Source organism: Variovorax sp. FW305-3-2-15-B-LB1 (assembly GCF_058787635.1).
Genome location: NZ_JBYSZY010000052.1, coordinates 1 through 44,577, shown reverse-complemented (window position 1 = coordinate 44,577; position 44,577 = coordinate 1). Strand labels below are relative to the sequence as shown.

Below are 44,577 nucleotides of genomic sequence, written 5' to 3'. Positions count from 1 at the left end.
GGCGGTTACGCCCCGCGTGCTCCCGCAGCCGCACCGCGTGCTCCGGCACCGGCGCCGCGCCAGGCGCCGGCCAAGTCGTCGTCGGGCTTCGACGACATGGATGACGACATTCCGTTCTGAAACCGGCTCCTCGAGCTTTTCAATGAAGGCCTGCCTTTTCGAAGGCAGGCCTTTTTTTTGCACTTTTTATTTCGAATTCTCTCCATGGGCGGTCGTGCCCGGGAAAGTGCTGTTTTGCCAAGGAAGCGCAGCCTCTTTGTTCGTCTGGCCGTTGAGCGCAGGGGAAGCGTTTGACGTGAGCCCCTTTTCGACGGCAATGACTGTGTTCAGAGGGGCAATTCCCGGCGGCAATCAACCCATTGGCTCCGGCCGTTCTGCCAAATAGCGTCGTTCAGCAGCGCATCGCAGCCGGCCGGTCCGCCGCGATTGGTCCGCCCCGGCGCACGGAATTGGTCCTTGTCCCGCACCATGCGGCGTCGGAGCATGCAGGCCATAGAACACCGAGACAAGCACGACATGCAGAGCGCCGCCTCCCACTGCCCGCCATCGACCGTCGCACGCGCCGAAGTCCAGGCCCTGCGGTCCTCGAAGATCCGCGAGGTCGCCAATGCGGGCATGGACCGCAAGGACATCCTGCCTTTCTGGTTCGGCGAGCCCGACGAGGAGACGCCGGACGAGATCTGCGGCGCTGCGATCGCAGCCCTCGAGAACAGGCGCACCTTCTACGTCCAGACGCTGGGCGAGCCCGCGTTGCGCGAGGAGATCGCCCGCTACCTGTCGCGCTGGCATGGCCCGATCGGCGTCGAACGGGTGGCGGTGACGAGTTCGGGCACGCATGCGCTGATGCTGGCCCTGCAGGCGCTGCTGAACCCCGGCGACCGCGTCGTGGCCGTGACGCCGTTGTGGCCCAACCTGGTCGAGATGCCCAAGGTGCTGGGCGCGCACGTCGAGACCGTCGCGTTGCAGTTCACCGCGGCCGGTTGGGTGCTCGACGAGCAGCGCCTTCTGGAAGCGCTTCGGCCGGGCACCCGCGCGCTGCTGCTGAACGCGCCCAACAACCCGACGGGCTGGACGCTCTCGCGCGAGTCGCAGGAGACCATCCTCGCGCACTGCCGGCGCCTGGGCATCTGGATCGTCAGCGACGATGTCTACCAGCGCATCAGCTTCGATGCGCCGTGCGCGCCGTCCTTCCTGGACATCGCGACGCTCGAGGACCGGGTCATCAGCTGCAACTCCTTTTCCAAGGCCTGGCGCATGACCGGATGGCGCCTGGGCTGGATCGTCGTGCCGCCGGCGATGCTGGGCGACGTCGGCAAGCTGATCGAGTACAGCAGCACCTGCGCGCCGCCCTTCGTGCAGGCGGCGGGGGTGGTTGCCCTGTCGCGCGGGGAGGATGCCATTGCCCGCACCGTCGAGCGGTTGCGCCAGGGCCGGGACCACCTGGCGGCGCGCCTGGGGAGCGTGCCGGGCGTCGAACTCGCCGCGCCCGCGCGGGGCGCGATGTACACCTTCTTCCGTGTCGACGGCGTGACGGACAGCCTCGCGTTCTGCAAGCAGCTCGTGGCCGATGCCGGGCTGGGGCTGGCGCCCGGCGTGGCCTTCGGCCCCGAGGGCGAAGGCTACCTGCGCTGGTGCTACGCGAGCGGCACGCCGCGCCTGGACGACGGCGTTCGCCGCCTGGCCGCCTACCTGGAACACCACCCAACCACACGATGAGGATGCGATGAACACCCAAGACATTGCGGGCGCCCTTTGGCAAGCCATGGAGGACGGACGCCACATGCCGTCGGAATGGGCCGGGAAGTTCTCCCTGCAGCAGGGCTACGAAGTGCAGCTGGCCCTGTTGCACAAGCGCCTGGCCAGGGGCGAGCGGCAGACGGGCTGGAAGGTCGGCCTCACCGCCGAGGCCATGCGCGTGCAGCAGCAGGTGCACGAGCCCTGTTTCGGCTATCTGCTGGAAAGCGGCCGGCATGCGAGCGGCCAGGCCTATCGCTTTTCCGATCTGATCGCGCCCGGCTTCGAGAACGAGCTGTGCCTGACCATCGGCAAGACGCTGCGCGGACCCGGCGTGAGCCTGGAGGAGGTCGCTGCCGCCGTGACGCACGCGGCACCCGCCCTGGAGATCGTGGAGGTCCGCGGTCCGTTCGCCGGCAACCTGGCGCTGGCCATGGCGGACAACGCGCAGCAGAAGGCCTATGTGACGGGGGCGGCCGTGCCGTTGACGGCCGACAACCGCGACCTGGCCGGCGCCAACGTGACGGTGCAGGTCGATGGCGCCGTCAGCGAGACGGCCTCCGGCTCGGCGGTCATGCAGGGCGGCGGGCTGCTCTCGGTGCTGTGGCTGGCGAACAAGCTGGCCGAGTTCGGGCTGGCCCTCGAGGCGGGGATGCAGGTGATGTCCGGCTCCTTCACACGGCAGTACCGCGCGTCGCAGGGCATGCGGGTGCATTCCTCGTTCGACCGCTTCGGCACGGTCGCCGCGAACTTCATCTGAAGCAAGAGGTCTCCATGGATCTGGGAATCAAGGGCAAGACGGCGCTGGTCTGCGCCGCGAGCAAGGGGCTGGGCCGGGCGTGCGCGTTCGCGCTGGCGGAAGACGGCGCATCGCTCACCATCGTGGCGCGCGGCGCACAGGCGCTCGAGGCCACCGCCAATGAAATTCGCGAGGCCACGGGCGTGCACGTGCGCACGGTGGCCGCCGACGTCACGACGGTGCAGGGGCGGGCGCTCGTCCTCGAGGCCTGCCCCGCGCCGGACATCCTGGTGACCAATGCCGCAGGCCCCAAGCCGGGCGACTTCCGCCAATGGACGTGCGACGACTGGATGGTGGCGCTCAACGCCAACATGCTGACGCCCATCGAGCTGATCAAGGCGACGGTGGACGGCATGATGGCGCGCGGCTTCGGCCGCATCGTCAACATCACCTCGTCCTCGGTGAAGGCGCCCATCGACATCCTGGGCCTGTCCAACGGCGCGCGCAGCGGGCTCACCGGCTTCGTGGCGGGCCTGGCGCGGCGCACGGCGCATCGCAACGTCACCATCAACAACCTGCTGCCCGGCTCGTTCGCCACCGACCGCCTGCGCGCCACGGTGGAGGCTGCCGCGGCCGGGTCGGGCCGCTCGTTCGAGGCCGAGCAGACCGAATGGCAGGGCCGCAGCCCGGCCGCGCGCTTCGGCGATCCGATGGAGTTCGGCCGTGCCTGCGCCTTCCTGTGCAGTGCCCATGCCGGCTACATCAACGCACAGAATCTGCTGCTCGACGGCGGGGCCTATCCCGGGACCTTCTAGGCGAAGCGCCAGCACCGTTCAAAAGGAACTCACTTGAGCGACCCCCAACGACAACAGGGCAGGCAGATCGTGTCTGCCACCGGCATCGAGAAACGCTTCGGCGCGCTGGACGTGCTGCGCGGCATCGACCTGTGCGCCCACGAGCACGACGTGGTCACGCTGATCGGTGCCAGCGGCTCGGGCAAGAGCACCTTCCTGCGCTGCCTCAACCTGCTCGAAGTGCCCGACGCCGGCACCGTCGCCATCGATGGCGAGGAGATCCGCATGCGCCGTTCGTCGGCAGGGCACGCGAGCCCTGCCAGCAAGAGCCAGGTGAACCGCTTGCGCGCGGGCATCGGCATGGTGTTCCAGAACTTCAACCTGTGGAGCCACATGACCGTGCTGGAGAACGTGGCCATGCCGCCCATGAAGGTGCTGGGACTGTCGCGCCGCGAAGCGACGGAACGGGCCGAAGCGCTGCTGGCGAAGGTCGGGCTCGGCGACCGGCTGCGGCACTATCCGGCCCATATCTCGGGCGGCCAGCAGCAGCGCTGCGCGATCGCCCGCGCGCTGGCGATGGAGCCCAAGCTGCTGCTGTTCGACGAGCCCACGTCCGCCCTCGACCCCGAGCTCGTGGGCGAGGTGCTGAAGGTGATCCGCCTGCTGGCCGAGGAGGGGCGCACCATGGTGATGGTCACCCACGAGATGGCGTTCGCACGCGAGGTCTCGACCGAGGTCGCCTTCCTGCACAAGGGAAAGATCGAGGAACGCGGGGCGCCTGCCGACGTGTTCGGCAACCCGCGCAGCGAGCGCTGCCGCAAGTTCCTCGACAGCGTTCTGTAGCCACGACATCACGAACCAAGAACTGGAGACGAAATGAAGAAATGGTTGTTCGCAGGCCTGCTGGCCGCGTGCTCCGTCGCCGCTATGGGCCGCGAGATCAAGGCCGGGGTGCAGTGCACCTATCCGCCCTTCAACTACCGCGATGCGTCGGGCGAGTTGAAGGGTTTCGAGATCGACATCGCCCGCGAGATCGGGCGGCGGATGAACGCCAACGTGCAGTTCGTCTGCCTGGGGTTCGACGGGCTGATTCCCGCGCTGCTTTCCAGGAAGATCGACATCGTCGCCTCGAGCCTCTCGATCACCGAGACGCGCAAGAAGAGCATCGACTTCTCCGTTCCGTACCGGGCCTCCACGGCGCGCTTCGTGGGCCGCAAGAACGGGGGGCTGCTCCCGATGAAGCCCGACAACACGCCCAACGCGGGCGCGCTCAAGGGCAAGGTGGTGGGCGTGCAGAGGGCCACCACCAACGACAGCTACCTTGCGGGCGAGTTCTCCGGCGTCGAGATCACGCGCTACGACTCGGCCGAGAACATGCTGCTGGACCTCGTGGCCGGCCGCATCGACCTCATGCTCGTGAGTCCCATGAAGGTTCGCACCGACTTCCTGGAGAAGCCGGAAGGGCGCAACTACGAGTTCGTCAGCCCCGAGATCGAGGCGCCCAAGTACCTGGGCGAAGGCGTGGCCGTCGGCTTGCCCAAGGGGGCCACGGCGCTGCGCGACGAGATCAACGCGGCGCTCAAGGGCATGTTTGCCGACGGGACCTTCAAGGCGATCAACCAGAAGTACTGGAGCTTCAGTGTGCTGCCCGCGGTCTGGCACTGACGCCGTCGCTCCGCCCAATCCGCTCACTGATTGCTGACGACACCATGGACATGTTCAACGGCTGGGGGCCGACCATCGCGCAAGGTGCCTGGACCACCGTGGAGGTGGCGCTGGTGTCGTCGGTGTTCGGCATCGCGCTGGGGCTGCTGGGCGCGGCGGCCTGCCTGTCCCGCTTCAAGGCGGTGCGCTGGCTGGCCGAGGCCTACATCACGGCGATACGGGGCATCCCGCAACTGCTGCTGATCCTGATGGTGTACTTCGGCAGCACGGTGGTCTTGAGCCGGCTGCTCGCGCTGGTCAGGCCCGACGCGGGCATGGTCGAGATCCCGCCGTATCCGGCGGGTGTGTTTGCACTGGCACTGATCTTCGGCGGCTACGCCTCGGAGGTGTTCCGCGGCGCGCTCACGGCCATTCCCCGCGGGCAGGTGGAGGCCGGCATGGCCGTGGGCATGGGCACCCTGCAGATCTTCTTCGCGATCCAGTGCCCGCAGATGCTGCGGCTGGCGCTGCCGGGCCTGGGCAACATCTGGATCTCGACGCTCAAGGACACCTCGCTGATCTCCATCGTGGGGCTGAGCGAGCTGATGAAGGCCTCCGAACTGGCCACCAGCGACACGCGCCGCGCCCTGTTCTTCTACCTCAGTGCCGGCGCCATCTACCTCACGCTGACCGTGCTGAGTTCGCTCGTGCTGCATCAGCTCGAGCGCCGCGGCGCCCGTGGCGAAAGGACGGCCTGACCATGGATGTCGAACTCATTGTCGAGAGCCTTCCGGTGCTCTGGCAGGGCGCACTGCTCACGCTGGAACTCTTCGCGATCACGATGGTGCTCGCGACGCTGCTGGCGGTGCCGCTGGCCATCGTGCGCGTCCAGAAGGCCTGGTGGCTGCGCTGGCCCGTCGAGGTGTTCTCGCAGGTCTTCCGGGGAACGCCGCTGCTGGTGCAGATCTTCATCGTGTACTACGGCATTGCCCAGATCGATGCGGTGCGCGACAGCTGGGCCTGGCCCTACCTGCGCAAGCCGTACTGGTGCGCCGTCATCACCTTCGTGCTGAACACGACGGCCTACGCCGTGCACATCTTCCGCGGGGCGATCCAGGCGGTGCCGCACGGGGAGGTCGAGGCCGGCCAGGCTTTCGGGCTGTCTTTCGGCGCGCTGTACCGCCACGTCATCCTGCCGCGGGCGATGTTGCTGGCGCTGCCGGCCTATGGCAACGAGGTGATCAAGACGATCAAGCGCACGTCGCTGGCCAGCGCCATCACGCTCTCGGAACTGACGGGCGTGGCCAACACCCTGGTGGCGCGCACCTTCGCCCCCTACGAGATCTTCATTGCGGCCGGGTTGATCTACCTTGCCTTCGCGTTCGCCGCCAACCACCTGGTGCGGCGGCTGGAGCACCGCATGTCTCGCCATCTTCGCCACTTGCCGGCGCAGCACGGCACCGGGCCCATGCCCACTTGATCCAGGAGACCGCGTGTCCACTTCTTCCGTTCCAGAGTCGGCGATGGCCGAATTCCTCGCCTTCGCCCATGGGCTGGCCGACGCCAGCGGCGCCATCCTGCGCGAGAACCTGTACAGCCGCAGGGGCTTCGAGTCCAAGGAGGACGACAGCCCCGTCACCGTCGTGGACAAGCATGTCGAGCAGACGCTGCGCACGCTGATCCGCCACCGCTATCCCTCGCACGGCATCCTCGGCGAGGAGTTCGAGGGCCAGGACCTCGATGCCGAGTACGTCTGGGTGCTCGACCCGATCGACGGCACCAAGGCCTTCATCACGGGCATTCCCATCTACGGGACGCTGATTTCGCTGGCGCGCCACGGCACGCCGATCATCGGCGTGATCGACCACCCCATCACCAACGACCGATGGGCCGGGGCGCAGGGCCAGCCGTCCACCTTCAATGGCCAGCGCATCCGCAGCCGCGAATGCCCGTCGCTGGCCGACGCGCTGGTGTCGTGCAGCAACCCGGAGCCCTTCGGGCCGCGCGAGCGCGAGGCGTTCGAGACGCTGCGCAGCGCCGCCAAATGGTGCGTGTACGGATCGAGCTGCTATGCGTACGGCTGCATCGCCAACGGAACGATCGATATCGGCATCGATTGCGGCCGCCACCGCGAGGTCGACTACTGCGCGCTGGTGCCGGTGATCGAGGGCGCCGGCGGCGTCATCACCGATTGGGAGGGGCGTCCGCTCACGATCTACTCCGGCAACCGGCTGGTCGCATCGGGCAACCCCCGCCGCCACGAGGAGGTCCTGCGCATGCTTGCGGGCGCCTAGCGCGGGCGACCGGGCCGTATATTCGAAGGCCGCCGCAGCCCTGTCCGGCATGGGCGGCATGGAGATCTCGTATGCCGCGGCACTTCAACTACCCGACCTGGAGTTCGCTCTCGCTGGACCGCAGCGGCTCCGATCCGCTGCACGTGCAGGTGTTCGAGCAGATCCGCCAGGCCATCGTGCAGGGCCGGATCTCCAAGAACTCGCGGCTGCCGCCCACCCGCCAGCTGGCCGCGGAACTCGGCGTGTCGCGCAACACCGTGGTCCTGGTCTACGAACGGCTGCTGGCCGAGGGCTATGTCAGCGGCCGTGTCGGGGCAGGCACCTACATTGCCGCCGTGCTGCCCGAGGAGCGCAGCGCGCCGGCCGGGGCGCCGTCGAATGCGCCTGTCGCCGCGCCGGCGCCCCGGCACATCTCGCGGCGCGCGCAGGCGATGTCCGAACTGGCGCTGCCGCCCGAGCGCAATGCCACGTTCGACCTCAGCCCGACCGTGCCCGCGCTCGACCAGCTGCCGTTCGAGCAGTTCGCCAAGGTCTCGTCGCAGTACTGGCGCTCGGCGCCGGCTGCGGAGTTGGGCTACGGCTCGCCGATGGGGCTGCCCGAACTGCGCCAGCAGATCGCGGACTATGTGGGCGAGGCGCACGGCATTTCCTGCCTGCCGGACCAGGTGCTCGTGGTCGACGGCACGACGCAGGGCTTCGTGCTGGCAGGCCAGGTGCTGACCGACCACGGCGATCGCATCATCGTGGAAGACCCGGGCTACATCACCCGGCTTGCCGCCTTGATGGGCTTCGGCGCGGACCTGGTGCCGGTGCCCATCGACCTGCAGGGCCTGGACAGCAGCCGGTTCGACAGCCATGCGCCCGACGCGCGGCTGATCGTGGCGTCACCCACCAACCAGTTCCCCTTCGGCAGCACGATGCCGCTGGAGCGGCGCCTCTCGCTCCTGCAGTGGGCGCACGAGCGCAATGCCTGGGTGATCGAGTACGACTTCAACAACGCCTTCCATTTCCGCGGCAGGCCGCTGCCTCCGCTGGCGGCGCTGGACCACGGGGGGCGGGTCATCTACATCGGGAACTTCAACCGTTCCATCTCGCCCGCGCTCAACCTGGCCTACCTGGTGGTCCCGCCCGACCTGGCGGACGCTTTTGCCTGCGCCACGCAGATCTTCTCGTTCAAGGCCTCCATGCCGACCCAGGGCGTGGTGGCCGACTTCATGGCGAGCGGGCAGCTGGCGGCCCACATCCGGCGCATGGGCGTGCGCTATCGCGAACGCGCGCAGCTCATGGAGCACTGCTTCAGGACGCTGGTGGGGCGCGATTTCGAGCTGTCGACCACCGGCTCGGGGCTGCACCTGTCGGCCATCTCGCGCACGCCGATCGACGATGCGGCGGTCTCCCAGGCGCTGCTGGCGCACCGCATCGACGTGCCCGCGATCTCCGCCTACTGCCTGAGCGAGCAGGTCCGCACGGGCTTCGTCTTCGGCTTCGGCAACACGCCCGCCGAGCGGATCGCCCCGGCGTTGGCGCTCTTCGGCAGTGCGGTCGCGAACGCCTGAGGCGCGCCCGCTGCCCCTCAATTGTTTCGAATCCGTGAACACCGCGGTTCGTTTTGCTACGGGTTTTTACCTAGATCGAGGCGCACAATTCATCTCACGGACCAGCCCTCAAAGCTGATCTGGGTGAACAGGGCCCCGAGCGAGGTGGCCGCCCTCCGAAAAAGAACAGAGGGGCGGTGACCCACCCAAGACCGGTTCGACATCCGAAGCAAGAACTTGAACTGAATTGAAGAAGGAAGAAATCCAAATGACCGCCTCGAAGATCCTCTCCGCCGTTGCTGTTGCCCTGATGGCCGTTGCCGGCGCCGCCCATGCCGAAAGCTATGAAGGCGTGCATCAACTGACCTCGGCCGCCAGCCGCGCCGATGTCGCCGCCCAAGCCGTCGTGGCCGCGCACAGCGCTAACCCCTACGCCACCGGCGCTAACGCAGGCCCCGCGCAAGTGATCGTGTCGACCGCCAGCCGCGCCGCCGTGCGTGCCGACGCCGTCGCCGCTGCACACAGCGCCGACCCGTACGCCGAAGGCGCTTCGTCGGGCGTGGCCCCGATCGTCGCCAGCACCGTCGACCGCGCTGCGGTTCGCGCCGCAGCCCGCGCTGCCGCTCACGGCGACGCACTGCCGCTGTAAGCAACAGCCCGAATGCTTCGCCGACGGGATCGGCGAACGTTCCAGGTCTTCATGAAAGCCGGCCCTGCCAACGCAGGGTCGGCTTTTTTCATGGGCCATGACCGTGAATTCTTGGCCGAAAGTCACATTGCCTTGGCCTTGCGCATCCCTCATGATTTGGGCGCGGGAGGGATGGCCGCCAGAGCGCATGCTTTCGCATTAACGCATCGCCGTGGTGCGGACACGCGAGAATCGAGCGTCGTTCCGACCGCGAAAAAATGAAAGCACATCCGTCGCCGACCAAGCGACGACCCACTACGCATGGCCCTCACTCTCGACCCCGAAGACACGCGCGGACGCATCCACGACCTGGTGTGGAGCGGCTTCCATGCCGATGCCGACATCGGCTGGATGATCACCGACGAGTACCTCGATCCGGATGAGCTCACGCCCGAGGACCGCGCCTGGATCAAGGCCGAAACCGCGCGCGCCTGCGCCGCCAAGCGCGCCGCCGAGGCGCAGTGGCCCGCGCAGACCGAGTACGACCGGCTCGAGGCCGTGTTCGCGCAGCTGCGCAGCGAAAAGATCATCGCCCTGCACCGCGCGGGCAACACGCTGTCCGACGGGCACGACGACGTGCGCGAGCAGTGGCGTGCGGCCGGGCGGCTCGAGTCCGGCATCCGCGGCTGCTGCTTCTATCACGCACAGGACCTGGACGGCGCCGTGCGCTCCGGCCGCCTGTACCTCGCCTTCAGCGGCGGCATGATCCCCGAGATCGCGCAGCGCGAAGCCAACACCGTCGTGGTCGGCCGCCGCATCGTCGAGCTGCTGCGCGACGCCGGCTTCGGCGCGCAGTGGAGCGGCAACATCAACGAGCGCATCGAAGCCGACCTCGGCCAATGGCGCAAGCGAGGCCCCGCCGCGTGAGTGCGCAGGCCTGGCAGCCGCCGCGCCGCATCGACGCGATCGACTTCTGGCTGCGCTCGCGGCTGCTCGCCACGGCCCACGCCCTGCGCGAAACCCTGCGGCCCTCGGCCCGGCGCTGGCCCGGCGGCCAACACGCACTGGCCGATGCGCCGGTGCTCGCGCAGCACCGAACCCCCTTGTGGTCCGACGGCTGGGCCGACGAATTCCCGCTGGTCGCCGGCAAGGTGCACAACCTGCGCGTGGCGCGGCCGGCCTTCGACGCCATCGAGGTGCCGGCCGGCGAGGTGCTGAGCTTCTGGCGCCAGCTGGGGCGACCGGGCGCCGGGCGCGGCTTCGTGGTCGGGCGCGAGGTGCGCGGCGGTTGCGTGGTGCCGACGCTGGCCGGCGGGCTGTGCCAGCTGTCGAACGCCCTGGCTACCGTGGCGGTGCGCGCGGGCTTCGAGCTGGTCGAGCACCACGGCCACACGGCGCGCATCGAGCAGGCCGACACGCCGGACGGCGACGCCGTCGATGCGACGGTGTTCTGGAACTACGTCGACATCAAGCTGCGCGCCCGGCACGCCTGGCGGCTCGAAGTGGCGCTGACCGACACCGAACTCGTGGTGCGCATCCGCGCGCGCACGCCGCGGGCGGTGTCGGCCGAGCCCGTCACGCTGCGGCGCACGAACGACGACACGCCCACCGCGTTGCCGCTGGCGCGCGGCTGCCTGAGCTGCGACCAGACGGCATGCTTTCGCCACCGTCCGCCGGTCGATGTCGGCGCCGAAGGGCGCACCGCCGTGCTCGTCGATGGCTGGACGCCGGAGTTCGCACGCCACCTGCGCGAGGCGCATCCGCAGGCGCAGCGCATGCAGCCCGTGCCGCTGCGGCTCGCGTTCTGGCGCGCGCCTTCCACCGGTTGGCATCGCGAGCCTGCGACGAACGCAGCGGTGACCACCGCTTGGGCCGCGAGCCTGCGCCGCGCCGTGTGGCAGCGGCTCTGGGCGCGGCAGGCGGGCCGGCGCCAAGCCAGCCTGATCGACGGCCAGCGCTGGCTCGCGCAGGCCTTCGCCTCGCGGCTGGCGCCTGCGCATACGCACCTGGTGGTCGAGCAATCGCTGCTGCCGCACCTGCAGCGCCTCGGCGTGCTCGACGGGCGCCGCATCACCGTGCTGGCCAGCGCACTGCCGATGGCCGACATTGAAAAGAAGCTCGATGCCGCGTCGCAGCGCTGGCCCGGCGACCCCACCTTGCGCGACTTCCGCGCCGATGCATCGCTGGTGCGCGACGAAGCGCGGGCGCTCGCGCGCGCGGCGGTCGTCGTCACGCCGCATGCAGGGGTGGCACAGGCCATGGCGCAGTACGCGCCGCAGGCCACGCTGCAGCGGATCGACTGGGCGCTGCCGCAGGTGAAGGCCGCGCACAGCAAGCGCGAAGAACCGCCGTTCGTCGTGTTCGCCGCGAGCGCACTGGCGCGCAAGGGCGCGCGTGAACTTGCTGCCGCGCTGCAAGGCTGGCCGTGCCGCCTGCGCGTGCTGGGCGCGCCCTCGGACGACGCGCGGCTCTGGCAGGGCATCGAACCCATTGAACACATGAACTGGCAGGGCGACGGACTGGCCGGTGCCAGCGTCGTCGTGCTGCCCGCGCACGTCGAGCACGCGCCGCGCGCATTGCTGCGCGCCGTGGCGGCCGGCGTGCCCGTGGTGGCATCGACGGCCTGCGGCCTGGCCGGCGTGCCGGGCGTGCACGAGGTCGCACCCGGCGACATCGACGCACTGCGCACCGCATTGCAGCAGGCCGTCCGTCTGACCTGAACGGAGAACAACCCCCGTGGCATCGATCGAACAGGCCCGCGCGGCCCTGGCTTCCCATGGCGCGCTGGCGCCGCAATCCGCCGCCGAGCACTGGCATGGCGAGCTGGCCTTGCCCGCCGCCCTCGTCACCTTCTACGAGCAGGTCGGCCCGCTCGGCGAATGGGTCAACGAGCGCGTGGGTTATGCAGGCCTCACGGTGCCGACTACCGGCAACCCGTTCAGCATTCCCGCGCTCTCGCGCCTGTGGCAGCTGCAGGCGGGCTACCGCTGGCACGGCATCACCGGCGAGCGCATCGCCGACTGGCCCGACCATTGGCTGGTGGTGGCCGACCAGGGCGCCGATCCGTTCATCTTCGACCTGCGCACCGGCGCGATCCAGTTCGCGATGCACGGCACGGGCGCCTGGGAGGAAGACGAACCGCTCTTCGCCGACATCATCGAGATGGCCGCCTGCCTGGGCACCATCGGCCAAGTGTGGGACGAAGCGGGCGACGCCATCTTCACCGACGAGGACGACTGCGAGGTCGACCCGGTGCACCGCGCGCGCCTGGTCGAGCGCCTCGTGCCGCTGCTGGGCAGTGCCGCAGCAGCCGAAAACGTCGTCGACGTGTTCGGCTGGTAAGACAAAAAAGAAAACACATGAGCATCGACCTGCAGACCCTCAAATGTGGCGAGTGCGGCAGCAGCGCGCTGCGCCGCACCGGCCTGAACGAATACACCTGCGCGCACTGCGGCTCGATGTCGCTGGTGGAAGACGACGTGTCCGACCGCCTCGAGCGCGTGTTGCAGCAGGTCAAGCACCACGCCGGCCAGCAGATCGCGGCCGAACAGGCGCTGCGCCAGAAGCAGATGGTGCGCACGGTCGGCTTCGTCGTGATCGGCTTTCTCGGCGTGGCGGTGGCCGTCCAGGTCGCGATGCTGCTGTTCGGTTCGGGCCAGCGCAGCGATGCGCCTTCGGCGGCGCGCGCGATCGTCGATCGCACCATCGCGACCGACGGCCTGAAGCTCTCCGAGCCGCGCCAGGTGCTGGTCGGCGAGCGGCCGAAGCTCCTGGTGCTGGCGCGCAACGAGACCGGCCGGCCGCTCGAACGGCCCGGCCTGAAGGTGGTGTTCCACGACGGCGACACGCGGCTGAACGAGCGCAGTGAATCCCTGCCGATCGACGTGCTGATGCCCGGCGAGTCCGCGCCCGTGCTGGTCGACCTGCCCTCGGGCCAGAACGTCACGCGGCAGGACGTGACGGTCGAGAAGCTGTCCGAACCCCGCAGCGCCGCCGAGGGGCCGCGCCTGGCGTTCTCGCGCGTGCGGCTGGTGCAGCAGGGCGAGCGCGTGCGCCTGGTCGGGCGCCTCGTGCATGCGGGCGCCGTGGGTGCGCCGGCGTTCGGCAGCGTCGAGGCGCTGGTCACGCTGTACGACGACGCGGGCCAGGTGATTGGCGTCGGCCGCGGCCATGCGCCGGGGTCCGAGCTGGCGCCCGGCGCACGCACGGCGATCGATGTCGACCTCAGCCGCTTCGGCCGCGGCGCCGCCATCGCGGCGTGGGACTACCGCATCGGCTACCGCACAGTCACGCCCTCGGGCGCGCGCACGACGGTGCTGAGCGTCGACCGCGTGATCCGCACGACCGGTGCGCCGGAGGCTTTCCACCCCGACCTGCGGCTGGGCACCGAAGACCTGCTGGCCGACGACAGCGAGCGCTTCGACCCGCGGCAGCTCGAACTGCTGCCGCTGGTGGCGGGGCGCAGCACGATCCAGCGGCCGCTGTTCATGACCGAGCTGGTGAACCGCAGCACCGACGCCATCGCCATCGCGCCCGGCGCCGTGATCTCGCGCTTCGGCGGCAGCACGGCCGACGGCACCACGCGCCTCGATGCGCTGGCCTCCCTGTACCCGGGCGAGCGCTTTCCGATCCTGCTGGAGCCCAAGGCCGTGGACCGCATCACGCAGACCCGCGTCGAGTGGAAGCCGATGCGCCGCGCCGCGCTGCCCGGCCCGCGCAAGCCGCTCGAGGTGCAGGTGACGGGCACCCAGGCCGGCACCGGCAGCGTGCTGCTCAACTTCAGCCAGCGTTTCACCTACAAGAGCGTGGAGGTCACGGGCACGGTGAAGAACCCCGGCACGGCCATCGCGGCCAAGGTGCGCCTGTGGGTGAGCCTGCGCGACCGCAACGACCAGCTGACCGGCTTCAAGCTGATCGAGAACCTGCCGGCCATCGCGCCGGGCGAGAGCGTGCCCTTCCAGGTCCACGTGACGCAGCACGGGCGCGACTTCGCGAGCGTCGCGACGCTATACCAAACCGAATAGCCCCGCGCGTGACGGCATCGGGCGGTTCGCGCCATGATCGCGCCATGATTCCGCTTTCGATCCTCGACCTTTCCCCGATCACCGAAGGCAGCGATGCCGCGCAGTCGTTCCGCAACTCGCTGTCGCTGGCGCAGCACGGCGAGAAGCTGGGCTACACGCGCTACTGGCTGGCCGAGCACCACGGCATGCCGGGCATCGCGAGCGCGGCCACGGCCGTGCTGCTGTCGCACGTGGGCGCGGGCACTTCCACCATCCGCATCGGCGCCGGCGGCGTGATGCTGCCCAACCACTCGCCGCTGGTGATCGCCGAGCAGTTCGGCACGCTGGAGTCGCTGTACCCGGGGCGCGTCGACCTGGGCCTGGGCCGCGCGCCCGGCTCCGACCAGCGCACCGCGCGCGCGCTGCGGCGCAACCTGGAGTCGGACGCCGACCAGTTCCCGCAGGACGTGATGGAGCTCATGGACTTCATGTCGAAGAACCCGCAGCAGGCCGTGCGCGCCGTGCCCGGCGCGGGGCTCGAGGTGCCGGTGTGGATCCTGGGCTCGAGCACCTTCGGCGCGCAGCTGGCGGCGCACCTGGGCCTGCCGTATGCCTTTGCCTCGCACTTCGCGCCGCAGCAGATCATGCAGGCCATTCAGATCTACCGCGAGACCTTCAAGCCCTCGGCGCAGCTGCAGAAGCCGTATGTGATGCTGGGCTTCAACGTGTTCGCGGCCGACACCGACGCCGAGGCCGAGTTCCGCGCCACCTCGTGGCAGCAGGCCTTCGTGAACCTGCGCAGCGGCCGTCCGGGTCGCCTGCCGCCTCCGGTGGAGAACTACCGCCAGAAGGTCGGTCCGGCCGAGAACGCGCTGCTCGACTCGGTGCTGTCGTGCTCCGCGGTGGGTTCGGTCGAGACCGTGAAGCAGGGCGTGGAAGCGTTCGTGGCGCGCACCGGCGCCGACGAACTCATGATCACCTCGCAGGTGTTCGACCACCAAGCCCGGCTGCGCTCGTACGAGCTGCTCGCCGAAGCCTTCGGCCAGAAGAAGTCGTAAAGGTCAGGCCCGCTTGCGGGCTTCCTCGTCCACGAGGTCCTTCTTCGAGAGCTTGCCCACGGCGGTCTTGGGCAGCTCGGCGCGGATCTCGAGCGCGCCGATCATCTCGTGCTTGCCCAGGCGGTTCTTCAGGAAGGCCTTGAGCGCGTCGAGCGTGAGGTCGTTTGCGCCGTCCTTCAGTTTCACGAAGGCCTTCGGCGACTGGCCGCGGTACTCATCGGGCACGCCGATCACGCAGACCTCGGCCACCGACGGGTGTTCGTACACCGCCTCCTCGAGCACGCGCGGGTACACGTTGTAGCCGCCGCACAGCAGCATGTCCTTGGTGCGGTCGACGATGTACAGGTAGCCGTCGGCGTCCATCTTCGCGACGTCGCCGCTGCGGAAGTAGCCGTCGGCCGTCATCGACTCGGCGGTGGCCTTCGGGTTGTTCCAGTAGCCCTTCATGACGTTCGGTCCCTGCACGCACAGCTCGCCGGGCTCGCCGAACGCGGTCACGTCCTTCGTCGGGTCGTCCAGGCTCACGAGCTTGATGCGCACGCGCGGCAGCGGCATGCCGCACGAGCCCGCCTTGCGCACGCCCCGCGCGGGCGTGAAGGTGCCCACGGGCGAGGTCTCGGTCATGCCCCAGCCTTCGTTGAGGTGGCAGCCGGTGAGTTCGAAGAAGCGCTGCTCCACCTCCACCGGCAGCGGCGCGCCGCCGGAGCCGCAGAACTTCAGCGAGCGCAGGTCCATCTCTTTGGCCTTGGGGTGCGCAAGGATGGCGGTGTACATGGTCGGCACGCCGGGGAACACGCTGATCCGGCTGGCCGCGAGCTCGTTCATCACCGCGTCGACATCGAAGCGCGTGTGCAGCACCAGCGCCGCGCCCAGGCGCACGCCCAACAGCATCGCGGCGCTGAGCGCGAAGATGTGGAACAGCGGCAGCACAACCAGGAAGCGCTCCTTGCCTTCGTCGAGGATCGGCGGCTCGCCGCGCGTCGATTCGTAGTACTGCGCCGAGGCCGACGTGAGGTTGGCGTGCGTGAGCATCGCGCCCTTGGGCAGGCCGGTGGTGCCGCCGGTGTACTGCAGCACGACGATCTCTTCGGCGAGGTCGCCCAGCGGATAGGTCTGGTGCGTGCCTTCGCTCTTGAGCAGATCGGTGAAGCGCACGTGGCGGTCGTCGGTGGGCACCGGTGCGATCTGGCCGGCCCCCTGCAGCTGGGCCTGCACCTTGTCGCCCGCCGCGCCGTAGTCGCCGAGGCTGCCGACCACCAGCGTCTTCAGGCGCGAGCTGTCGAGCAGGCGCGCCATCAGCGGATAGAGGTTCACGAGGTCGAGCGTGACGAGGATGTCGGTGCGGCTGTCCTCGATCTTGTGGGCCAGCACGCGCTCGGCGTCGAGCGGCGAGTAGTTCACCACCGTGCCGCCGGCCTTGAGCACGGCGAAGAAGGCGATCGGGTAGTGCGGCGTGTTCGGCAGGTACAGGCCGACGTGCACGCCCGGCTTCACGCCCAGGTCCTGCAGGCCCTTGGCGGCGCGGTCGACCGCCGCGCCGAGCTGGGCGTAGGTGAGGACCTGGCCCATGAACTCCACGGCCGAATGGTCGGGCCAGCGCGCGACCGCTTCGTCGAGCATCTGCTGCACCGGCTTGACGGGCAGCTCGGCGTCCCAGCGCATGCCGGGCGGGTAGTTGCGCGTCCAGGGGGTGGGGTCGCCAGAGAGGGAAGGGGTCGCCATGCGTGTTGTCTCCGCTGTGTTTCGGGGCACTGTAGCGCCGGCCTTTCGCATCGTGGAGTGGCGGCTGACAAGCCGGCGACACGGGTTTTCCCGATTTCCCACACGCCGGATGCCCCTGTCGCCGGGCTGGGACAATGGCGGGCTTATGGCAAAACAACGGATCGTGGTCGGGCTGAGCGGCGGGGTGGACTCCGCGGTCACCGCGCACCTGCTCAAGCAGCAGGGGCACGAGGTGGTCGGCATCTTCATGAAGAACTGGGAAGACGACGACGACAGCGAGTACTGCTCGTCGAACATCGACTTCATCGACGCCGCCAGCGTGGCCGACGTGTTGGGCATCGAGATCGAGCACGTCAACTTCGCCGCCGACTACAAGGACCGCGTGTTCGCCGAGTTCCTGCGCGAGTACAAGGCCGGCCGCACGCCGAACCCTGACGTGCTGTGCAACGCCGAGATCAAGTTCAAGGCCTTTCTCGACCACGCCATGCGGCTGGGCGCCGAGAAGATCGCCACCGGCCACTACGCCCGCGTGCGCCTGAACGAGGCCACGGGCCGGCACGAGCTGCTCAAGGGGCTCGACAACTCGAAGGACCAGAGCTACTTCCTGCACCGCCTGAACCAGGCGCAGCTGTCCAAGACGCTGTTTCCGGTCGGCGAGCTGCACAAGACCGAGGTGCGCCGCATCGCGGAAGAAATCGGCCTGCCCAACGCGAAGAAGAAGGACTCGACCGGCATCTGCTTCATCGGCGAGCGGCCGTTCCGCGACTTCCTGAACCGCTACATCTCCAAGGAGCCGGGCCCGATCAAGGACGACCGCGGCCGCAAGCTCGGCGAGCACCAGGGCCTGAGCTTCTACACGCTGGGCCAGCGCCAGGGGCTGGGCATCGGCGGCGTGAAGGAGAAGGGTGCACAGCGCGGCGCGGGCGACCATTCGCCCTGGTTCGTCGCGCGCAAGGACGTCGAGAAGAACACGCTGTGGGTGGTGCAGGGGCACGACCATCCGTGGCTGCTGTCGTCCGAACTGAAGGCGGACGACGCGAGCTGGGTCGCCGGCGAGGCGCCCACTGCGGGCGCCTACGGTTCGAAGGCGCGCTACCGGCAGGCCGATGCGGCCTGCGAGATGGCCGAGGGCGCCAACGGCGCCTTCAGCCTGCGCTTCGGTGCGCCGCAATGGGCGGTCACGCCGGGGCAGTCGGCCGTGCTGTACGACGGCGAACGCTGCCTCGGGGGCGGCGTCATCGTCTGAACAGGCCTCAGCGGGGCTGCCGCACGCTGTCTTCGGTGTGGATCAGCGCGAGCGGATGGTGCTTGCCGGCGAGGTAGTCCTCGACGCAGCGCAGCAGCAGCGGGCTGCGATGGCGCGCGACGCTGGCGCGGATCTCGTCCACGCTCATCCACAGCGTGCGCACGATGCCTTCGTCGAGCGCACGGCCTTCCTCGCGCGCGCCCAGTTCGCCGGTGAAGGCAAAGCGCATGTAGGTCACGTCGGGCTGCTCGGCCGAGCGCGCCATGTACACGCCGAGCAGCGCGGTCGGCGTGAAGGCGTGGGCCGTTTCCTCGAGCGTCTCGCGGATGCAGCCGTCCTCGGGCGACTCGCCGGGGTCGAGGTGGCCGGCGGGGTTGTTGAGCTTCAGGCCGTCGTCGGTCTGCTCTTCGACGAGCAGGAAGCGGCCGTCTTGCTCGATCACCGCGGCCACGGTGACATTGGGTTTCCAGCGTGTGGGCATCGTGGGCGCGAGTCTATCGGCATCTCGGCTATCGCACGACATAGCCGCTGAAGCGCCAGATGCGGTCGGCGTCGAGCCGGAAGCTCACCCGTTCGCGCAGCGTGCGATCGGGGGTGTTGCCGAAGCGGGTCTCGTACTCGACGCTGACGTACTGGCCGGCCGCATCGGCGTCCGGGTCGGTCACGACCTGCCGGTGCACGGCCACCCAGGTGCGCTGCTGCGGTCCGCCGAGCGGGGCGCGGCTTTTGGCCACCTTGCTGGCGAAGTCGGTGCGGGTGATGCGCTTGCGGGTGGCGGGCGTGGCGCCGTCCCACAGCTCGCCGGCTTCGTTTCGGTCGATCATCTGGATCGCCTGCAGGCCGCCGCGCACCATGTCGCTGGCCTCGACGTCTTCAGCGAGGGCGGGGAACAGGCCGCTGCACAGCAGGAGCAGCGCGGCCAGGAGGAGCCGGGGCATGGGGAGGGGCACTTGTTCGGACGGAACAAGTTGGAGGCCGACGGGAAGGAGGGGTTCCCCGCCCGGCCTGCCGGGGCGTGCGCTCAGCGAGCGTTGGAAGCTGCAGCGGCGGGCCGTGTGTCGACCTCGATGGTTTCCAGCCGGTAGCCCAGGCCGTACACCGCCAGCAGCAGGAAGCCGTTCGACGGACGCAACTCGAGCTTGGTGCGCAGGCGCGACACGTGGGTGTCGAGCGAGCGCGACAGCGCCTCGACGCCCAGCCCCCAGACCGCCTCGTGCAGGTGCTCGCGCGAGAGCAGGCGCCCCAGGTTCTGGAACAGGAAGAGCGCGAGTTCGTATTCGCGGTTCTTCAGCTCGACCAGCTCGCCGTGGACCCGGATGGTGCGCGAGGGCGGAAAGAAGTGGTATGGGCCGAACACCATTTCGGGCTCGTTGCGCGAGGGGTAGGCGCGGCGCAGCAGCGCATTGATGCGGGCTTCGAACTCGATCGGGCGCAGCGGCTTGGCCATGAAGTCGTCGGCACCGACATTGAGGCCTTCGACCATGTCGCTGTCGTCGTGGTGCTCGGTCACGAACAGGATCGGCATGCGGCTCTTGTAGTCCTGCCGGATCGTCTTGACGACGTCCGGGCCGTTCATGTCCGGCAGGCGCCAGTCGAGGACCAGCAGGTCGAAGGTCTCGCGGCGCATGGCGTGCAGCAGCGCCTTGCCGGCGGCGTACGTGTGGCACTCGTGACCGAGGCTGGCCATGGATTGGTTGATCAACCGGAGTTGATCCGGCTCGGTGTCGAGTACTGCAATGCGCATTCCATTCCCTTGTTCCGCCCTGTGCGGACCTCTATGTGTCCGCAATATGAATCGAAGTGTATCTATCTGCGTCTGAAATCATTGCTGTGAATTGCTATTAATTCACGCAAATTGATTTTATGTATGTGGTTCAATTGCTAATTGAACCCAATTGGTGTTAGTTGATTGCAATCTAGAACCAGAGCGAGCGAAGGCGCCACAAGCGCTTCTGCGGCGGTCACCCGTGTTTCCCCCGGGGTCGGACCGGCCGCCAAATTGCTATCAATTAAGTAGCTTCATGTGCAGTGCCTGCGGGCGTTGAACGGCAAAAAGAACGCGGCATTCTGGCGACAGGTGCGCTTGTAATCTTGCTGTAAGCTCTGCCCGCAATCCGTGCTGCCCCTTCCCCCTGAGGAGAACTCTATGTTGATAGGCGTGCCTGCCGAGACAGCGGCTGGCGAAACCCGAGTGGCCGTTACACCCGAAACGGTGAAGAAACTGGTGGCCTCCGGGCACACCGTGCGTGTGCAGGCCGGTGCCGGCATTGCAGCCAGCGTCACCGACGCCGGCTACCAGGCGGCAGGCGCCGAGATCACCGATGCGGCCGGGGCGCTCTCCGCCGACATGGTGCTCAAGGTGCGCACGCCCAGCGACGCCGAAGCGGCGCAGCTGAAGGCCGGCGCGGTCGTCATCGGCATGCTCAATCCTTTCGACGCGGCCGGCCTGCAGCGTCTGGCCGCCGCGGGCGTCACGGGCTTCGCGCTCGAAGCCGCGCCGCGCACCACGCGCGCCCAGAGCATGGACGTGCTCAGTTCGCAGGCCAACATCGCCGGCTACAAGGCCGTGATGATCGCGGCCGACAAGTACCAGCGCTTCTTCCCCATGCTGATGACCGCCGCGGGCACCGTGAAGGCCGCGCGCGTCGTCATCCTGGGCGTCGGCGTGGCCGGCCTGCAGGCCATCGCCACGGCCAAGCGCCTGGGCGCCGTCATCGAGGCCTCGGACGTGCGTCCGAGCGTCAAGGAACAGATCGAGTCGCTGGGCGGCAAGTTCATCGACGTGCCCTACGAGACGCAGGAAGAGAAAGACGCGGCCGAAGGCGTCGGCGGCTACGCCCGCCCGATGCCCGCCAGCTGGCTCACGCGCCAGCAGGCCGAGGTCGCCAAGCGCGTCGCGCTGGCCGACGTGGTCATCAGCACCGCGCTCATTCCCGGCCGCGCCGCGCCCACCCTCGTCACCGAGGACATGGTCAAGTCGATGAAGCCGGGTTCGGTGATCGTCGACATCGCGGCCGGCAAGGGCGCCGACGGCATCGGCGGCAACTGCCCGCTGTCGGAGGCCGACAAGACCGTGGTCAAGCATGGCGTGACCATCGTCGGCGAAACCAACCTCGCGGCGCTGGTGGCGGCCGACGCGTCGGCGCTGTATGCGCGCAACGTGCTCGACTTCCTCAAGCTCGTCGTCACGAAGGAAGGCGCGCTCAAGATCGACCTCGAGGACGACATCGTCGCAGCCTGCCGCGTCACGCAGGACGGCCAGGTCACGCGCAAGTAAGAGCAGGCTGCCTTCCATGAACCGCACCATGCTCCGCGCGAAGCTGCATCGCGCCACCGTGACCGAAGCCGACCTGCACTACGAAGGCTCGTGCGGCATCGACGAAGACCTGCTCGACGCGGCCGACATGCGCGAGTACGAAAAGATCGAGCTGTACAACGTCAACAACGGCGAGCGCTTCTCGACCTACATCATCAAGGCGGCGCGCGGTTCGGGCGCCATCTCGCTCAACGGCGCGGCGGCGCGCAAGGCGCATGTGGGCGACCTGCTCATCATCTGCACCTACGCCCCCATGACCGAGGCCGAAGCCGCCGACTACAAGCCCAAGGTGGTGCTGCTTGGCGATGCCAACCGCATCAATGAAGTCAAGAAGCTCTGACAGAGCCCTGGACAAGAGACAGAGACCGAACGAGGAGAACACAACACCATGGAAATCGTTTCGCACACCGTCATCAACCTGACCATCTTCGTGCTGGCCATCTACGTCGGCTACCACGTGGTCTGGACCGTCACGCCCGCGCTGCACACGCCGCTCATGGCCGTGACCAATGCCATCTCGGCCATCGTGATCGTGGGCGCCATGCTGGCCGCCGCGCTCACCACCACGCCGCTGGGCAAGACCATGGGCGTGCTCGCCGTGGCGCTGGCTGCAGTGAACGTCTTCGGCGGCTTCCTGGTCACGCGCCGGATGCTCGAGATGTTCAAGAAGAAAGACAAGAAGGCCGCCCCCAAGGCCGCTGAGGGAGCCGCCAAGTGAGCATGAACCTCGTCACGCTGCTGTACCTCGTTGCCAGCGTCTGCTTCATCCAGGCCCTGAAGGGCCTCTCGCATCCCACCACCTCGATCCGCGGCAACGTCTTCGGCATGACCGGCATGGCGATCGCCGTGCTGACCACCATCGCGCTGGTTCACGCGCAGGCGCGCGCCCTCAACGTCGACTTCACCACCGGCATCGCCTGGGTGCTGGCCGCCGTCGTGGTCGGTGGCGGCCTGGGCGCCTTCATGGCCAACAAGGTCGAGATGACCAAGATGCCCGAGCTGGTCGCCTTCATGCACAGCATGATCGGCCTGGCCGCGGTGTTCATCGGCGTGGCCGCGGTGGCCGAGCCCTGGGCCTTCGGCATCACCGCTGCGCCCGTGGCGGCGGTCGTCGGTGCGCGCACGCCTGACGGTGCGGTGCTCTTCGAGGGCTTCGTGCGCCACGCCATTCCTTATGGCAACCGGCTCGAGCTGTTCCTGGGGGCGGCCATCGGCGCCATCACCTTCAGCGGCTCGGTCATCGCCTTCGGCAAGCTCTCGGGCAAGTACAAGTTCCGCCTCTTCCAGGGCGCGCCGGTGCAGTTCTCGGGCCAGCACATGCTGAACCTGGTGCTGGGCCTGGCGACCATCGGCCTGGGCCTGGTGTTCGTGGCCACCGAAAGCTGGCCGGCGTTCTTCGCGATGCTGGCGCTGGCCTTCGTGATGGGCGTGCTCATCATCATCCCGATCGGCGGCGCCGACATGCCGGTGGTGGTGTCGATGCTCAACAGCTACTCGGGCTGGGCGGCGGCCGGCATCGGCTTCAGCCTGAACAATGCGATGCTGATCGTGGCCGGTTCGCTGGTGGGCTCTTCGGGCGCGATCCTGAGCTACATCATGTGCAAGGCCATGAACCGCTCGTTCTTCAACGTGATCCTGGGCGGCTTCGGCGGTGAGGCAACCACCGCCTCCAGCGGCGACAAGGAGCAGCGCCCGGTCAAGAGCGGCAGCGCCGACGACGCGGCCTACATGCTGTCCAACGCCGAGACGGTGATCATCGTTCCGGGCTACGGCCTGGCCGTGGCGCGCGCGCAGCACGCCGTGAACGAACTGGCCGAGAAGCTCACGCACAAGGGCGTCAAGGTGAAGTACGCCATCCACCCCGTGGCCGGTCGCATGCCGGGCCACATGAACGTGCTGCTGGCCGAGGCCGAGGTGCCCTACGACCAGGTGTTCGAGATGGAAGACATCAACGGCGAGTTCGCGCAGGCCGACGTGGCGATCATCCTGGGCGCCAACGACGTGGTGAACCCGGCCGCGCTCACCAAGGGCACGCCGATCTACGGCATGCCGATCCTGGAAGCCTACAAGGCCAAGACCGTCATCGTGAACAAGCGCTCCATGGCCGCCGGCTACGCGGGCCTGGACAACGAGCTCTTCTACATGGACAAGACCATGATGGTCTTTGGCGATGCGAAAAAAGTAGTGGAAGATATGGGCAAGGCCATCGAATAGGCCGAAGGTCCGTGCCCGCGATGCGGGCCTGATCGTCGCGGCGCCTCACGTGCGCCGTTTTCGTTTTTAAAAACTCATCCGACTCCGAGGAGACACATCCATGACCGAACGCCCCTGGCTCAGCAGCTACCCGCAAGGCGTGCCCGCCGACATCGACGCGTCGCACTACCCGTCGCTGGTGGCGCTCATGGAGGAGAGCTTCACCAAGTACGCCGACCGCACGGCCTACAGCTTCATGGGCAAGGACGTGAGCTACGGCGAGACCGACAAGCTCAGCAAGGCCTTCGCGGCCTACCTGCAGGGCCTGGGCCTCGTGAAGGGCGACCGCGTCGCCGCGATGATGCCCAACTGCCCGCAGTACCCGATCGCGGTGGCGGCCATCCTGCGTGCCGGCCTGATCCTGGTGAACGTGAACCCGCTGTACACGCCGCGCGAACTCGAGCACCAGCTCAAGGACTCGGGCGCCAAGGCGATCGTCATCATGGAGAACTTCGGCACCACGCTGCAGCAGTGCATCGCGAGCACGCCGATCAAGCACATCGTGCTGGCCTCCATGGGCGACCGGCTCGGCTTCCTGAAGGGCGCGCTGGTCAACTACGTGGTGCGCAACGTCAAGAAGCTGGTGCCGCACTTCAGCCTGCCGGGTGCGGTGCGCTTCAACGACGCGCTCGACAAGGGCGCGGGCGGTTCGCTCAAGCCCGTGGCCACCGGCCCCGACGACGTGGCCGTGCTGCAGTACACCGGCGGCACCACCGGCGTGTCCAAGGGCGCGGTGCTGCTGCATCGCAACGTGATCGCCAACGTGCTGCAGTCCGAAGCCTGGAACGAGCCCGTCATGGCCAAGGTGCCGGCCAACGAGCAGCCCACCAGCGTGTGCGCGCTGCCGCTGTATCACATCTTCGCGTTCACGGTCGGCATGATGCTGAGCATGCGCACGGGCGGCAAGCTGATCCTGATCCCGAACCCGCGCGACATTCCCGGCGTGCTCAAGGAACTGTCGAAGCACACCATCCACAGCTTCCCGGCCGTCAACACGCTGTTCAACGGGCTGGCGAACCACCCCGACTTCAACACCGTCAACTGGAAGAACCTGAAGGTCTCGGTCGGCGGCGGCATGGCGGTGCAGGCCGCGGTGGCCAAGCTCTGGCTCGAGAAAACCGGCTGCCCCATCTGCGAAGGCTACGGCCTCTCGGAAACCTCGCCCTCGACCACCTGCAACCCGACCAACAGCACGGCCTACACCGGCACCATCGGCCTGCCGCTGCCGAGCACCTGGCTCAAGCTGCTCGACGACGACGGCAACGAAGTGCCCACCGGCGAGCGCGGCGAGATCGCCATCAAGGGCCCGCAGGTCATGGCCGGCTACTGGCAGCGCCCCGACGAGACCGCCAAGGTCATGACGCCCGACGGCTACTTCAAGAGCGGCGACATCGGCGTGGTCGACGAGCGAGGCTACTTCAAGGTGGTCGACCGCAAGAAGGACATGATCCTGGTGTCGGGCTTCAACGTGTACCCGAACGAGATCGAGGACGTGGTGGCGATGCTGCCCGGCGTGCTCGAATGCGCCGCGGTGGGCGTGCCCGACGACAAGACCGGCGAGGCCGTGAAGCTCGTCATCGTCAAGAAGGACGAGTCGCTCACCGAAGCGCAGGTGCGCGAGTACTGCCGCGCCAACCTCACGGGCTACAAGCAGCCGCGCGTGATCGAGTTCCGCACCGACATGCCCAAGACCCCGGTGGGCAAGATCCTGCGGCGCGAACTGCGGGATAGCAAGAAGTAGTAAGGGTTCCGCCCGGGTGGGGCCGGGGCATCGATCTTGCATATTCGCGGGTCGATGCTCAGATTCATTTCAGTCCGCCTAGGCTTGCTCGTGCCGACCTTCCTCGGCATGACGCTGCTGGCCTTCTTTCTCATCCGGCTGGTGCCGGGTGATCCCATCGAGACGATGGCCGGCGAGCGCGGGATCGACCCCGCGCGCCACGCCGAGCTGCGCACCGCCATGGGCCTGGACAAGCCCCTGCTCGTGCAATACGGCATCTACATCGGCCGCGTGCTGCACGGCGACCTGGGCAAGTCGCTCATCACGCAGGACACGGTGATGAGCGAGTTCCTCGCGCTCTTTCCGGCCACCGTCGAACTCGGCGTGTGCGCGATTCTTTTCGCGCTGCTGCTCGGGCTGCCGGCCGGCATCCTCGCGGCGGTGCGGCGCAACTCCATCTTCGACCACGGCGTGATGGCCACGTCGCTCACCGGCTACTCGATGCCGATCTTCTGGTGGGGCCTGCTGCTGATCCTGTTCTTCTCGGTGCAGCTGGGCTGGACGCCGGTGTCGGGCCGCATCTCGGTGCAGTACTTCGTCGAGCCGCAGACCGGCTTCCTGCTGATCGACGCGCTGCGCGCCGGCGAGACCGAGGCCTTCTGGTCGGCGCTGCATCACCTCATTCTTCCGGCCATCGTGCTGGGCACCGTGCCGCTGGCGGTCATTGCGCGCATGACGCGCTCGGCCATGCTCGAGGTGCTGGGCGAGGACTACATCCGCACCGCGCGCGCCAAGGGCCTGTCGCGCTTTCGCGTGGTGGGCCTGCATGCGCTGCGCAACGCGCTGATCCCGGTCGTCACGGTGATCGGCCTGCAGGTCGGCGTGCTCTTCACCGGCGCGATCCTGACCGAGACCATCTTCTCCTGGCCCGGCGTCGGCAAGTGGCTCATCGAAGCCATCGGCCGGCGCGACTACCCGGTGCTGCAGGGCGGCATGCTGCTGCTGGGCGGCATCGTGATGCTGCTCAACCTGCTGGTGGACATCGCCTACGGCGTCATCAACCCGCGGATCAGGCATTGAGTCGATGACGAGCAACACCCACGCAGCTCCCCCCGGCTCGCAGGCCTCGGCGCCTCCCGGTCCCTGGCGCGAGTTCTGGACCGCCTTCTCGGCGAACCGGGGCGCGGTCATCGGTCTCGTCACCATCGTGGTGCTGTTGCTGGTGGCGCTGTTCGCGCCGTGGATTGCACCGCACGCACCGAACGAAACCAACGCCGCCGCCTTCCTCAAGCCGCCGGCGTGGCAGGAGGGTGGTTCGTGGAGCTATCTGCTCGGCACCGACGCCATCGGGCGCGACATCCTGTCGCGGCTCATGCACGGCGCGCGGCTGTCGCTGTCGATCGGCGTCGCGGTGGTGGCGTTGTCGGTGGTGGTGGGCGTGGTGCTCGGGCTCGTCGCCGGCTTCTTTCGCGGCGCGCTGGAGATCGCGATCATGCGGATGATGGACATCATCCTCACGATGCCCAGCCTGCTGATGGCCATCGTGATCGTCGCGATCCTCGGGCCGGGGCTCGTCAACGCCATGCTCGCGGTGGCCATCGTGGTGCTGCCGCACTACGTGCGCATCACGCGCGCCACGGTCATCGCCGAGGTCTCGCGCGACTACGTGACCGCGGCGCGCGTGAGCGGCGCCAGCACGCTGCGCCTGATGTTCCGCGAGGTGCTGCCCAACTGTTCGGCGCCGCTGATCGTGCAGGCCTCGCTGGGCGTCTCGACCGCCATCCTCGATGCGGCGGCGCTCGGCTTCATCGGCCTGGGCGCGCAGCCGCCGTCGCCCGAATGGGGCACGATGCTGGCCGATGCGCGCGAGTTCGTGCTGCGCGCGTGGTGGGTCGTGACCTTCCCGGGGCTCGCCATTCTTGCGGCCGTGCTGGCCTTCAACCTGCTGGGCGACGGGCTGCGCGATGCGCTCGACCCGAAGCTCAAGCGCTGACGCAAAGGAGAGCACAGATGCCTTTGCTGGACATCAAGGACCTGCACGTCGAGTTCCCGACGCAAGGCGGCGTGCTGCACGCCGTCGACGGCGTGAGCCTCACGCTCGAAGAAGGCGAGGTGCTCGGCATCGTCGGCGAATCGGGCTCGGGCAAGAGCGTCACGATGATGGCGCTCATGGGCCTCGTCGGCTTTCCGGGCCGCGTGCGCGCCGATCACATGCGCTTCGCCGGCAAGGAGCTGCTCGGCATCTCCGACAAGGCGCGCCGCACGCTGGTCGGCAAGGAGGTCGCGATGATCTTCCAGGAGCCGACCACCAGCCTCAACCCCTGCTTCACCATCGGTTTCCAGCTGATGGAAACGCTGCGCCTGCACCTGAGGCTCGACAAGCGCGAAGCGAAGAAGCGCGCGACCGAACTGCTCGAGCAGGTGGGCATTCCCGCCGCCTCGTCGCGCCTGGGCAGCTACCCGCACCAGCTCTCGGGCGGCATGAACCAGCGCGTGATGATCGCCATGGCCATTGCCTGCAACCCGCGCCTCTTGATCGCCGACGAGCCGACCACCGCGCTCGACGTGACCATCCAGGCGCAGATCCTCGACCTGCTGCGGGACCTGCAGAAGGAGCGCGGCATGGCGCTCGTGCTCATCACGCACAACATGGGCGTGGTCAGCGAGATGGCGCAGCGCATCGCCGTGATGTACGCGGGGCAGGTGATGGAGCACCAGCGCGTCGACCGCCTCTTCGCATCGCCGCAGCATCCCTACACCGAGGCGCTGCTCGCGGCGCTGCCCGAGCGCGCCGCGCCCGAAGGCCGGCTCGCCACCATCAGCGGCGTGGTGCCCGGCGTGCACGACCGGCCCGCGGGCTGCCTGTTCGCGCCGCGCTGCGGCTACGTCACCGAGCGCGCCTGCCAGGTGCGACCGGCGCTGCGTGCGTGGCAGGGCGCCGAGGTGCGCTGCCACTTTCCGCTCGGCGAGCCGGGGCGCGCCGAAGCCATCGCGCAGGACCCGCCGCGCGCCGCCGTCGCGGAGGTGCTGCCATGAGCGACGCATCGCCCCCGGAGATCGTCGCCGAGGCGCGCAACCTGCAGCGCACCTACGCCGTGCGGCGCGGGCTGTTCCGCGCACCGGCGCAGCTGCGCGCCGTGGGCGACATCTCGTTCCGCCTCGAACGCGGGCGCACGCTCGCTGTGGTGGGCGAGTCGGGCTGCGGCAAGTCGACGCTCGCGCGCATGGTCGCGCTGATCGAGAAACCCACCGCCGGGCAGCTGACGCTGATCGGCGCCGATGCCGTGAGCCCGCCGCATGAACGCAAGCGCGAGCTGCGCCAGGCGGTGCAGCTGGTGTTCCAGAACCCGTACGGCTCGCTCAACCCGCGCAAGAAGATCTCGGCAGTGCTCGAAGACCCGCTGGCCATCAACACCACGCTGAGCAAGCCGGAGCGCGCCGAGCGCGCGCGCGAGATGCTGGTCCGCGTCGGCCTGCGCCCCGAGTACGCCAACCGCTACCCGCACATGTTCTCGGGCGGCCAGCGCCAGCGCATCGCCATCGCGCGCGCGCTCATGCTGTCGCCGCGCCTGCTGGTGGCCGACGAGCCGGTGTCGGCGCTCGACGTGTCGATCCAGGCGCAGGTGCTGAACCTGCTGGCCGACCTGCAGGCCGAGCTGGGGCTGGCCTACCTCTTCATCTCGCACGACCTGGGCGTGGTGCGCCACATCGCGCACGACGTGCTCGTGATGTACCTGGGCCACGCGGTGGAGCAGGGCCCCAAGTCGCGCATCTTCGCGCGGCCGCTGCATCCCTACACGCAGGCGCTGCTGGCCTCGACGCCGGGCCTGAGCAGCCAGCGCATCGTGCTCAAGGGCGAGCTGCCGTCGCCGCTGGACCCGCCCTCGGGCTGCGTCTTCAGCACGCGCTGCCCGCATGTGCAGCCGCGCTGCCGCGAAGAGCGTCCCGTGCTGCGCGCGCTCGACGAGCGGCTGGTGGCCTGCCACTACGCCGAGCAGTTTCTCGATGGCGCGCCTGCCGTGCGCGCCGATGGTCCCGTGCTCGCCGCGTCCTGAAGAAGAGTGGAGTGGCGATTTTTTCAACCCTGTCTCGAGGAGTCCCCATGAAGACCCAGTCCTCCGTTTCGCGCCGCTCACAAAAGCTGGCGCTCCTGGCACCGGCAGCGCTCACGGCCCTTACCCTGGCCTGCGGCGCCGTGTCAGCCAAGACGTTGGTGTACTGCTCCGAAGGAAGCCCGGAAAACTTCTATCCGGGCATGAACACCACCGGCACGTCCTTCGACGTGACCACGCAGGTCTACAACACCATCGTCGAGTTCGAGCGCGGCGGCACCAAGGTCATGCCGGGCCTGGCTGAAAAATGGGACATCTCGGCCGACGGCACCGTGTACACCTTCCACCTGCGCAAGGGCGTGAAGTGGCACACCACGAGCAAGAGCTTCAAGCCCACGCGCGACTTCAACGCCGACGACTTCATCTTCATGCTCGAGCGCCAGTGGAAGGAGAGCGACCCCTTCTTCAAGGTCACGAGCCAGAACCACTCCTACTTCAACGACATGGGCATGCCCAAGTTGCTGAAGTCGGTGGACCGCATCGACGACCACACGGTGAAGATCACGCTCAACCAGGCCGAGGCGCCGTTCCTCGCGAACCTGGCGATGCAGTACGCGGGCATCCAGTCGAAGGAATACGCCATCGCGATGCTGAAGGCCGGCACGCCCGAGAAGGTCGACCAGGACCCGGTCGGCACCGGCCCGTTCTACCTCGTGCAGTACCAGAAGGACGCGATCATCCGCTTCAAGGCCTTCCCGCAGTACTGGGGCGGCAAGGCCAAGATCGACGACCTCGTGTTCGCGATCACGCCCGATGCGTCGGTGCGCTGGGCCAAGCTGCAAAAGGGCGAGTGCCACGTCATGCCGTACCCGAATCCGGCCGACCTCGACGCGATCCGCAAGGACCCGAACGTGCAGGTGCTGGAGCAGCCGGGCCTGAACGTGGGCTACCTCTCGTACAACACGACGAAGAAGCCCTTCGACGACGTGCGCGTGCGCAAGGCCATCAACATGGCGATCAACAAGAAGGCCATCATCGACGGCGTGTACCTCACGACCGGCGTGGCGGCGAAGAACCCGATTCCGCCGACGCTGTGGTCCTACAACGATGCCGTCAAGGACGACCCGTACGACCCCGAAGCCGCCAAGAAGCTGCTGGCGCAGGCCGGCTTCCCCGACGGCTTCAGCACCGACCTGTGGGCCATGCCGGTGCAGCGCCCGTACAACCCGAACGCCAAGCGCATCGCCGAGCTGATGCAGGCCGACCTGGCCAAGATCAACGTCAAGGCCGAGATCAAGAGCTTCGAGTGGGGCGAGTACCGCAAGCGCCTGCAGGCCGGCGAGCACCAGATGGGCATGCTGGGCTGGACCGGCGACAACGGCGACCCGGACAACTTCATGTACACGCTGCTGGGCTGTGCCTCGGCCAAGTCGGCCAGCGGCAGCAACATCTCGAAGTTCTGCTATCAGCCCTACGAAGACCTCGTGGTGAAGGCCAAGAGCGCGACCAAACAGTCGGAGCGCGACGCGCTCTACAAGAAGGCGCAGGTCATCTTCAAGGAGCAGGCGCCGTGGTTCACCATCGCGCATGCGGTGCAGCTGAAGCCGGTGCGCAAGGAGGTCGTCGACTTCAAATTGAGCCCGTTCGGCCGCCACACGTTCTACGGCGTGGACATCAAGTAAGCCATGGTCGCTGCGCCCATCGCCATCGTCGCGGCCATGCACGAGGAGCTCAGTGCGCTCCTCGCGCGCATGCCCGACGAGCAGCGCGTGCGCGTGGCTGGCCGCGACTTCTGGGTCGGCCACCTGCAGGGCCAGCCCGTGGTCGCGGTGCTGTCGCGCATCGGCAAGGTCGCGGCGGCGGTCACGGCCACGGTGCTGCTCGAGCGCTTCGGCGTGCGGGCGATCGTGTTCACCGGCGTGGCGGGCGGACTGGCGCCGGGCGTGAACGTCGGTGACGTGGTCGTGGCGACCGAGCTGCTGCAGCACGACATGGACGCCTCGCCGATCTTTCCGAAGTACGAGGTGCCGCTGATGGGGCGTTCGCGCTTCGTGGCCGATGCGGCCATCGGCGATGCGCTGGCGGCGGTGGCCGAGGGCACGCTGCGCGATCCGGTGGGCCTGGTGGGGCAGAAGGCGGTCGATGAATTCCATCTGCGTGCACCGAGGGTGCATCGCGGCCTGCTGATCAGCGGCGACCGCTTCGTGTCGACCACCGCGGAGTGCGGGGCCCTGCAGCGTTCGCTGCCCGACGCACTCGCCGTCGAGATGGAAGGCGCTGCGATGGCGCAGGCTTGCCACGACTACGGCGTGCCCTTCGCGGCGCTGCGGACCATCTCGGACCGCGCCGACGATGCCGCGCACGGCGACTTCACGCGCTTCGTGGCCGAGGTGGCGAGCCGCTACAGCCTCGCGCTCGTCGACGCCTGGCTCGCCTCCCTGCCGCGCCGCGGCCTGAAGAACCCGCCTACGGCGCGAGCCGGCGCAGCTGCGGCAGGTCGCGCAGCAGCGGCGGGATCGACAGCGCCAGCAGCAGCGCGGCCAGCGGCACGACGCAGATGAAGCCCACGTGCTTGAAACCCAGCGCGCCCACGGCGCCGCCGAGCACGAACATCGCCACCAGCCCGCCGCAGCGACGCAGCCTGCTGCGGTCGTGACGCACCGGCAGCGGCGTGGACGGCGCGCGCCGGTTCCAGTAGAGCATCTTGCCCAGCTCGATCCCCACGTCGGTGATGTTGCCGGTCATGTGGGTGGTGCGCGTGCTGCCGCCCGAGGTCTTCGACGCCACGGCGTTCTGCAGGCCCATGATGAACGACAGCAGCAGCACCGTGAGCGGCACCGCGAACGGCGTGGCCCAGGTCAGCGTGATGGCGCCGGCGAGCCCGAACGGGAACATCAGCGCGGCCTCCAGCAGCAGCGGCAGCGCATACACGCCATGCAGCCGGTGCTGCCGCGCCCAGTTCACCAGCACCGCGCAGACCGCGGCGCCGCTCACGAACGCCAGGATCGCGCCCAGCGCGTTCAGCAGCAGCGTGAGGTTGCCCAGCACCATGCCGTCCGCCAGCTGCGAGGCGAAGCCGGTCATGTGCGAGGTGTACATGTGCAGCACGAGGAAGCCGCCCGCATTGATGGCGCCGGCGTTGAAGGCCAGCAGCAGTCCGAGCGCGGTGTTCGTCGACGGCGCGCGGTGGCGGTTGGTGAGGAAACGAAGTCTGCGCACGGGGCTCTCCAGGGGCAGCTGCCTGCCGACAGCCACTCTAGCACCCGATGCGCGGCGTTACTTGAGCCAGCCGCGCCGGCGGAAGTACCACATCGGCACCAGCGCGCTCGCGGCCATCAGCGCGATGGCGTAGGGGTAGCCCATGGCCCAGTCGAGCTCGGGCATGAACTTGAAGTTCATGCCGTAGATGCTCGCGATCAGCGTGGGCGGCAGCAGCGCGACGCTGGCCACCGAGAAGATCTTGATGGTCTTGTTCTGGTTGATGTTGATGAAACCGACGGTCGCATCCATCAGGAAGTTGATCTTGTCGAAGAGGAAGGCCGTGTGGTTGTCCAGCGATTCGATGTCGCGCAGGATCTGCCGCGCTTCCTCGAACTGCTCGGCGTTGAGCATCTTGCTGCGCATCATGAAGCTCACGGCGCGGCGCGTGTCCATCACGTTGCGGCGGATGCGGCCGTTCAAGTCTTCCTGCCGTGCGATGGCGCCGAGCACCTCGCCGGCCAGCTCGTCGCTGACGTTGCCCGACAGCACTTTCTTGCCCGCCACTTCGAGCTCGTCGTAGATGTTCTCCAGCGTGTCGGCCGAGTATTCGGCGTCGGCGTCGAAGAGCTTGAGCATCACTTCCTTCGCGTCTTCGATCAGTCCCGGCGCGCGGCGTGCGCGCATGCGCAGCAGGCGGAACACGGGCACGTCTTCGTCGTGGATCGAGAACAGCACGCCGCGGCTGCGCAGGTCGGTGTTGTGCTGGTTGAGGATGAAGGCGACGCGCACCGTGCGCGGGTCTTCGTCGTCGTCGATCAAAAAGTCGGAGCGGATGTGCAGCTCGCCGTTGTCTTCCTCGTAGAAGCGGGCCGATTCCTCGATGTCCTCGTCCATCGCGTCTTCGGGAATCGAGAGGCCGTAGTACTGCTTGATCCAGCGCTTTTCCTCGAGCGTGGGCGACTCGAGGTCGACCCAGATCGGCTGGAACTTGGAGAGCTCTTCGAGCGACTCGATCTCTTCCTGGACGAGGCGGCCGTTGGCGAGCGTAAAGATGTTGAGCATGGGCTCACTCCCGGGGGTGACTGAACGATGGGCGAGGGCGGGGCGCTTTCAATTCCCGCGGACCCGGCGTCAGTACATCACGCGCAGCGTCGCCAGGGAGTTGAAAGCTGCCGAGACGGGGCGGTTTCCAAGGGGAGTCTCCGGTTGCAGCGAGGCGCGATTATGTCACCGGCCACAGGGCGACAAGGCACTCGAACTGGACGGACATACAGTAAAGTCGTGCCCATGCAGACCCCTGCGTCCCCCGTTCTTTCCACCCCGCCGAAGACGCAAGCCGAGCGCCTGGCCGCGGCGCTTGCCGCGCTCAACGACGACCAGCGCGCGGCGGTCGAGCACGGCGTGGGCGCGGCGGTCGGCGCCGACCACCGGCCGCTGCTCGTGATCGCCGGTGCCGGCTCGGGCAAGACCAGCACGCTGGCGCACCGCGTGGCGCACCTGATCGCGGACGGGGTCGATCCGCAGCGCCTGCTGCTGCTCACCTTCTCGCGCCGCGCCGCGCAGGAAATGGAGCGCCGCGCAGGCCAGGTGCTGGCGCGCGTGCTGGGCCTGAAGTCGGAGCGCCCGCCGGCGCTGCCGTGGGCCGGCACCTTCCACGGCATCGGCGCGCGGCTGCTGCGCGAGTACGCCGCGCAGATCGGGTTGGACGAGAACTTCACCATCCACGACCGCGGCGACGCCGAAGACCTCATGGGGCTGGTGCGGCACGAGCTGGGCCTGTCGTCCACGGTCAACCGCTTCCCGCGCAAGGGCACCTGCCTGTCGATCTACTCGCGCTGCGTGAACACGCGCGCGCCGCTGGCCGCCGTGCTGAAGGACAGCTTTCCCTGGTGTGCCGAGTGGGAGGTTGAGCTCAAAACGCTCTTCGGCGCCTACGTCGAGGCCAAGCAGCAGCAGAACGTGCTCGACTACGACGACCTCTTGCTCTACTGGGCCGAGATGGTCGCCGAGCCCGCGCTGGCCGCGCACGTCGGCGCGCGCTTCGACCACGTGCTGGTCGACGAGTACCAGGACACCAACCTGCTGCAGGCCGAGATCCTGCGCGCGATGAAGCCCGACGGGCGTGGCGTGACGGTGGTGGGCGACGACGCGCAGTCGATCTACTCGTTCCGCGGCGCCACGGTGCGCAACATCCTCGACTTTCCCTCGCAGTTCTCGCAGGCCGCGCGCATCGTCACGCTGGAGCGCAACTACCGCTCGACGCAGCCGATCCTCGACGTGTCGAACCGCGTCATCGCGCAGGCCGCCGAGCGGCACGCCAAGACGCTGTGGACCGACAAGCCCTCGGCCGGCAAACCGGTGCTGGTGCTCGTGCCCGACGAGGCCGGGCAGGCGCGCTGGGTGGCCGACAAGATCCTGGCGCACCGCGAGGGCGGGCTGGCGCTGAAGTCGCAGGCGGTGCTGTTTCGCACTTCTTCGCACAGCGCGGCGCTCGAGCTGGAGCTGGCGCGGCGCAACATCCCGTTCGTGAAGTTCGGCGGGCTCAAGTTCCTCGAGGCCTCGCATGTGAAGGACCTGCTCGCGGTGCTGCGTTTCGCGCAGAACCCGCGCGGGCGCATGGCGGGCTTCCGGGTCACACAGCTCATTCCCGGCGTGGGCCCGGCCACCGGCACGCGCCTGCTCGACGCGATGGACCAGGCGGCCGACCCAGCCGCAGCCGTGCGCGACTTCGTGCCGCCGTCGGCCGCGCGCGAACAGTGGGCCGACTTTGCCCAGGCCTACGCCGCCTTGCGCGCGCCGTCGCTGCAGTGGCCGGCCGACGTCGAGGTGGCCATGCAGTGGTACCAGCCGCACCTGGAGCGGCTGTACGAAGACACCTCGGGCGTGCGGCGCGCCGACGTCGAGCAACTGGCGCGGCTGGCGGCCGGCTATGGCTCGCGCGAGCGCTTTCTCACCGAGCTCACGCTCGACCCGCCCGAGGCCACCAGCGACCGGCCCGGCCCGCCCTCGCTCGACGAGGACTACCTGATCCTGTCGACCATCCATTCGGCCAAGGGCCAGGAGTGGAACTCGGTGCACGTCATCAACGTGGTCGACGGCTGCATGCCGGCCGACGTGGCGCAGGGCGCGCACGAACTGGAAGAAGAGCGGCGCCTGCTCTACGTGGCGATGACGCGGGCCCGCGACCACCTGCACCTGGTGATGCCGCAGCGCTTCCACATCACGCAGCAGGCGGCGCGCGGCGACCGGCACCTGTACGCCAACCGCACCCGCTTCATCACCGAGTCCGACCTGGCGGGCTTCGAGCTGCAGACCTGGCCGCCGCCGCCGGTGCTGCCGCCCGCGGTGCCGCCGCCGGCCGCGGTGATCGACCTGCGCAACCGCATGCGCGCCGCCTGGCGCTGAACGGGCCGGCCCTTCGGGCGGGAGGGGCACTTCGCGCTGCACATGGAAACACTTGCTTCCAATGTGCCGCAAGGGCATGCCACTGCACGGGGGTAGCTATGGAATCAATAGCGGATTAGGGCATGCAATACACCGGCCCGTCACTCGGGCAAGCCCCGGTATTGCAATACCGTGACAGCTTGGGCATAGTGAATCCGACCGCCCCCTTTCTTCATCTCCCTTCCTCTTCCCCCTCTCTCCCAACCTCACCTGTTTCGCCGGCCACGCTTCATCCCGGAGCGCGGTCATTTCCCCAACCGTCAATTCTCAGGAGGTCATTCATGAATTTGACGATCAGCGGTCATCACCTCGACGTCACACCTGCCTTGCGCACCTACGTCACGAGCAAGCTGGACCGGATCACGCGACATTTCGACCAGGTGGTCGATGTCAAGGTGATCCTCACGGTGGAAAAGCAGAAGGAAAAGGAACGCCGCCAAAGGGCGGAGTGCAACATTCACGTCAAGGGCAATGACATGTTCGCGGAATCGAGCCACGCTGATCTGTACGCCGCGGTTGATGAGCTGGTCGACAAGCTCGACCGCCAGGTGGTCCGCCACAAGGATCGCCTGCAGGACCACCATCACGTGGCGCCCAAGCGCGTGATGTAAACGCCGGGCCCCGCGCCCCGCATCTCAGGCCGCCTTCGGGCGGCCTTTTGTTTGTCCGACCACATTGGTGGGGCTTTGCAAGGGCCTCCAGAGGAAGCGACGCCTCACGGCAACACATGTAGACGAAAGTAATTAGGGGGACTGGGGGTTTTTACCGAGGAGGTGCATAATCGCCCCCGCTCTGACCCCACCATGAATCGCCTCGCGTCCATCCTGCCGCCCGCTCAAGTGCTCGTGAGCGTTGACGCCACCAGCAAGAAACGTGCTTTCGAAGAAGCCGGCCTGCTGTTCGAGAGCCTTCACGGTCTGGGCCGTGCCCTCATCACCGACAGCCTGTTTGCGCGCGAGCGCCTCGGCTCCACCGGTCTGGGCCACGGAGTCGCCATTCCACATGGCCGCATCAAGGGCCTCAAGGCGCCGATGGCCGCGGTGTTCCAGCTGGCGAACCCCATCGGCTTCGACGCTCCTGACGAGCAGCCCGTGGCGCTGCTGATCTTCCTGCTGGTGCCCGAAGCGGCCACGCAGAAGCACCTCGAAATCCTGTCTGAAATTGCCGAGCTGCTGAGCGACGCCGGCCTGCGCGAGCAGATCAAGTCCAGCACCGACGCCGCCGCGCTGCACGGCCTCATTGCCGGCTGGCAGTCGACCCAGGTCGCCTGAGCGCCCGTGCCGGGCCTGCCGCTGCTGCTGATAAGCTGCGGCGACGCTTTTCTCTCTCTCCATCCTGACCAGAATGCCGGCGTCTTGCGCCGGCCGCCGCACGCATGAAGCCGACCGTCATCAGCGCCGATGCCATGTTCGAGGAGTTCCGTGGGTCGCTCCGCTGGGAATGGCTCGCGGGCCTGGGTGCCTCGGAGCGCCAGTTCGACCCCGACGTCATCAGCCGCGCGCAGTCGGCCGCCGACCTGGTCGGCTACCTGAACTACATCCACCCGTACCGCGTGCAGATCCTCGGTGCGCGCGAGGTGGCCTACCTCACGCGCGGCAGCAAGGAAGACTGCGTGCGCCGCATCGGGCGCATCGTCACGCTGGAGCCGCCGATGCTGGTGCTGGCCGACGGCCAGGCCGCGCCCGACGAGCTGCTGTCGATCTGCGAGCGCGCCCAGCTGCCGCTGTTTGCCACGCGCGAGTCGTCGGCCTTCGTGATCGACCTGCTGCGCGCCTATCTGTCCAAGCACTTTGCCGAGCGCACCTCGATGCACGGCGTGTTCATGGACATCCTGGGCATGGGCGTGATGATCACGGGCGAGTCGGGCCTCGGAAAGAGCGAGCTTGGCCTGGAGCTGATCTCGCGCGGCAACGGCCTGGTGGCCGACGACGCGGTCGACCTGTACCGCATCAACCAGAACACCATCGAGGGCCGCTGCCCCGACCTGCTGCTGAACCTGCTGGAGGTGCGCGGCATCGGCCTGCTGGACATCCGCGCGATCTTCGGCGAGACGGCGGTGCGCCGGAAGATGCGCCTGAAGCTCATCGTGCACCTCGTGCGGCGCGACAGCTTCGAGCGCGACTACGAGCGCATGCCCTCGGCGCCGCTCACGCAGGACGTGCTGGGCATCCCGGTGCGCAAGGTCATCATCCAGGTGGTGGCGGGGCGCAACATCGCCGTGCTGGTGGAGGCGGCGGTGCGCAACTCGATCCTGCAGCTGCGCGGCATCGACACCTATGCCGACTTCGTGGCCCGCCACCACAAGGCGATGGAGAGCGGGCGCGATCCGGACTGAGCAAAGAAAAAAGCCCTTCAAAGTGAAGGGCCGCTTTCTGCTTCAGCAGGTCTTCAGCGTCAGCGCTTCTTGACGCAGTCGCCGCACAGGCCGTACAGCGACATGGCGTGGTCCTGCAGGACCCAGCCCTTGTCCTTGGCGATCATCTGCTGGCGCCGCTCGATCTCGGCGTCGTAGAACTCCTCGACCTTGCCGCACGAGGTGCAGACCAGGTGGTCGTGGTGCGTGCCTTCGTTCAGTTCGTAGACCGCCTTGCCGCTTTCGAAGTGGCTGCGCTCCAGGATGCCGGCCTGCTCGAACTGCGTGAGCACGCGGTACACGGTGGCCAGGCCGATGTCGGAGTGTTCGTTGAGCAGCACGCGGAAGACGTCTTCCGCCGTCATGTGCCGCTGGCTGCCGGTCTGGAAGATCTCGAGGATCTTCAGTCGCGGCAAGGTGGCCTTGAGGCCGGTGTTCTTGAGTTCGTCGATGTTGGCCATGATGGTTCCTGCGCCCTGGGCTGAGGCCGGGCCTTCAGGCTCGGCCGCTACAATGTTCGATCATATCGCTACCCCCTCTTCTCCCATGCCTGCCATCCTCCAACGCCGGCCCTGGTTGCTGGTTGCTGCCATTGCGGCGACGCTCGCCCTCGGTGCCTGCAGCGGTTTCAGCGAACGCACGCGTGGCGCGCTGTCTGCCGTCACCCCCTACAAAGTCGAAGTGGTGCAGGGCAATTTCGTGTCGAAGGAACAGGTCGCGGCACTCAAGCCCGGCATGTCGCGCCAGCAGGTGCGCGAGATCCTCGGCACCTCGCTGCTGAACGACGTCTTCCACGCCAACCGCTGGGACTACGTCTTCACGATCCGCCGCCAGGGCGTCGATCCGCAGGAGCGCCGCCTGACCGTGTTCTTCAACGGTGAACTCATGGACCGCTTCGAGGGCGATGAAATGCCCAGCGAAGAAGAATTCGTCGCCACGCTCGACACCCGCCGCAAGAGCGGCAAGGTGCCGCAGCTCGAGGCCACCGAAGAAGAGCTCAAGAAATTCGCGCCCAAGGCCGACAAGAAAGCCGACACCACCGGCACCCCGGCAGCCCCCATGCCCGCGCTGCCGGCCGCCTACCCCCCGCTCGAAGCCGCGCGCTGAGCGTGCGCGGCACGGGCTCCGGCGGCGGCCACCCCTCCTGCGGGCGGTGCCCGCCGGACCGGTGGGGTGGCTTTCGTCGGTGTCCATGGCTCCCGTAGGGACTTTTCAACGACCGAATCCCCGTGACTGAACCGACCATCACCCCCACTTCCGATTCTTCTTCCTCCGCTCCCGCGCTGCGCCGGGTGGCGATCGCCGGCGCCTCGGGCCGCATGGGCCACATGCTCATCGAGGCCGTGCGCAACGCGCCCGACTGCCGCCTCGCTGGCGCGCTCGACATCGCCGGCAGCGCCGCCCTCGGCGCCGATGCCGCGGCCTTCCTGGGCTTCACCAGCGGCGTGCCCATCGTGGCCGACCTGCGCACCGGCCTGCAGGACGCCCAGGTGCTCATCGACTTCACCCGTCCCGAAGGCACGATGGCGCACCTGGCCGTGTGCCGCGAGTTGGGCGTGCAGGCCGTGATCGGCACCACCGGCTTCAGCGACGCGCAGAAGGCCGAGATCGCCGAGATCGCCAAAGACATCGCCATCATGATGGCGCCCAACATGAGCGTGGGCGTCAACGTCACGCTCAAGCTGCTCGACATGGCCGCCCGTGCGATGGCCACCGGCTACGACATCGAGATCGTCGAGGCCCACCACCGCTTCAAGGTCGATGCGCCCTCGGGCACCGCGCTCAAGATGGGCGAGGTGATCGCCGACGCGCTGGGCCGCGACCTCAAGGACTGCGCCGTGTACGGCCGCGAAGGCATCACGGGCGAGCGCGACCCGTCGACCATCGGCTTCGCCACCATCCGCGGCGGCGACATCGTGGGCGACCACACCGTGCTGTTCGCGGGCATCGGCGAGCGCATCGAAATCTCCCACAAGTCGTCCAGCCGCGTGACCTACGCGCAGGGCGCGCTGCGTGCGGTGCGCTTCCTGAGCGGCCAGCGCAGCGGCCTGTTCGACATGTTCGACGTACTCGGCCTGCGTTAAGCCAGGCGCACAAAACCAAGGACGCGGATGAGCGTGCTCGAACTGCTGACCCACGGTGACGGCGTCAGCCGTTCGGTGGCCGCGCTGCTGCTCGCGATGTCGATCGCCAGCTGGGTCGTGATCCTCTGGAAGGCCTGGCTGCTGCGCGGCGGCACGCGCGACGTGCTGCGCAGCATCGCCGCGTTCTGGCAGTCGGCCACCCTGGTCGAGGCCGAGCAGAAGCTGCAGGCCTTCGACCGCGCCGAACTCGTGCGCCCCGCCGTGGCCGCGCTGCGCCAGGCCGCCACCGAAGCCCCCGGCGGCACGCTGGGCGCCACGGTCGACCGCAACCAGCGCCTCACGCGCGTGCTGCGCGGTGCATTGCACGGCGCGCTGCGGCGCCTGCAGGCCGGCCAGATCCTGCTGGCCACCGTCGGCGCCACCGCGCCCTTCGTCGGCCTGCTCGGCACCGTCTGGGGCATCTATGGCGCGCTCGCGGGCATCGCGGGCCAGACCGGCGGCTTCACCATCGACAAGGTGGCCGGGCCGGTCGGCGAGGCGCTCGTCATGACGGCCTTCGGCCTTGCGGTCGCCATTCCGGCCGTGCTGGCCTACAACGTGTTCGGCCGTGTGGTGGGTCGCGTCGAGGCCGAGCTCGAAGGCTTCGCGCATGACCTGCTCGGCAGCTTCGGCGAAGCGCCGGCACCCGCCGCACCGCCGCCCGCGCGGCCGATGCCTGTTTAAGGCGCCACGCACACCATGGCCTTCGGACGCACCTCACTGGGCAGCAGCGCCGCAGGCGGCGGGCGAGCCATGGGCGCGGGTGGGCAGCGCCCGCTGTCCGACATCAACGTCACGCCGCTGGTCGACGTGATGCTGGTGCTGCTGGTGATCTTCATCATCACCGCGCCGCTGATGGCCAGCTCGATCAAGCTCGACCTGCCGCAGACCGACGCGGGCCAGCCCAACGACACGCCGAAGTTCGTGAGCCTGTCGGTCGATGCGTCGGGCAAGGTCTTCCTGAACGACAAGGCCGTGACCGATGAAGAGCTGACCGCCCAGCTCGAAAAGGCCGCCGCCGACAGCAAGGACACCGAGGTGCAATTGCGCGCCGACCAGACCGTGCCCTACGGCAAGGTGGTGGCGCTCATGGGCATTGCGAACAAGGCCGGGTTGAGCCGCATCGGCTTCGTGACCGAGGCCGAGGCGGCCCCCGCCAAAACGCGCTGATCTTGCGGGCCCGGCCCGCTCGCCTCAGCCGAGCACCACGGGCTTCGTGTGCCAGATCTCGTGGGCGTATTCGGCGATCGTCCGGTCCGACGAAAAAGCGCCCATTCCCGCCACGTTGAGGATCGCCATGCGCGTCCACGCCTCCGCATCGCGGTACAGCGCATCGACCTCGGCCTGCTTCGCGACATAGCTCGCGTAGTCGGCCAGCAGCAGGTAGTGGTCGCCCCAGTTCACGAGCGCGTCGTAGATGCCCTGGTAGCGCGCGGGCTCGCCCGGCGAGAACGCGCCGTCGCGGATTGCGTCGAGCACGCGCTTGAGTTCGGCGTTTTCTTCGTAGATCTCGCGTGGCTGGTAGCCGCGTGCGCGGATGTCGGCCACCTCGGGCGTGGTGTGGCCGAAGATGAAGATGTTCTCGGGGCCGACGTTCTCGCGCATCTCGACGTTGGCGCCGTCGAGCGTGCCGATGGTGAGCGCGCCGTTGAGCGCGAACTTCATGTTGCCGGTACCTGAAGCTTCCGTGCCCGCGGTGGAAATCTGCTCCGACAGGTCGGCCGCCGGCATGATGATCTCGGCCAGGCTCACGCTGTAGTTCGGCAGGAACACCACCTTCAGCAGCTTGCCCACGCGCGCATCGGCGTTCACGGTGGCCGCCACGTCGTTGATGAGCCGGATCACCTGCTTGGCCATCGCATAGGCCGAGGCCGCCTTGCCCGCGAACACGACAACGCGCGGCACGATGTCGACCGGCGCGCCGCTGGCCTGCGCATCGAGGATGCGGTGGTACCGCGCGATCACGTGCAGCACGTTGAGCAGCTGCCGCTTGTACTCGTGGATGCGCTTGACCTGCACGTCGAACATCGCGTCGGTGTCCAGGTCGAGCTTCAGGTGTTCGCCGACCCAGTTGGCCAGCCGCAGCTTGTTCTCGCGCTTGGCATGGCGAAAGGCGCGCACGAAGGCGGGCTGCGCGACCATCGGGCGCAATGCCTCGAGCTGCGACAGGTCGCGCCGCCAGCCCTTGCCGATGCGCTGGTCGAGCAGTGCGGCCAGCGGCGGGTTGGCCTGCGCGAGCCAGCGGCGCGGCGTGACGCCGTTGGTCTTGTTGTTGAAGCGCTCGGGAAAGATCTTCGCGAAGTCGGCAAAGATCGACTGCTTCATCAGCTCCGAGTGCAGCCCCGACACGCCGTTCACCGAATGGCTCGCGAGCACCGCCACGTAGGCCATGCGCACGCGGCGCTCGCCGGTCTCGTCGATCAGCGAGAGGCGGCGCACCAGCTCGACGTCCTGCCCGTGCGTCTGCGTCACGGCGGCCAGGAACTTCGCGTTGATGTCGTACAGGATCTGCAGGTGGCGCGGCAGGATGCGCCCCAGCATCTCGACCGGCCAGGTTTCCAGGGCCTCGTGCATCAGCGTGTGGTTGGTGTAGCTGAACACCTTCTGCGTGTGGCCCCAGGCCACGTCCCACGCCAGGCCGTGCTCGTCGAGCAGCAGGCGCATGAGCTCGGGCACGGCCAGCACCGGGTGCGTGTCGTTCAGGTGGATGCTGACCTTTTCCGACAGCTGGTCGAAGCTCGTGTGGTTGCGCAGGTAGCGGCGCAGCAGGTCCTGCACGCTGGCGCTGCAGAAGAAGTACTCCTGGTGCAGCCGCAGCTCGCGGCCCGAGGGCGTGGAGTCGTCGGGGTAGAGCACCCGCGAGACGTTCTCGGAGTGGTTCTTGCTCTCCACCGCCGCCATGTAGTTGCCGCGGTTGAAGGCCGACAGGTCGATCTCCTCGGTGGCGCGCGCCGACCACAGCCGCAAGGTGTTGGTGGCCTGCGTGCCGTAGCCGGGAATGATGGTGTCGTAGGCCACGGCGAGCACGTCGTGCGTGTCGACCCAGTCGGCCGCGCCGTAGGGCGCGTTCTTGCCTTCGCGCTTTTGCACGTGGCCGCCGAAGCGCACGCGGTAGTTCACCTCGGGCCGCTGGAACTCCCACGGGTTGCCGCGCGTGAGCCAGTAGTCGGGCGTTTCGACCTGCTGGCCGTCGACGATGCGCTGGCGGAACATGCCGTACTCGTAGCGGATGCCGTAGCCCATGCCGGGCACGCCGAGCGTGGCCATCGAATCGAGAAAGCAGGCCGCGAGCCGGCCCAGGCCGCCGTTGCCGAGCGCCGCATCGGGCTCGCGCTCGGCCAGCGCCGCCATGTCGACGCCGAAGTCGGCCAGCGCCTCGCGCACGGTGCCGTACAGGTCGACGGCGAGCAGCGCGTTGGTGAAAGTGCGCCCGATGAGGAACTCCATCGACAGGTAATACACGCGCTTGAGGTCCTGCGCGTAGTTGGCGCGCGTGGTCGTCATCCAGCGCTCGACGAGCTGGTCGCGCACGGCCAGCGCGGTGGCGTGCAGCCAGTCATCGGGGCTGGCGGCCACGGGGTCCTTGCCGACGGCGTAGATCAGCTTGTTGGCCACCGCGCGCTTGAAGGCGGCAACGTCGCGGTCGGGGTGGTCGTAGGCGAAGTCCTTGATCGTCATGGAGGCGTTCCCGGAGTGGGTGGTGGGGTGTGTGTGGGGC

43 protein-coding genes and 1 pseudogene are annotated in these 44,577 nt (G+C 68.2%); 36 read left to right on the top strand and 8 right to left on the bottom strand.

What is annotated here, in order from left to right:
- The 16 genes and pseudogenes from AC3WQR_RS25110 to AC3WQR_RS25035 all read left to right on the top strand — a co-directional run.
- A pseudogene (locus AC3WQR_RS25110) lies at nucleotides 1–120 on the top strand (single-stranded DNA-binding protein); the annotation flags it as partial.
- A 396-nt stretch (nucleotides 121–516) separates the two neighbouring features.
- Complete coding sequence (locus AC3WQR_RS25105) at nucleotides 517–1,716, top strand: pyridoxal phosphate-dependent aminotransferase (RefSeq protein WP_492744393.1); 1,200 nt, start codon at nucleotides 517–519, stop codon at nucleotides 1,714–1,716.
- Between the two features lie 7 nt (nucleotides 1,717–1,723).
- Entirely contained in the window at nucleotides 1,724–2,494 is a 771-nt protein-coding gene (locus tag AC3WQR_RS25100; RefSeq protein ID WP_492744391.1) for a 2-keto-4-pentenoate hydratase, read from the top strand.
- Between the two features lie 14 nt (nucleotides 2,495–2,508).
- Nucleotides 2,509–3,288, top strand: coding sequence for an SDR family oxidoreductase (locus tag AC3WQR_RS25095; protein ID WP_095743284.1), 780 nt, complete (start codon nucleotides 2,509–2,511; stop codon nucleotides 3,286–3,288).
- 33 nt (nucleotides 3,289–3,321) lie between these two features.
- Nucleotides 3,322–4,110 (top strand): ABC transporter ATP-binding protein, encoded by a 789-nt coding sequence (locus AC3WQR_RS25090; protein WP_492744389.1) that lies wholly within the window; start codon nucleotides 3,322–3,324, stop codon nucleotides 4,108–4,110.
- 33 nt (nucleotides 4,111–4,143) lie between these two features.
- Nucleotides 4,144–4,932 (top strand): transporter substrate-binding domain-containing protein, encoded by a 789-nt coding sequence (locus AC3WQR_RS25085; RefSeq protein WP_095950686.1) that lies wholly within the window; start codon nucleotides 4,144–4,146, stop codon nucleotides 4,930–4,932.
- A gap of 44 nt (nucleotides 4,933–4,976) precedes the next feature.
- Nucleotides 4,977–5,669: an ABC transporter permease gene (locus AC3WQR_RS25080; RefSeq protein ID WP_492744387.1), complete on the top strand. Its 693-nt coding sequence runs from the start codon at nucleotides 4,977–4,979 to the stop codon at nucleotides 5,667–5,669.
- Between the two features lie 2 nt (nucleotides 5,670–5,671).
- Entirely contained in the window at nucleotides 5,672–6,391 is a 720-nt protein-coding gene (locus AC3WQR_RS25075) for an ABC transporter permease (protein WP_062480468.1), read from the top strand.
- Nucleotides 6,392–6,404: 13 nt separating this feature from the next.
- On the top strand, nucleotides 6,405–7,205 hold the full coding sequence (locus AC3WQR_RS25070) for an inositol monophosphatase family protein (RefSeq protein ID WP_206167823.1): 801 nt from the start codon (nucleotides 6,405–6,407) through the stop codon (nucleotides 7,203–7,205).
- A 71-nt stretch (nucleotides 7,206–7,276) separates the two neighbouring features.
- Complete coding sequence (gene pdxR, locus AC3WQR_RS25065) at nucleotides 7,277–8,761, top strand: MocR-like pyridoxine biosynthesis transcription factor PdxR (RefSeq protein ID WP_070063410.1); 1,485 nt, start codon at nucleotides 7,277–7,279, stop codon at nucleotides 8,759–8,761.
- Between the two features lie 247 nt (nucleotides 8,762–9,008).
- On the top strand, nucleotides 9,009–9,389 hold the full coding sequence (locus AC3WQR_RS25060; protein WP_062480474.1) for a hypothetical protein: 381 nt from the start codon (nucleotides 9,009–9,011) through the stop codon (nucleotides 9,387–9,389).
- 300 nt (nucleotides 9,390–9,689) lie between these two features.
- Nucleotides 9,690–10,295, top strand: coding sequence for a DUF6891 domain-containing protein (locus AC3WQR_RS25055; protein ID WP_492744385.1), 606 nt, complete (start codon nucleotides 9,690–9,692; stop codon nucleotides 10,293–10,295).
- Nucleotides 10,292–12,088, top strand: coding sequence for a VanW family protein (locus tag AC3WQR_RS25050; protein WP_492744383.1), 1,797 nt, complete (start codon nucleotides 10,292–10,294; stop codon nucleotides 12,086–12,088). The genes AC3WQR_RS25055 and AC3WQR_RS25050 overlap by 4 nt, the downstream gene beginning before the upstream one ends.
- Nucleotides 12,089–12,104: 16 nt before the next feature.
- Nucleotides 12,105–12,710 carry a hypothetical protein gene (locus AC3WQR_RS25045; protein WP_492744381.1) on the top strand — a complete coding sequence of 202 codons (606 nt, stop codon included), beginning with the start codon at nucleotides 12,105–12,107 and terminating at the stop codon, nucleotides 12,708–12,710.
- 17 nt (nucleotides 12,711–12,727) lie between these two features.
- Nucleotides 12,728–14,392, top strand: a complete 1,665-nt coding sequence (locus AC3WQR_RS25040; RefSeq protein WP_492744379.1) for an FxLYD domain-containing protein — start codon at nucleotides 12,728–12,730, stop codon at nucleotides 14,390–14,392.
- A 44-nt stretch (nucleotides 14,393–14,436) separates the two neighbouring features.
- A complete protein-coding gene (locus tag AC3WQR_RS25035; protein WP_354345429.1) occupies nucleotides 14,437–15,429 on the top strand; it encodes an LLM class flavin-dependent oxidoreductase in 993 nt (330 codons plus the stop codon).
- 3 nt (nucleotides 15,430–15,432) lie between these two features.
- Here the strand turns inward: AC3WQR_RS25035 and AC3WQR_RS25030 are convergent, their stop codons facing one another.
- Nucleotides 15,433–17,151 (bottom strand): long-chain-fatty-acid--CoA ligase, encoded by a 1,719-nt coding sequence (locus AC3WQR_RS25030; protein ID WP_492744376.1) that lies wholly within the window; start codon nucleotides 17,149–17,151, stop codon nucleotides 15,433–15,435.
- A gap of 145 nt (nucleotides 17,152–17,296) precedes the next feature.
- Between AC3WQR_RS25030 and mnmA the strand changes: the two genes are divergently transcribed.
- Complete coding sequence (mnmA, locus tag AC3WQR_RS25025) at nucleotides 17,297–18,397, top strand: tRNA 2-thiouridine(34) synthase MnmA (RefSeq protein WP_492744374.1); 1,101 nt, start codon at nucleotides 17,297–17,299, stop codon at nucleotides 18,395–18,397.
- Between the two features lie 7 nt (nucleotides 18,398–18,404).
- On the opposite strand, the gene AC3WQR_RS25020 is transcribed toward mnmA, so the two are convergent.
- The 3 genes from AC3WQR_RS25020 to AC3WQR_RS25010 form a co-directional block, all read right to left on the bottom strand.
- Nucleotides 18,405–18,878 carry an NUDIX hydrolase gene (locus AC3WQR_RS25020; RefSeq protein WP_492744372.1) on the bottom strand — a complete coding sequence of 158 codons (474 nt, stop codon included), beginning with the start codon at nucleotides 18,876–18,878 and terminating at the stop codon, nucleotides 18,405–18,407.
- 28 nt (nucleotides 18,879–18,906) lie between these two features.
- A complete protein-coding gene (locus tag AC3WQR_RS25015; protein WP_492744370.1) occupies nucleotides 18,907–19,335 on the bottom strand; it encodes a DUF4019 domain-containing protein in 429 nt (142 codons plus the stop codon).
- Nucleotides 19,336–19,418: 83 nt separating this feature from the next.
- Nucleotides 19,419–20,141, bottom strand: a complete 723-nt coding sequence (locus AC3WQR_RS25010) for a response regulator transcription factor (RefSeq protein ID WP_062481504.1) — start codon at nucleotides 20,139–20,141, stop codon at nucleotides 19,419–19,421.
- Between the two features lie 402 nt (nucleotides 20,142–20,543).
- Here AC3WQR_RS25010 and AC3WQR_RS25005 point away from each other — a divergent pair, with 402 nt between their 5' ends.
- The 11 genes from AC3WQR_RS25005 to AC3WQR_RS24955 all read left to right on the top strand — a co-directional run bounded on the left by AC3WQR_RS25005 (nucleotide 20,544) and on the right by AC3WQR_RS24955 (nucleotide 32,299).
- Nucleotides 20,544–21,674 (top strand): Re/Si-specific NAD(P)(+) transhydrogenase subunit alpha, encoded by a 1,131-nt coding sequence (locus AC3WQR_RS25005; RefSeq protein WP_492744368.1) that lies wholly within the window; start codon nucleotides 20,544–20,546, stop codon nucleotides 21,672–21,674.
- 16 nt (nucleotides 21,675–21,690) lie between these two features.
- Nucleotides 21,691–22,053, top strand: coding sequence for an aspartate 1-decarboxylase (gene panD, locus AC3WQR_RS25000; RefSeq protein WP_062481508.1), 363 nt, complete (start codon nucleotides 21,691–21,693; stop codon nucleotides 22,051–22,053).
- Between the two features lie 48 nt (nucleotides 22,054–22,101).
- Nucleotides 22,102–22,431, top strand: coding sequence for an NAD(P) transhydrogenase subunit alpha part 2 (locus tag AC3WQR_RS24995; protein WP_062481510.1), 330 nt, complete (start codon nucleotides 22,102–22,104; stop codon nucleotides 22,429–22,431).
- Entirely contained in the window at nucleotides 22,428–23,927 is a 1,500-nt protein-coding gene (locus AC3WQR_RS24990) for an NAD(P)(+) transhydrogenase (Re/Si-specific) subunit beta (RefSeq protein ID WP_492744366.1), read from the top strand. Before AC3WQR_RS24995 ends, AC3WQR_RS24990 begins: the two co-directional genes overlap by 4 nt.
- A gap of 100 nt (nucleotides 23,928–24,027) precedes the next feature.
- Nucleotides 24,028–25,707 (top strand): long-chain-fatty-acid--CoA ligase, encoded by a 1,680-nt coding sequence (locus tag AC3WQR_RS24985; protein WP_070063399.1) that lies wholly within the window; start codon nucleotides 24,028–24,030, stop codon nucleotides 25,705–25,707.
- 54 nt (nucleotides 25,708–25,761) lie between these two features.
- Nucleotides 25,762–26,766, top strand: a complete 1,005-nt coding sequence (locus AC3WQR_RS24980; RefSeq protein ID WP_492744364.1) for an ABC transporter permease subunit — start codon at nucleotides 25,762–25,764, stop codon at nucleotides 26,764–26,766.
- Between the two features lie 4 nt (nucleotides 26,767–26,770).
- A complete protein-coding gene (locus AC3WQR_RS24975; protein WP_492744362.1) occupies nucleotides 26,771–27,679 on the top strand; it encodes an ABC transporter permease subunit in 909 nt (302 codons plus the stop codon).
- A 17-nt stretch (nucleotides 27,680–27,696) separates the two neighbouring features.
- Entirely contained in the window at nucleotides 27,697–28,722 is a 1,026-nt protein-coding gene (locus tag AC3WQR_RS24970; protein ID WP_492744360.1) for an ABC transporter ATP-binding protein, read from the top strand.
- Entirely contained in the window at nucleotides 28,719–29,741 is a 1,023-nt protein-coding gene (locus tag AC3WQR_RS24965; RefSeq protein WP_492744358.1) for a dipeptide ABC transporter ATP-binding protein, read from the top strand. The genes AC3WQR_RS24970 and AC3WQR_RS24965 overlap by 4 nt, the downstream gene beginning before the upstream one ends.
- Before the next feature lie 47 nt (nucleotides 29,742–29,788).
- Nucleotides 29,789–31,420: an ABC transporter substrate-binding protein gene (locus AC3WQR_RS24960; protein ID WP_070063394.1), complete on the top strand. Its 1,632-nt coding sequence runs from the start codon at nucleotides 29,789–29,791 to the stop codon at nucleotides 31,418–31,420.
- A 3-nt stretch (nucleotides 31,421–31,423) separates the two neighbouring features.
- On the top strand, nucleotides 31,424–32,299 hold the full coding sequence (locus AC3WQR_RS24955) for a 5'-methylthioadenosine/adenosylhomocysteine nucleosidase (protein WP_492744356.1): 876 nt from the start codon (nucleotides 31,424–31,426) through the stop codon (nucleotides 32,297–32,299).
- On the opposite strand, the gene AC3WQR_RS24950 is transcribed toward AC3WQR_RS24955, so the two are convergent.
- Together AC3WQR_RS24950 and corA are read right to left on the bottom strand one after the other, a co-directional pair.
- Nucleotides 32,205–32,957 (bottom strand): YoaK family protein, encoded by a 753-nt coding sequence (locus AC3WQR_RS24950; RefSeq protein ID WP_062481040.1) that lies wholly within the window; start codon nucleotides 32,955–32,957, stop codon nucleotides 32,205–32,207. The genes AC3WQR_RS24955 and AC3WQR_RS24950 overlap by 95 nt on opposite strands.
- A 57-nt stretch (nucleotides 32,958–33,014) precedes the next feature.
- The gene (corA, locus tag AC3WQR_RS24945) at nucleotides 33,015–34,001 is read right to left on the bottom strand and encodes a magnesium/cobalt transporter CorA (protein WP_056584267.1); all 987 of its coding nucleotides are present in this window, start codon (nucleotides 33,999–34,001) and stop codon (nucleotides 33,015–33,017) included.
- A 225-nt stretch (nucleotides 34,002–34,226) separates the two neighbouring features.
- Here corA and AC3WQR_RS24940 point away from each other — a divergent pair, with 225 nt between their 5' ends.
- The 4 genes from AC3WQR_RS24940 (at nucleotide 34,227) to hprK (ending at nucleotide 38,718) form a co-directional block, all read left to right on the top strand.
- Nucleotides 34,227–36,344 (top strand): ATP-dependent helicase, encoded by a 2,118-nt coding sequence (locus tag AC3WQR_RS24940; RefSeq protein WP_492744354.1) that lies wholly within the window; start codon nucleotides 34,227–34,229, stop codon nucleotides 36,342–36,344.
- A 320-nt stretch (nucleotides 36,345–36,664) separates the two neighbouring features.
- Nucleotides 36,665–36,994: a ribosome hibernation-promoting factor, HPF/YfiA family gene (hpf, locus tag AC3WQR_RS24935; RefSeq protein WP_013538898.1), complete on the top strand. Its 330-nt coding sequence runs from the start codon at nucleotides 36,665–36,667 to the stop codon at nucleotides 36,992–36,994.
- A gap of 192 nt (nucleotides 36,995–37,186) precedes the next feature.
- Nucleotides 37,187–37,654: a PTS sugar transporter subunit IIA gene (locus tag AC3WQR_RS24930; protein ID WP_042581318.1), complete on the top strand. Its 468-nt coding sequence runs from the start codon at nucleotides 37,187–37,189 to the stop codon at nucleotides 37,652–37,654.
- Nucleotides 37,655–37,758: 104 nt separating this feature from the next.
- Nucleotides 37,759–38,718, top strand: coding sequence for an HPr(Ser) kinase/phosphatase (gene hprK / locus AC3WQR_RS24925; RefSeq protein WP_062481041.1), 960 nt, complete (start codon nucleotides 37,759–37,761; stop codon nucleotides 38,716–38,718).
- Nucleotides 38,719–38,777: 59 nt separating this feature from the next.
- On the opposite strand, the gene fur is transcribed toward hprK, so the two are convergent.
- On the bottom strand, nucleotides 38,778–39,197 hold the full coding sequence (gene fur / locus AC3WQR_RS24920) for a ferric iron uptake transcriptional regulator (protein WP_062481042.1): 420 nt from the start codon (nucleotides 39,195–39,197) through the stop codon (nucleotides 38,778–38,780).
- Between the two features lie 85 nt (nucleotides 39,198–39,282).
- Here fur and AC3WQR_RS24915 point away from each other — a divergent pair, with 85 nt between their 5' ends.
- The 4 genes from AC3WQR_RS24915 (at nucleotide 39,283) to AC3WQR_RS24900 (ending at nucleotide 42,029) form a co-directional block, all read left to right on the top strand.
- On the top strand, nucleotides 39,283–39,843 hold the full coding sequence (locus AC3WQR_RS24915) for an outer membrane protein assembly factor BamE (protein WP_062481043.1): 561 nt from the start codon (nucleotides 39,283–39,285) through the stop codon (nucleotides 39,841–39,843).
- A gap of 176 nt (nucleotides 39,844–40,019) precedes the next feature.
- Nucleotides 40,020–40,820, top strand: coding sequence for a 4-hydroxy-tetrahydrodipicolinate reductase (dapB, locus tag AC3WQR_RS24910; protein WP_492734538.1), 801 nt, complete (start codon nucleotides 40,020–40,022; stop codon nucleotides 40,818–40,820).
- 27 nt (nucleotides 40,821–40,847) lie between these two features.
- Nucleotides 40,848–41,543 carry a MotA/TolQ/ExbB proton channel family protein gene (locus tag AC3WQR_RS24905; protein WP_095743304.1) on the top strand — a complete coding sequence of 232 codons (696 nt, stop codon included), beginning with the start codon at nucleotides 40,848–40,850 and terminating at the stop codon, nucleotides 41,541–41,543.
- Nucleotides 41,544–41,558: 15 nt separating this feature from the next.
- The gene (locus AC3WQR_RS24900; RefSeq protein ID WP_354345459.1) at nucleotides 41,559–42,029 is read left to right on the top strand and encodes an ExbD/TolR family protein; all 471 of its coding nucleotides are present in this window, start codon (nucleotides 41,559–41,561) and stop codon (nucleotides 42,027–42,029) included.
- 24 nt (nucleotides 42,030–42,053) lie between these two features.
- Here AC3WQR_RS24900 and AC3WQR_RS24895 read toward each other — a convergent pair whose 3' ends face one another.
- Nucleotides 42,054–44,537 (bottom strand): glycogen/starch/alpha-glucan phosphorylase, encoded by a 2,484-nt coding sequence (locus AC3WQR_RS24895; RefSeq protein WP_492744352.1) that lies wholly within the window; start codon nucleotides 44,535–44,537, stop codon nucleotides 42,054–42,056.
- Nucleotides 44,538–44,577: the final 40 nt, after the last annotated feature.

What these genes read in the sequence shown, in the direction of transcription:
- AC3WQR_RS25005 (WP_492744368.1), top strand. Translation starts at nt 20,544, where the DNA reads ATGTTGATAGGCGTGCCTGCCGAGACAGCGGCTGGCGAAACCCGAGTG.
- AC3WQR_RS25040 (WP_492744379.1), top strand. Translation starts at nt 12,728, where the DNA reads ATGAGCATCGACCTGCAGACCCTCAAATGTGGCGAGTGCGGCAGCAGC.
- pdxR (WP_070063410.1), top strand. Translation starts at nt 7,277, where the DNA reads ATGCCGCGGCACTTCAACTACCCGACCTGGAGTTCGCTCTCGCTGGAC.
- AC3WQR_RS24895 (WP_492744352.1), bottom strand. Translation starts at nt 44,537, where the DNA reads ATGACGATCAAGGACTTCGCCTACGACCACCCCGACCGCGACGTTGCC.
- AC3WQR_RS24995 (WP_062481510.1), top strand. Translation starts at nt 22,102, where the DNA reads ATGGAAATCGTTTCGCACACCGTCATCAACCTGACCATCTTCGTGCTG.
- AC3WQR_RS25080 (WP_492744387.1), top strand. Translation starts at nt 4,977, where the DNA reads ATGGACATGTTCAACGGCTGGGGGCCGACCATCGCGCAAGGTGCCTGG.
- corA (WP_056584267.1), bottom strand. Translation starts at nt 34,001, where the DNA reads ATGCTCAACATCTTTACGCTCGCCAACGGCCGCCTCGTCCAGGAAGAG.
- hprK (WP_062481041.1), top strand. Translation starts at nt 37,759, where the DNA reads ATGAAGCCGACCGTCATCAGCGCCGATGCCATGTTCGAGGAGTTCCGT.
- AC3WQR_RS24980 (WP_492744364.1), top strand. Translation starts at nt 25,762, where the DNA reads ATGCTCAGATTCATTTCAGTCCGCCTAGGCTTGCTCGTGCCGACCTTC.
- AC3WQR_RS25060 (WP_062480474.1), top strand. Translation starts at nt 9,009, where the DNA reads ATGACCGCCTCGAAGATCCTCTCCGCCGTTGCTGTTGCCCTGATGGCC.
- AC3WQR_RS25020 (WP_492744372.1), bottom strand. Translation starts at nt 18,878, where the DNA reads ATGCCCACACGCTGGAAACCCAATGTCACCGTGGCCGCGGTGATCGAG.
- AC3WQR_RS24900 (WP_354345459.1), top strand. Translation starts at nt 41,559, where the DNA reads ATGGCCTTCGGACGCACCTCACTGGGCAGCAGCGCCGCAGGCGGCGGG.
- AC3WQR_RS25015 (WP_492744370.1), bottom strand. Translation starts at nt 19,335, where the DNA reads ATGCCCCGGCTCCTCCTGGCCGCGCTGCTCCTGCTGTGCAGCGGCCTG.
- AC3WQR_RS25075 (WP_062480468.1), top strand. Translation starts at nt 5,672, where the DNA reads ATGGATGTCGAACTCATTGTCGAGAGCCTTCCGGTGCTCTGGCAGGGC.
- AC3WQR_RS25055 (WP_492744385.1), top strand. Translation starts at nt 9,690, where the DNA reads ATGGCCCTCACTCTCGACCCCGAAGACACGCGCGGACGCATCCACGAC.
- AC3WQR_RS25095 (WP_095743284.1), top strand. Translation starts at nt 2,509, where the DNA reads ATGGATCTGGGAATCAAGGGCAAGACGGCGCTGGTCTGCGCCGCGAGC.
- panD (WP_062481508.1), top strand. Translation starts at nt 21,691, where the DNA reads ATGAACCGCACCATGCTCCGCGCGAAGCTGCATCGCGCCACCGTGACC.
- AC3WQR_RS25105 (WP_492744393.1), top strand. Translation starts at nt 517, where the DNA reads ATGCAGAGCGCCGCCTCCCACTGCCCGCCATCGACCGTCGCACGCGCC.
- AC3WQR_RS24905 (WP_095743304.1), top strand. Translation starts at nt 40,848, where the DNA reads ATGAGCGTGCTCGAACTGCTGACCCACGGTGACGGCGTCAGCCGTTCG.
- fur (WP_062481042.1), bottom strand. Translation starts at nt 39,197, where the DNA reads ATGGCCAACATCGACGAACTCAAGAACACCGGCCTCAAGGCCACCTTG.
- AC3WQR_RS24940 (WP_492744354.1), top strand. Translation starts at nt 34,227, where the DNA reads ATGCAGACCCCTGCGTCCCCCGTTCTTTCCACCCCGCCGAAGACGCAA.
- mnmA (WP_492744374.1), top strand. Translation starts at nt 17,297, where the DNA reads ATGGCAAAACAACGGATCGTGGTCGGGCTGAGCGGCGGGGTGGACTCC.
- AC3WQR_RS24965 (WP_492744358.1), top strand. Translation starts at nt 28,719, where the DNA reads ATGAGCGACGCATCGCCCCCGGAGATCGTCGCCGAGGCGCGCAACCTG.
- hpf (WP_013538898.1), top strand. Translation starts at nt 36,665, where the DNA reads ATGAATTTGACGATCAGCGGTCATCACCTCGACGTCACACCTGCCTTG.
- AC3WQR_RS24955 (WP_492744356.1), top strand. Translation starts at nt 31,424, where the DNA reads ATGGTCGCTGCGCCCATCGCCATCGTCGCGGCCATGCACGAGGAGCTC.
- AC3WQR_RS24985 (WP_070063399.1), top strand. Translation starts at nt 24,028, where the DNA reads ATGACCGAACGCCCCTGGCTCAGCAGCTACCCGCAAGGCGTGCCCGCC.
- AC3WQR_RS25035 (WP_354345429.1), top strand. Translation starts at nt 14,437, where the DNA reads ATGATTCCGCTTTCGATCCTCGACCTTTCCCCGATCACCGAAGGCAGC.
- AC3WQR_RS25085 (WP_095950686.1), top strand. Translation starts at nt 4,144, where the DNA reads ATGAAGAAATGGTTGTTCGCAGGCCTGCTGGCCGCGTGCTCCGTCGCC.
- AC3WQR_RS25030 (WP_492744376.1), bottom strand. Translation starts at nt 17,151, where the DNA reads ATGGCGACCCCTTCCCTCTCTGGCGACCCCACCCCCTGGACGCGCAAC.
- AC3WQR_RS25100 (WP_492744391.1), top strand. Translation starts at nt 1,724, where the DNA reads ATGAACACCCAAGACATTGCGGGCGCCCTTTGGCAAGCCATGGAGGAC.
- AC3WQR_RS24930 (WP_042581318.1), top strand. Translation starts at nt 37,187, where the DNA reads ATGAATCGCCTCGCGTCCATCCTGCCGCCCGCTCAAGTGCTCGTGAGC.
- AC3WQR_RS24975 (WP_492744362.1), top strand. Translation starts at nt 26,771, where the DNA reads ATGACGAGCAACACCCACGCAGCTCCCCCCGGCTCGCAGGCCTCGGCG.
- AC3WQR_RS24960 (WP_070063394.1), top strand. Translation starts at nt 29,789, where the DNA reads ATGAAGACCCAGTCCTCCGTTTCGCGCCGCTCACAAAAGCTGGCGCTC.
- AC3WQR_RS24915 (WP_062481043.1), top strand. Translation starts at nt 39,283, where the DNA reads ATGCCTGCCATCCTCCAACGCCGGCCCTGGTTGCTGGTTGCTGCCATT.
- AC3WQR_RS24970 (WP_492744360.1), top strand. Translation starts at nt 27,697, where the DNA reads ATGCCTTTGCTGGACATCAAGGACCTGCACGTCGAGTTCCCGACGCAA.
- AC3WQR_RS25010 (WP_062481504.1), bottom strand. Translation starts at nt 20,141, where the DNA reads ATGCGCATTGCAGTACTCGACACCGAGCCGGATCAACTCCGGTTGATC.